General features: G+C 70.1%; 51 protein-coding genes, 2 tRNA genes and 1 pseudogene. 30 read left to right on the forward strand and 24 right to left on the reverse strand.

Annotation, left to right across the window (positions count from 1 at the left end):
• Nucleotides 1-202: 202 nt before the first annotated feature.
• Entirely contained in the window at nucleotides 203-2,482 is a 2,280-nt protein-coding gene (locus ABT288_RS29575; RefSeq protein WP_351614102.1) for a transglycosylase domain-containing protein, read from the forward strand.
• 25 nt (nucleotides 2,483-2,507) lie between these two features.
• Here the strand turns inward: ABT288_RS29575 and sugE are convergent, their stop codons facing one another.
• The 3 genes from sugE to ABT288_RS29590 form a co-directional block, all read right to left on the reverse strand.
• Nucleotides 2,508-2,828, reverse strand: a complete 321-nt coding sequence (gene sugE, locus ABT288_RS29580) for a quaternary ammonium compound efflux SMR transporter SugE (protein ID WP_351613972.1) — start codon at nucleotides 2,826-2,828, stop codon at nucleotides 2,508-2,510.
• Nucleotides 2,829-2,992: 164 nt separating this feature from the next.
• On the reverse strand, nucleotides 2,993-3,352 hold the full coding sequence (locus tag ABT288_RS29585; RefSeq protein ID WP_031159553.1) for a GroES family chaperonin: 360 nt from the start codon (nucleotides 3,350-3,352) through the stop codon (nucleotides 2,993-2,995).
• Nucleotides 3,353-3,395: 43 nt separating this feature from the next.
• A complete protein-coding gene (locus ABT288_RS29590) occupies nucleotides 3,396-3,725 on the reverse strand; it encodes a DUF3618 domain-containing protein (RefSeq protein WP_351613975.1) in 330 nt (109 codons plus the stop codon).
• A gap of 93 nt (nucleotides 3,726-3,818) precedes the next feature.
• On the opposite strand from ABT288_RS29590, the gene bcp reads away from it, so the two are divergent.
• The 4 genes from bcp (at nucleotide 3,819) to ABT288_RS29610 (ending at nucleotide 5,782) form a co-directional block, all read left to right on the forward strand.
• Entirely contained in the window at nucleotides 3,819-4,286 is a 468-nt protein-coding gene (bcp, locus tag ABT288_RS29595; RefSeq protein WP_351613978.1) for a thioredoxin-dependent thiol peroxidase, read from the forward strand.
• 138 nt (nucleotides 4,287-4,424) lie between these two features.
• A complete protein-coding gene (locus ABT288_RS29600; protein WP_351613980.1) occupies nucleotides 4,425-5,078 on the forward strand; it encodes an HNH endonuclease signature motif containing protein in 654 nt (217 codons plus the stop codon).
• Nucleotides 5,075-5,683, forward strand: a complete 609-nt coding sequence (locus ABT288_RS29605) for an HNH endonuclease (RefSeq protein ID WP_450857535.1) — start codon at nucleotides 5,075-5,077, stop codon at nucleotides 5,681-5,683. Before ABT288_RS29600 ends, ABT288_RS29605 begins: the two co-directional genes overlap by 4 nt.
• 14 nt (nucleotides 5,684-5,697) lie before the next feature.
• Nucleotides 5,698-5,782 (forward strand) — tRNA-Leu (locus ABT288_RS29610).
• Between the two features lie 41 nt (nucleotides 5,783-5,823).
• Here ABT288_RS29610 and rdgB read toward each other — a convergent pair.
• Together rdgB and ABT288_RS29620 are read right to left on the reverse strand one after the other, a co-directional pair.
• Nucleotides 5,824-6,426, reverse strand: coding sequence for an RdgB/HAM1 family non-canonical purine NTP pyrophosphatase (gene rdgB, locus ABT288_RS29615; RefSeq protein WP_351613986.1), 603 nt, complete (start codon nucleotides 6,424-6,426; stop codon nucleotides 5,824-5,826).
• A 45-nt stretch (nucleotides 6,427-6,471) separates the two neighbouring features.
• Nucleotides 6,472-7,806, reverse strand: a complete 1,335-nt coding sequence (locus ABT288_RS29620; protein WP_351613989.1) for an SGNH/GDSL hydrolase family protein — start codon at nucleotides 7,804-7,806, stop codon at nucleotides 6,472-6,474.
• 222 nt (nucleotides 7,807-8,028) lie between these two features.
• Between ABT288_RS29620 and ABT288_RS29625 the strand changes: the two genes are divergently transcribed.
• Both ABT288_RS29625 and ABT288_RS29630 read left to right on the forward strand, forming a co-directional pair.
• Nucleotides 8,029-9,345: a DUF445 domain-containing protein gene (locus tag ABT288_RS29625; protein ID WP_351613991.1), complete on the forward strand. Its 1,317-nt coding sequence runs from the start codon at nucleotides 8,029-8,031 to the stop codon at nucleotides 9,343-9,345.
• 93 nt (nucleotides 9,346-9,438) lie between these two features.
• Nucleotides 9,439-10,968, forward strand: a complete 1,530-nt coding sequence (locus ABT288_RS29630) for an MFS transporter (RefSeq protein WP_351613994.1) — start codon at nucleotides 9,439-9,441, stop codon at nucleotides 10,966-10,968.
• 13 nt (nucleotides 10,969-10,981) lie between these two features.
• On the opposite strand, the gene ABT288_RS29635 is transcribed toward ABT288_RS29630, so the two are convergent.
• Complete coding sequence (locus tag ABT288_RS29635) at nucleotides 10,982-11,461, reverse strand: hypothetical protein (RefSeq protein WP_351613996.1); 480 nt, start codon at nucleotides 11,459-11,461, stop codon at nucleotides 10,982-10,984.
• A gap of 207 nt (nucleotides 11,462-11,668) precedes the next feature.
• Between ABT288_RS29635 and ABT288_RS29640 the strand changes: the two genes are divergently transcribed.
• Nucleotides 11,669-12,619, forward strand: a complete 951-nt coding sequence (locus ABT288_RS29640) for a GlxA family transcriptional regulator (RefSeq protein ID WP_351613999.1) — start codon at nucleotides 11,669-11,671, stop codon at nucleotides 12,617-12,619.
• Nucleotides 12,620-12,675: 56 nt separating this feature from the next.
• Here the strand turns inward: ABT288_RS29640 and ABT288_RS29645 are convergent, their stop codons facing one another.
• The 5 genes from ABT288_RS29645 to ABT288_RS29665 all read right to left on the reverse strand — a co-directional run bounded on the left by ABT288_RS29645 (nucleotide 12,676) and on the right by ABT288_RS29665 (nucleotide 15,581).
• Nucleotides 12,676-12,978, reverse strand: coding sequence for a hypothetical protein (locus tag ABT288_RS29645; RefSeq protein WP_351614001.1), 303 nt, complete (start codon nucleotides 12,976-12,978; stop codon nucleotides 12,676-12,678).
• Nucleotides 12,979-13,414: 436 nt separating this feature from the next.
• Nucleotides 13,415-13,696, reverse strand: coding sequence for a hypothetical protein (locus tag ABT288_RS29650; protein WP_351614004.1), 282 nt, complete (start codon nucleotides 13,694-13,696; stop codon nucleotides 13,415-13,417).
• 394 nt (nucleotides 13,697-14,090) lie between these two features.
• The gene (locus tag ABT288_RS29655; protein ID WP_351614006.1) at nucleotides 14,091-14,558 is read right to left on the reverse strand and encodes a hypothetical protein; all 468 of its coding nucleotides are present in this window, start codon (nucleotides 14,556-14,558) and stop codon (nucleotides 14,091-14,093) included.
• Between the two features lie 93 nt (nucleotides 14,559-14,651).
• On the reverse strand, nucleotides 14,652-14,876 hold the full coding sequence (locus ABT288_RS29660; RefSeq protein ID WP_351614009.1) for a DUF397 domain-containing protein: 225 nt from the start codon (nucleotides 14,874-14,876) through the stop codon (nucleotides 14,652-14,654).
• 351 nt (nucleotides 14,877-15,227) lie between these two features.
• Nucleotides 15,228-15,581, reverse strand: a complete 354-nt coding sequence (locus ABT288_RS29665; protein WP_351614011.1) for a hypothetical protein — start codon at nucleotides 15,579-15,581, stop codon at nucleotides 15,228-15,230.
• A gap of 332 nt (nucleotides 15,582-15,913) precedes the next feature.
• Between ABT288_RS29665 and ABT288_RS29670 the strand changes: the two genes are divergently transcribed.
• Nucleotides 15,914-17,185, forward strand: coding sequence for an NsdA family TPR-like regulatory protein (locus ABT288_RS29670; RefSeq protein ID WP_351614013.1), 1,272 nt, complete (start codon nucleotides 15,914-15,916; stop codon nucleotides 17,183-17,185).
• On the opposite strand, the gene ABT288_RS29675 is transcribed toward ABT288_RS29670, so the two are convergent.
• Nucleotides 17,166-17,828 carry an HAD family hydrolase gene (locus ABT288_RS29675; RefSeq protein WP_351614103.1) on the reverse strand — a complete coding sequence of 221 codons (663 nt, stop codon included), beginning with the start codon at nucleotides 17,826-17,828 and terminating at the stop codon, nucleotides 17,166-17,168. The two genes, ABT288_RS29670 and ABT288_RS29675, sit on opposite strands and share 20 nt — an antisense overlap.
• A gap of 190 nt (nucleotides 17,829-18,018) precedes the next feature.
• Here ABT288_RS29675 and ABT288_RS29680 point away from each other — a divergent pair, with 190 nt between their 5' ends.
• Both ABT288_RS29680 and ABT288_RS29685 read left to right on the forward strand, forming a co-directional pair.
• A complete protein-coding gene (locus tag ABT288_RS29680; protein WP_351614015.1) occupies nucleotides 18,019-19,230 on the forward strand; it encodes a GmrSD restriction endonuclease domain-containing protein in 1,212 nt (403 codons plus the stop codon).
• 8 nt (nucleotides 19,231-19,238) lie between these two features.
• On the forward strand, nucleotides 19,239-19,856 hold the full coding sequence (locus ABT288_RS29685) for a HEPN domain-containing protein (RefSeq protein WP_351614018.1): 618 nt from the start codon (nucleotides 19,239-19,241) through the stop codon (nucleotides 19,854-19,856).
• Between the two features lie 459 nt (nucleotides 19,857-20,315).
• Here ABT288_RS29685 and ABT288_RS29690 read toward each other — a convergent pair whose 3' ends face one another.
• Both ABT288_RS29690 and ABT288_RS29695 read right to left on the reverse strand, forming a co-directional pair.
• The gene (locus ABT288_RS29690; RefSeq protein ID WP_351614021.1) at nucleotides 20,316-21,338 is read right to left on the reverse strand and encodes a hypothetical protein; all 1,023 of its coding nucleotides are present in this window, start codon (nucleotides 21,336-21,338) and stop codon (nucleotides 20,316-20,318) included.
• A gap of 70 nt (nucleotides 21,339-21,408) precedes the next feature.
• Nucleotides 21,409-22,884, reverse strand: coding sequence for a glycoside hydrolase (locus ABT288_RS29695; RefSeq protein ID WP_351614024.1), 1,476 nt, complete (start codon nucleotides 22,882-22,884; stop codon nucleotides 21,409-21,411).
• A 229-nt stretch (nucleotides 22,885-23,113) separates the two neighbouring features.
• Here ABT288_RS29695 and ABT288_RS29700 point away from each other — a divergent pair, with 229 nt between their 5' ends.
• On the forward strand, nucleotides 23,114-23,911 hold the full coding sequence (locus ABT288_RS29700) for a class E sortase (protein ID WP_351614027.1): 798 nt from the start codon (nucleotides 23,114-23,116) through the stop codon (nucleotides 23,909-23,911).
• A gap of 227 nt (nucleotides 23,912-24,138) precedes the next feature.
• Here ABT288_RS29700 and ABT288_RS29705 read toward each other — a convergent pair whose 3' ends face one another.
• On the reverse strand, nucleotides 24,139-25,536 hold the full coding sequence (locus ABT288_RS29705; protein ID WP_351614030.1) for an MFS transporter: 1,398 nt from the start codon (nucleotides 25,534-25,536) through the stop codon (nucleotides 24,139-24,141).
• 175 nt (nucleotides 25,537-25,711) lie between these two features.
• Between ABT288_RS29705 and ABT288_RS29710 the strand changes: the two genes are divergently transcribed.
• The gene (locus ABT288_RS29710) at nucleotides 25,712-26,239 is read left to right on the forward strand and encodes a winged helix-turn-helix transcriptional regulator (RefSeq protein ID WP_451336059.1); all 528 of its coding nucleotides are present in this window, start codon (nucleotides 25,712-25,714) and stop codon (nucleotides 26,237-26,239) included.
• 10 nt (nucleotides 26,240-26,249) lie between these two features.
• On the opposite strand, the gene ABT288_RS29715 is transcribed toward ABT288_RS29710, so the two are convergent.
• On the reverse strand, nucleotides 26,250-27,086 hold the full coding sequence (locus ABT288_RS29715; protein ID WP_351614032.1) for a serine hydrolase domain-containing protein: 837 nt from the start codon (nucleotides 27,084-27,086) through the stop codon (nucleotides 26,250-26,252).
• A gap of 86 nt (nucleotides 27,087-27,172) precedes the next feature.
• Between ABT288_RS29715 and ABT288_RS29720 the strand changes: the two genes are divergently transcribed.
• From ABT288_RS29720 to ABT288_RS29730, 3 genes are all read left to right on the forward strand, one after another.
• Nucleotides 27,173-27,484, forward strand: a complete 312-nt coding sequence (locus ABT288_RS29720; protein ID WP_351614035.1) for a DUF6412 domain-containing protein — start codon at nucleotides 27,173-27,175, stop codon at nucleotides 27,482-27,484.
• 93 nt (nucleotides 27,485-27,577) lie between these two features.
• Nucleotides 27,578-28,303: a YidC/Oxa1 family membrane protein insertase gene (locus tag ABT288_RS29725; protein WP_351614038.1), complete on the forward strand. Its 726-nt coding sequence runs from the start codon at nucleotides 27,578-27,580 to the stop codon at nucleotides 28,301-28,303.
• Between the two features lie 139 nt (nucleotides 28,304-28,442).
• The gene (locus ABT288_RS29730; RefSeq protein WP_351614041.1) at nucleotides 28,443-29,300 is read left to right on the forward strand and encodes a fumarylacetoacetate hydrolase family protein; all 858 of its coding nucleotides are present in this window, start codon (nucleotides 28,443-28,445) and stop codon (nucleotides 29,298-29,300) included.
• Between the two features lie 85 nt (nucleotides 29,301-29,385).
• On the opposite strand, the gene ABT288_RS29735 is transcribed toward ABT288_RS29730, so the two are convergent.
• The 3 genes from ABT288_RS29735 to ABT288_RS29745 all read right to left on the reverse strand — a co-directional run bounded on the left by ABT288_RS29735 (nucleotide 29,386) and on the right by ABT288_RS29745 (nucleotide 31,954).
• A complete protein-coding gene (locus tag ABT288_RS29735) occupies nucleotides 29,386-30,258 on the reverse strand; it encodes an LLM class F420-dependent oxidoreductase (protein WP_351614044.1) in 873 nt (290 codons plus the stop codon).
• Between the two features lie 86 nt (nucleotides 30,259-30,344).
• Nucleotides 30,345-30,875, reverse strand: a complete 531-nt coding sequence (locus ABT288_RS29740; RefSeq protein ID WP_351614046.1) for a heme-degrading domain-containing protein — start codon at nucleotides 30,873-30,875, stop codon at nucleotides 30,345-30,347.
• Entirely contained in the window at nucleotides 30,875-31,954 is a 1,080-nt protein-coding gene (locus ABT288_RS29745; RefSeq protein ID WP_351614049.1) for a Gfo/Idh/MocA family protein, read from the reverse strand. Before ABT288_RS29745 ends, ABT288_RS29740 begins: the two co-directional genes overlap by 1 nt.
• Nucleotides 31,955-32,010: 56 nt before the next feature.
• On the opposite strand from ABT288_RS29745, the gene ABT288_RS29750 reads away from it, so the two are divergent.
• Nucleotides 32,011-33,189, forward strand: coding sequence for an ROK family transcriptional regulator (locus ABT288_RS29750; protein ID WP_502972855.1), 1,179 nt, complete (start codon nucleotides 32,011-32,013; stop codon nucleotides 33,187-33,189).
• Between the two features lie 19 nt (nucleotides 33,190-33,208).
• On the opposite strand, the gene ABT288_RS29755 is transcribed toward ABT288_RS29750, so the two are convergent.
• Entirely contained in the window at nucleotides 33,209-33,625 is a 417-nt protein-coding gene (locus tag ABT288_RS29755) for a VOC family protein (RefSeq protein WP_351614054.1), read from the reverse strand.
• Between the two features lie 135 nt (nucleotides 33,626-33,760).
• On the opposite strand from ABT288_RS29755, the gene ABT288_RS29760 reads away from it, so the two are divergent.
• The 13 genes from ABT288_RS29760 to ABT288_RS29820 all read left to right on the forward strand — a co-directional run bounded on the left by ABT288_RS29760 (nucleotide 33,761) and on the right by ABT288_RS29820 (nucleotide 45,097).
• A complete protein-coding gene (locus ABT288_RS29760; RefSeq protein ID WP_351614060.1) occupies nucleotides 33,761-34,132 on the forward strand; it encodes a hypothetical protein in 372 nt (123 codons plus the stop codon).
• Between the two features lie 167 nt (nucleotides 34,133-34,299).
• On the forward strand, nucleotides 34,300-35,145 hold the full coding sequence (locus ABT288_RS29765; protein WP_351614063.1) for a hypothetical protein: 846 nt from the start codon (nucleotides 34,300-34,302) through the stop codon (nucleotides 35,143-35,145).
• Between the two features lie 68 nt (nucleotides 35,146-35,213).
• Nucleotides 35,214-35,969, forward strand: a complete 756-nt coding sequence (locus ABT288_RS29770; RefSeq protein WP_351614066.1) for a GntR family transcriptional regulator — start codon at nucleotides 35,214-35,216, stop codon at nucleotides 35,967-35,969.
• Nucleotides 35,970-36,148: 179 nt separating this feature from the next.
• Nucleotides 36,149-37,234, forward strand: coding sequence for a TIGR03364 family FAD-dependent oxidoreductase (locus tag ABT288_RS29775; RefSeq protein ID WP_450857643.1), 1,086 nt, complete (start codon nucleotides 36,149-36,151; stop codon nucleotides 37,232-37,234).
• Between the two features lie 8 nt (nucleotides 37,235-37,242).
• Entirely contained in the window at nucleotides 37,243-37,941 is a 699-nt protein-coding gene (locus ABT288_RS29780; RefSeq protein ID WP_351614072.1) for a phosphonatase-like hydrolase, read from the forward strand.
• A 1-nt stretch (nucleotide 37,942) separates the two neighbouring features.
• A complete protein-coding gene (locus ABT288_RS29785; RefSeq protein ID WP_351614075.1) occupies nucleotides 37,943-38,989 on the forward strand; it encodes an ABC transporter ATP-binding protein in 1,047 nt (348 codons plus the stop codon).
• Nucleotides 38,982-39,764: a 2-aminoethylphosphonate ABC transporter permease subunit gene (locus tag ABT288_RS29790; RefSeq protein ID WP_351614078.1), complete on the forward strand. Its 783-nt coding sequence runs from the start codon at nucleotides 38,982-38,984 to the stop codon at nucleotides 39,762-39,764. Before ABT288_RS29785 ends, ABT288_RS29790 begins: the two co-directional genes overlap by 8 nt.
• On the forward strand, nucleotides 39,751-40,548 hold the full coding sequence (locus ABT288_RS29795; RefSeq protein WP_351614080.1) for an ABC transporter permease: 798 nt from the start codon (nucleotides 39,751-39,753) through the stop codon (nucleotides 40,546-40,548). The genes ABT288_RS29790 and ABT288_RS29795 overlap by 14 nt, the downstream gene beginning before the upstream one ends.
• Nucleotides 40,549-40,594: 46 nt before the next feature.
• On the forward strand, nucleotides 40,595-41,650 hold the full coding sequence (locus ABT288_RS29800; RefSeq protein WP_351614083.1) for a 2-aminoethylphosphonate ABC transporter substrate-binding protein: 1,056 nt from the start codon (nucleotides 40,595-40,597) through the stop codon (nucleotides 41,648-41,650).
• Between the two features lie 124 nt (nucleotides 41,651-41,774).
• Nucleotides 41,775-42,554 carry an HAD-IIA family hydrolase gene (locus tag ABT288_RS29805; RefSeq protein WP_351614086.1) on the forward strand — a complete coding sequence of 260 codons (780 nt, stop codon included), beginning with the start codon at nucleotides 41,775-41,777 and terminating at the stop codon, nucleotides 42,552-42,554.
• Nucleotides 42,555-42,711: 157 nt separating this feature from the next.
• Nucleotides 42,712-43,278 (forward strand): hypothetical protein, encoded by a 567-nt coding sequence (locus ABT288_RS29810; RefSeq protein WP_351614089.1) that lies wholly within the window; start codon nucleotides 42,712-42,714, stop codon nucleotides 43,276-43,278.
• Between the two features lie 9 nt (nucleotides 43,279-43,287).
• On the forward strand, nucleotides 43,288-43,950 hold the full coding sequence (locus ABT288_RS29815) for a class F sortase (RefSeq protein ID WP_351614092.1): 663 nt from the start codon (nucleotides 43,288-43,290) through the stop codon (nucleotides 43,948-43,950).
• 121 nt (nucleotides 43,951-44,071) lie between these two features.
• Nucleotides 44,072-45,097, forward strand: a complete 1,026-nt coding sequence (locus ABT288_RS29820; RefSeq protein ID WP_351614095.1) for a glycoside hydrolase family 6 protein — start codon at nucleotides 44,072-44,074, stop codon at nucleotides 45,095-45,097.
• Here ABT288_RS29820 and glxA read toward each other — a convergent pair whose 3' ends face one another.
• The 4 genes and pseudogenes from glxA to ABT288_RS29840 all read right to left on the reverse strand — a co-directional run bounded on the left by glxA (nucleotide 45,098) and on the right by ABT288_RS29840 (nucleotide 50,301).
• Nucleotides 45,098-47,032, reverse strand: coding sequence for a radical copper oxidase GlxA (gene glxA / locus ABT288_RS29825; protein ID WP_351614098.1), 1,935 nt, complete (start codon nucleotides 47,030-47,032; stop codon nucleotides 45,098-45,100). It abuts the gene before it with no gap.
• Nucleotides 47,029-49,020, reverse strand: a complete 1,992-nt coding sequence (locus tag ABT288_RS29830) for a glycosyltransferase family 2 protein (protein ID WP_351614100.1) — start codon at nucleotides 49,018-49,020, stop codon at nucleotides 47,029-47,031. Before ABT288_RS29830 ends, glxA begins: the two co-directional genes overlap by 4 nt.
• A gap of 415 nt (nucleotides 49,021-49,435) precedes the next feature.
• Nucleotides 49,436-50,122, reverse strand: a pseudogene (locus ABT288_RS29835) (FadR/GntR family transcriptional regulator); the annotation flags it as partial.
• Nucleotides 50,123-50,227: 105 nt separating this feature from the next.
• Nucleotides 50,228-50,301 (reverse strand) — tRNA-Lys (locus ABT288_RS29840).
• Between the last annotated feature and the right edge of the window lie 307 nt (nucleotides 50,302-50,608).

Consider the following 50,608-nt stretch of genomic DNA (forward strand, 5'->3'; position numbering starts at 1 on the left):
CGCGGTGGGCGCCGCCACCCCCGGCCCCCGTAGCGGACCCGGGGGCAAGACCCCCCGGCAGACCCCCGGCACAACCCCCGGCCAGGCCGGCACCGCCCTCGCCGCCTCCCCGGACGGCCCGGCCCCCGCAGGGACCGGCACGGGCAGGAAGCCGAAGCGACCCAAGCGGACCGGGTGGCGGCGGATCATCCCGACCTGGCGCATGGTGCTCGGCACCTTCGTCGTCGGCGTCCTGCTGCTCGTCGGCCTCTTCTTCCTCGGCTACTCCATGGTCAACATCCCGCCGGCCAACGCCCTCGCCACCAAGCAGGCCAACGTCTACCTCTACGCCGACGGCTCCCAGCTCGCCCGCGACGGCCAGATCAACCGGGAGAACGTCAGTCTCGCCCAGGTCTCCAAGGACGCCCAGCACGCCGTACTGGCCGCCGAGGACCGCGACTTCTACTCCGAGTCGGCCATCGACCCCAAGGCGATGCTCCGCGCCGCCTGGAACACGGCGACCGGCAAGGGCAAGCAGTCCGGCTCCACGATCACCCAGCAGTACGTGAAGAACTACTACCTCGGCCAGGAGCAGACGGTCACCCGCAAGGCCAAGGAGTTCTTCATCTCGATCAAACTGGACCGCAACAAGTCCAAGGACGAGATCCTCGAGGGCTACCTCAACACCAGCTACTTCGGCCGCAACGCCTACGGCATCCAGTCCGCCGCCCAGGCCTACTACGGCGTGGACGCCCAGAACCTCGACCCGGCCCGCGCCGCCTACCTCGCCGCGCTCGTCAACGCCCCCAGTGAGTACGACGTCGTGGCCCACCCCGAGAACAAGGCCGCGGCCGTCGCCCGCTGGAACTACGTCCTGGACGGCATGGTCAAGAAGGGCTGGCTCAGCCAGTCCCAGCGCGCCGGGATGACGTTCCCGATGCCGAAGGAGCAGACGGTCTCCACGGGCATGTCCGGCCAGCGCGGCTACCTCGTCGAGGCGGTCAAGCACTACCTGACCACCAACAACATCCTCACCGACGACCAGCTCGCGACCGGCGGCTACCGCATCACCACCACCATCCAGAAGAGCCGGCAGAACGCCTTCGTCAAGGCGGTCAACGACCAGCTGATCGCCAAGCTGGACAAGAAGAACAACAAGGTGGACAGGTACGTCCGCGCGGGCGGCGCCTCCGTCGACCCGAAGACCGGCAAGGTCGTCGCCATGTACGGCGGCATCGACTACGTGAAGCAGTACACCAACGGCGCGACCCGCGGGGACTTCCAGGTCGGCTCCACCTTCAAGCCCTTCGTCTTCACCTCGGCGGTGCAGAACGCCTCGACCACCCAGGACGGCCGCACCATCACCCCGAACACCATGTACGACGGCACCAACGAGCGGCAGGTCGAGGGCTGGAACGGCACGCCCTACAGCCCGCAGAACGAGGACCAGAAGTCGTACGGCCAGATCACCGTCACCAAGGCCACCGACCTGTCCGTGAACGCCGTCTACGCGCAGATGGCCGCCGACGTCGGCCCGTCCAAGGTCAAGCAGACCGCGATCGACCTCGGCGTCCCCTCCGACACCCCGGACCTGTACCCGTCCCCGTCCATCGCCCTCGGCACCGCCACCGCCAGCGTGCTGGACATGGCGGAGTCCTACGCCACGCTCGCCAACCACGGCCGGCACGGCACCTACACCATGATCGAGAAGATCACCAAGGACGGAACGGACACGGTCAAGCTGCCCCAGCAGCCGGTCAAGCAGGCCGTCAGCCGCGAGGCCGCCGACACCACCACCTCCATCCTGCAGAGCGTGGTCGACAGCGGCACCGCCACCGCCGCGCAGGCCGCGGGCCGCCCGGCGGCCGGCAAGACCGGTACCGCCGAGAACGACACCGCCGCCTGGTTCGCCGGTTACACCCCCGACCTGGCCACGGTGGTCTCGGTCATGGGCCAGGACCCGGTGACGGCCAAGCACATGTCGCTGTACGGCGCCCTCGGCCAGCCCCGTATGAACGGCGGCGGCCCGCCCACCGAGATCTGGGCCCAGTACACGGCGGACGCGCTGAAGAACAAGCCCGCCTCCGACTTCGACCTCCAGCTGGAGCAGGGCGCCGACCAGCCGCAGCCGCCCAGCGCCACCGGCTCGGCCCCTCCGGGCACGACCGCCGGCCAGAACACCGGCGGCACCACCGGCACCCCCACCGGCGGCCCGACCACCAGCCCCACCACCGGCGGCACCACCGGCACCCCCACCACCGGAGGCCCGACCACCACCGGCGGCACCGGCACCACCACCGATGGCACCACGACCGGCGGCGGCACGACCAACGGCGGCGGCACGACCACGGGCGGCGCGACCAATGGCGGCGGAACCAACGGCGGCGGCACGACCACAGGCGGCGGAACCAACGGCGGCGGCACGACCACCGGCGGCGGAACCGACGGCGGCGGCACGACAGGCACCGCCGCCGGCGCCGGAGGCGGCGACCCGGCCATCTGACCCCCGGTGACGCCCCCGTGACGTCTCAGTGAGCGCTGGTCGCCTTCAGCCCCACCACGGCGACCAGCAGCAGACACACGAAGAAGATCCGGGCGGCGGTGACCGGCTCACCCAGCACCACCATGCCGAGCACCGCCGCACCGGCCGCCCCGATGCCCACCCACACGCCGTACGCCGTACCGATGGGCAACGACTTCGCGGCGTACGACAGCAGAACCATGCTGGCGACGATCCCGGCGCCCGTGAACACACTGGGCACCAGCCGGGTGAAGCCCTCGCTGTACTTCATCCCGATCGACCAGCCCACCTCCAGCAGACCGGCGACGACAAGCAGAACCCAGGCCATGACAGGCACCTCCGGAAGGAATCTCTGAACGGGGGTGCGTCGTCTTTGCCTGAAGGTCGGGGATCCCGGTACGGCGCGTCTCGTCGGGCTGACGCCTCCGAACATAGCAAAGAAACGACAAAGGGGCCGGTGACCGCGGTCACCAGCCCCATTACCGGAACGACTCAGAGATACAGACCCGTGGAGTCCTCCGACCCCTCGAAACGGTCCGCGGCCACGGCGTGCAGATCCCGCTCGCGCATGAGCACGTACGCCACACCCCGAACCTCGACCTCGGCCCGGTCCTCCGGATCGAACAGAACCCGGTCACCCGGCTCCACGGTCCGTACGTTCTGCCCGACCGCGACCACCTCGGCCCAGGCCAGCCGCCGCCCGACCGCCGCGGTGGCGGGAATCAGAATGCCGCCCCCCGACCGCCGCTCGCCCTCACCGGTCTCCTGCTTGACCAGAACCCGGTCGTGCAGCATCCGGATCGGAAGCTTGTCGTGATGGGGGGTGCTGTGCTGGTTTCTGTTGGCGCTCACGCCTCGAACCTACCTGCCTTCGCCACGCCGGGCCGCGCCCGGGTCAGCCCTTTCGCCGCCGCGAGCCCACGGCCAGCAGCCCCACCACACCGACGGCGAGCAGCGCGACGGGCACCACCCGCTCCAGCCGCACCCCGCCCTCTTCATCGACGAACTGCGCGCGCACCTCACTCACCACCCGGTTGACCTGCACGTACGCCCGCCCGACCGTGTGATCGATATTGGCGACGACCTTGGCCTTGGCGTCCCCGATGATCGTCTGCGGGTGCACCCGCACCCCGATCTCGTCGAGCGTCTCGGCCAGCACTTCGCGGCGGCGCTTGATGTCCGCCTCGATCTGCGCCGGGGTTCTGGTGTCCGACGTGTCCGCCACCGTACGGCCTCCGAAGTCTCCTGATGCTGTTCCGGACAGTCTGTCAGCTTCTCCTCCCGGTGCACCGCAAGGCCCCCCGGTTACCCTGGCCCGATGAGCGAGCGACTCCAGCCGGGGGACGTGGCCCCCGCCTTCACCCTCCCCGACGCCGACGGCAACGAGGTCTCCCTGTCCTCCCACAAGGGCCGCAAGGTCATCGTCTACTTCTACCCGGCCGCCCTGACCCCCGGCTGCACCAAGCAGGCCTGCGACTTCACCGACAACCTGGACGTCCTGGCCTCCGCCGGCTACGACGTGCTCGGCATCAGCCCCGACGCCCCGGAGAAACTGGCGAAGTTCCGCGAGAAGGAGTCCCTGAAGGTCACGCTCCTGGCCGACCCGGACAAGAAGGTCACCGAGGCCTACGGCGCGTACGGCGAGAAGAAGAACTACGGCAAGACCTACATGGGCGTCATCCGCTCCACGATCGTCGTCGACGAGGAGGGCAAGGTCGAACGAGCCCTCTACAACGTCCGCGCCACGGGCCATGTGGCCAAGATCATCAAGGATCTGGGTATCTGAGGCCCTGAGCCTGTTGCCGGCGGCCCGCACCCGGAGGACCGGGTGCGGGCCGCCTTCCCTTTCCGTGCGTGACTGTCCGATAACCGGTGCGTTGCTCCGTACGGGCTGCGAACGCACGCCCGGAACGGAGGGGGCTCGATGGGGGCCAGCGCGTACAGCAAGGAACGGCTGGAGGAAGCGGCTCGCGGGGCGCGGACGTTGTCGGAGGCGTTGGAGAGGTTGGGGGTGGATCCGAGGAGTTCGACGCGGCGCTATGTCCTGGGGCGGATGAAGAAGCTCGGGGTGGATGTCTCCCACTTCGAGAGGGAGGGGGTGAAGTGGACGAGGGAACTGCTTGAGGGGGCCGTGGCTGCCTCCACGAACATGTGCGAGGTGCTGCGCCATCTCGGTCTGGAGGTCGTCGGCGGCCACCACACGCACATCAGCCGCAGGATCAAGGCGTACGGGATCGACACCTCGCACTTCCAGCTGCCGACCCAGCGAGGAAAGCCCTGGCGCGCCCGAACGCCGGAGGTCCTGCTCGTCGAGCAACCGGTCGGCCAGGCCCGGCGCATTCCGAGCGACAGGCTCAAGTGGGCGATGACGGCCGTAGGCGTTCCGGAGCGCTGTGCTCGCTGCGGTACCGAGCCGGAGTGGCGGGGCCGTCCGCTCCCGCTGGAGGTCGATCACATCGACGGGAACTGGCGTGACAACCGGATCGAGAACCTCCGCTTCCTCTGCCCCAACTGCCACTCCACCACGGACAATTACCGAGGGCGCGGCAAGGGCCGTTCTCGGGGCGGCGCCGTATGAGCAGCGGCGTGCAGTACACCCGTGAGCAGTTGGCCGAGGCTGCCGAGCAGTGCGCGAGCATGGATGAGGTCATGGCCCTGCACTCCGGCAGGCCTGGGCACCCCGCGCCCGAGGAGTTGCGCGCGGCGGTCGCCGAGTCGATCTCCATCGCCGAGACACTTCGCCGACTTCGGCGCCCCGACACCGGAACTCAGCGCGCGCTGCTGCGTCAGTGGGTCGCTGAAGAGGGCATCTCGACCGCGCACTTCCTGGGGCAGGCGCACCAACGAGGCAAGACCTGTGCAGACCGCGCCAAGCGCCCCGAGGACGTCCTGGTCAAGCATGACGGTCGGCGTCGGGCACGGACCCATCTGCTGCGCCGCGCGCTCGGCGAGGTGGGCGTACCGGAGCAATGCGATGAGTGCGGCGTTGGCCCCGAGTGGCTCGGGTGGCCCATGACACTGGAAGTCGATCACATCAGCGGCGACTGGAGCGACGACCGACGCGAGAACCTCCGGTTGCTGTGCCCCAACTGCCACGCGACCACAAGCACCTGGTGCAGAGGGGGCGGACGACGAAACGCGCTGCCCCGTACACTGGGCGAGGCAAAACGGCCTCCAGGTTAGATGTCCGTTTTGGGGCGGTCGTGGCGAAATAGGCGATACGCGCGGGTTTTAGGTGCCCGTGGGAGAAATCCCGTGTGGGTTCGAGTCCCACCGACCGCACACGTGAGGGGCCGTCCGTCCAGGCGGCCCCTCCTCCACTCTCAGCCCAACAGCTCCCGAACCACCGGCACCAACGCCCGGAACGCCTTCCCCCGGTGGCTGATGGCGTTCTTCTCCTCCGGGCTCAGCTCGGCGCAGGTCCGGGTGTCGCCCTCCGGCTGGAGGATCGGGTCGTAGCCGAAGCCGTTCGTGCCGGCGGGGGTGTGCCGGAGCACGCCCCTCAGGCGGCCCTCGACCACCCGCTCCCGGCCGTCCGGCAGTGCCAGGGCCGCCGCGCACGCGAAGTGGGCCCCCCGGTGTTCGTCCGTGATGTCGGCGAGCTGGGCCAGGAGGAGCTCCAGGTTGGCCTTGTCGTCGCCGTGGTGGCCGGACCAGCGGGCGGAGAAGATGCCGGGGGCGCCGCCGAGGACGTCGACGCAGAGGCCGGAGTCGTCGGCGACCGCGGGCAGGCCGGTGGCCTGGGCGAGGGCGTGGGCCTTGAGCAGGGCGTTCTCGGCGAAGGTGACACCTGTTTCCTTGACGTCGGGGACGTCGGGGCAGGCGTCGGCGCCGACGAGCTCGTGGGGGAGTCCGGCCTCGGCGAGGATGGCCCTCAGCTCGGTGATCTTTCCAGTGTTGCGGGTGGCGAGGATCAAGCGGGTCATGCCAGTCAGTATCCCGGTCGTCCCGCCGGTGTCCCTCGCCCGTACCTACAGTTCCGCCTGTCCCGCACCCTGGAGTGTGTTCAGGTCGAAGACCGCGGCCATCCTGGCGAAGCCCAGGTCGCTGGGGTGCAGGTGGTCGCCGGAGTCGTAGTCGGGGCGGAGGCGACGGGGGGCGTAAGGGTCGCGCAGGGCCTTGTCGAAGTCGACGACCGCGTCGTAGACCCCGCCGGCCCGGATCTCGGCGTTGACCTGCTGTCGTACCGCCTCGCGGGCCGGGGTCCAGCCGCGGTGGCCCTGGTAGGGCATGAGTGTGGCGCCGACGACCTTCAGGCCGTGGGCGTGGGCTTCGCGGACCAGGGTGCGCAGGCCGGTGATGATCTTGTCGGGGTCGGCGAGGCGGGGGTTGCGGAGGATGTCGTTGACGCCGAGGTCGATGACGACGGCCTTGACGTCCGGGTGTGTGAGGGCGTCGCGGGTGAAGCGGCCGAGGCCGCTCTGGTTCTCGGCGGGCCGGCCGAGTCCGTCGGTGAAGACCTGGTTGCCGCTGATGCCCTCGTTGACGACGCTGTAGCGGGGCACCTGCCGTCCGTTTTCGAGCGCGGTGCGCAGCCGGTCGGCGAGGATGTCGGGCCAGCGGTGGTTGGCGCCGATGGTGGAGGTGACGCCGTCGGTGATGGAGTCGCCGAAGACGACGACGGTGCCGTCGGCTTCGTTGCTGAGGAGGTCCAGGGCCGTCAAGTACCGCCAGTGCGGGGTCTGTTGGGTGTAGGGGGTGCCGGTCGCGTCCTCGGTGGCGTCGCCGTCGGCGACGTAGGAGGTCTGCCGGGCGTGCGGGTGGTAGGTGACGGGGCCGGAGGGGGTGGGGGAGTAGGTGGTGACGAGGACGTCGCTGTCGTGCGGGACGGTGAGGCGTACGGCGTCGCTGACGATCTGTTCGCCGGTGGGTATGACCACGTCGGTGGCGCCGTCGAAGGTGAGGCGGCGCATCGAGTCCGGGTCGGCCGCGGCGGTGCCGTCGCCGGCGGAGAGCGCGATGGTGGCGTGGGTGATGGTGAGGGGTTCGCTGCCGTAGAGGTTGGAGAGCGTGATGCGGGCGCTCGTGCCGCCGGTGCTGGTGTGGACGATGTTGCGCACGGAGCGGCCCGCGAGGCCGTCGGTCTCGGTGCCGGGTTCGCCGCCCACCGGGGAGGCGGACCAGGCGCCGACCCAGGTGCCGGTGGAGGCGGGGGCGACGGAGGAGCCGTGGTGGGGGCGGTCGTCGGTGAGGGTGCCGCGCGGGGTGCCGTCGTCGGCCGCCACGGTGAGGTAGATGGCGGCGGAGAGGGCTACGACCAGCGCGATGAGCGCACTGAGTACGGCATAGCCATGACGCCTGGTCACGGTTGTCTTGCTCTCCTCGGGGAGGGGAGCCCGAGGCTCCGATCTTGATGAGCCCATGATGCGGCATGGGGTGGGGAGAGCTGTCAGGGCCCTGCCCACATCCCTTTTCTGACAGACGCCGGGAACTCTTGTTCCGTTCCGGGAGTCGCTCAGGAAGGGACAATTGTGTGCGGGATCACCGATCGGGATCACCGAGCGGGTGGAGCTGAACGGGTGGAGCCGATGGAACCGACCGAGACGGAAGCAGCGCCGGCGCGGGGTGTGTCGTACAAGACGATGACGGCCTTCACCCCGGCCGACGAGGAGCGCCGGCGCGGGGTGCGGCGCATGAAGGTCACGGCGACCTGTCTGCTGTTGTTCGTGGCGGTGGTCTACGCCCTGGCGAAACTCGCCTCGCAGGAGGGTGCCGGGCCGTGGGCGGGCTATGTGGCGGCGGCCGCCGAGGCGGGCATGGTGGGCGCGCTGGCCGACTGGTTCGCGGTGACGGCGCTGTTCCGGCATCCGCTGGGGCTGCCCATTCCGCACACGGCGATCATCCCGACGAAGAAGGACCAGCTGGGTGTGTCGCTGGGTGAGTTCGTCGGCGAGAACTTCCTGTCCCAGGACGTCGTACGGCAGCGGCTGCGCGCGGTCGGTATCGGCAGCCGGCTCGGGGCGTGGCTGGCGGAGCCGGCGCACGCGGACCGGGTGACGGCGGAGCTGGCGACGGCGCTGCGGGGTGCGCTGACCGTGTTGCGGGACTCCGATGTGCAGGCGGTCGTGGGTGAGGCGATCACCCGGCGGGCGAACATGCAGGAGATCGCTCCGGGGATCGGCAAGATGCTGGAGAAGGTCGTGGCCGACGGCGGGCACCGGCGGGCGGTGGACCTGGTGGTGGCGCGGGCGCACGACTGGCTGGTGCTGCACCGGGACGACGTGATGGTGGCGGTGGAGGGGGGTGCGCCGGGGTGGACGCCGCGGTTCGTGGACCGGAAGGTCGGCGAGCGGGTCTACAAGGAGCTGTTGCGGTTCGTCACCGAGATGCGGGACATGCCGTCCCATCCGGCGCGTGGCGCGCTGGACCGTTTTCTCACCGACTTCGCCTCCGATCTGCAGTCCGACACGGACACCCGGGCGCGGGTGGAGCGGCTCAAGGGGGAGGTGCTGGGCCGGGGTGAGGTGCAGGATCTGATCGCGTCGGCCTGGACGGCCGTACGGTCCATGGTGGTGGCGGCGGCCGAGGACGAGCGGAGCGAGCTGCGGATGCGGGTGCGGCGCGCGCTGCTGTCGCTGGGGGCGCGGATGGCGACCGAGCCGAAGGTGCAGGGGAAGGTGGACAGCTGGGTGGAGGGCGCGGCGGTGCACGTGGTGACGACGTACCGCGCGGAGATCACCTCGCTGATCACGGACACGGTGGCGGGCTGGGACGCCGAGCACACCACCCGGAAGATCGAGGCGCACATCGGCCGCGACCTGCAGTTCATCCGGATCAATGGCACGGTGGTGGGATCACTGGCGGGACTGCTGATCTATGCGGTGACGCGGACGCTGGGCGCCTGAGCGGGGCCGGTTCCGAGTGGCTGCGCGGGTCGGGGGCACCCGTGATGCCGTCCCCGCCCGTGCGGGGGGACGTCCTTCGACGAGAGGGAGCCCATGAGCGCTGCAGCCGAGGCGCCGTCGCCGCGGACGGGCCGCACGATCACCACCGACATCCCCGCCCGGCTGGACCGTCTGCCCTGGTCCCGCTGGCACTGGACGATCGTGATCGGCCTGGGGACGGTCTGGATCCTGGACGGTCTGGAGGTCACGGTCGTCGGCACCATCGCGGGCCGGCTGGCCGAGCCGGGCAGCGGGGTGTCGATCACCTCGGGCCAGATCACCGGAACGGCCGCCGCGCTGTATGTGGCCGGGGCCTGCTCGGGCGCCCTCTTCTGGGGCCGTCTGACCGACCGCTTCGGCCGCAAGCGGCTGTTCATGATCACCCTGGGGGTGTACCTGGCGGCGACGGCCCTCACCGCCGTCTCCTGGGAGGCCTGGTGGTTCTTCCTGTTCCGCTTTCTGACCGGTTTCGGCATCGGTGGTGAGTACGCGGCGATCAACTCGGCGATCGACGAGCTGATCCCGGCCGCCCACCGCGGCCGGGTCGACCTGATCATCAACGGCAGCTTCTGGCTGGGCGCGGTGGGCGGCTCGCTGCTGTCGATCGTGGCGCTCGACACGGACCTGCTGGCCAGGAACGTCGGCTGGCGTCTGACCTTCGCCCTGGGCGCCGTGCTGGCCCTGGTCATCCTCCTGGTACGGCGGCACGTCCCGGAGAGCCCGCGCTGGCTGCTGATCCACGGCAGGGACCGGGAGGCGGAGGAGATCGTCCGTGGCATCGAGCGGCAGATCGAGCAGGAGAAGGGCGAGCGGCTGCCCGAGCCGCGGGGCGAGGCGCTGGAGATCCACCAGCGCGGGAGCGTGACGTTCCGGGAGATCGCCCGCACGGTCTTCGGCCACTACCGCAGGCGGGCCGTTCTCGGCTTCTCCCTCTTCATCGGCCAGGCGTTCCTGTACAACGCGATCACCTTCGGCTTCGGCGCGATCCTGACCAGGTTCTTCAACGTGCCCTCCGGCCACACCGGCTACTACTTCGCGGTGATCGCGGTCGGCAACTTCTGCGGTCCGCTGCTGCTGGGCAGGCTGTTCGACACGGTGGGCCGCCGGGTGATGATCTCCTCGACCTACCTGCTGTCGGGCCTGCTCCTGTTCGGCACGGCGTGGCTGTTCGACCAGGGCTCGCTGAGCGCGGGAACGCTGACCGCCTGCTGGTGCGCGGTCCTGTTCTTCGCCTCGGCGGGCGCCTCCAGCGCGTACCTGACGGTGTCCGAGGTCTTCCCGATGGAAACGCGGGCGATGTCCATCGCCTTCTTCTACGCCCTCGGCACGGCGGCCGGCGGCATCAGCGGCCCCCTGTTGTTCGCCGACCTCACCGGCACGGGCAAGGTCGGCGACACGGTGCTGGCCTTCTCCATCGGCGCGGCCCTGATGTGCGCGGCGGGCCTGGTCGCCGCCGTCCTGGCCGTACGGGCGGAGCGCCGCTCCCTGGAGGACATCGCCCGCCCGCTGACGGCGGTGGCGAGCCGGGCCACGCCGAGCACGCCGAGCACGCCGAGCACGCCGAGTACCCCGAGCACCCCGTAAGGGGGTGAGGCCGTCAGGCCCCTGTCGTGGAGCCGGGCCGCACGATCATCAGGACGGTCACGGTGGCCCACAGCAGGTTGAACATCCCGGTGAACATGGCGAGCCGCGCGGGGTCGGTGCCCCTGCCCTCCACCACCGCGCTCTGGGCGGGCAGCACCAGCGCGGCCAGGACGACGGCGGCGAGAGCGGTCAGCCCGATGGACACGATCAGCCAGCCGCTCTCGAGCACGCCCATCTCGCTCGCGGTGGCGAACCCGAAGACCGGGACGACGACGCCGACGAGGGCGTAGACCCGGCAGATGCGGTGCAGCAGGTGCAGCGTGCCGATGACATCGGGAGCGCCGGTGGCTCCGGGAGCGCCGGTGGCTCCGGGAGTGCCGGGCGCGGCGAGGGCCCGGCGCGCGGCGGGCGGGAACATGCTGGTGGCGACGGTCACGGGGCCTACGGCGACGATGGCGGCGAGGACGTGGACGGCGAGGAGGAACTTGGTCACGCGGTGACGGTAGGCGGCGGCCGGATCTTGCAGAAGTGGCGGAAGTGCCATGATCCAACGGATTCCCGCCACGCGGAGGGAGCTGGGGAGTGGAGCAGGGGAGTGGAGCAGGGGTGTCCGCTGTTACGGTGCCGGCGGGCTGATCGGCGCTGATGGGCATTGGTGGGCGGCGTTGGCGGTAATCCGTCGTAGCCATAGGATCCCGCCATGCACACCGTGGCCGTACTGGCGCTGGACGGAGTCATCCCCTTCGACCTCTCCGCCCCCATCGACACCTTCGGCTGGGCGCGGCTGCCCGACGGCCGGGTGCCGTACCGGGTGCGGGTGTGTGCGGTGCGGGGGGAGGTGAGCGCGGGGGCCTTCACGGTGCGGGCGCCGTACGGCCTTCAGGCGCTGGCGGAGGCGGACACGATCATCCTGCCGGGTGTGGCGGAACCGCCGGAGGAGCTGCCGCCGGGCGTGACCGAGGCACTGCGCGCGGCGGCCGCGAACGGCACCCGGATCGCCTCGATCTGCGTGGGCGCGTTCCTCTTCGCGGCGACGGGCCTGCTGGACGGCCTGCGCGCGACGACGCACTGGTACGCGGCGGGGGAACTGGCGGCGCGGCACCCGGAGGTGACGGTCGACCCGAACGTCCTGTACGTCGACAACGGCCAGTTCCTGACGTCGGCGGGCGCGGCGGCGGCGCTGGACATGTGTCTGCACATGATCCGCAAGGACTTCGGCTCGGCGGTCGCCGCGCACGCGGCGCGGATGTCGGTGATGCCGCTGGAACGGGAGGGCGGCCAGGCTCAGTTCATCGTCCACGACCTGCCCCCGGCGCCGTCGGGTGCCACCTTGGAGCCGCTGCTGCACTGGCTGGAGGACCACTGCGACCGCGACATGACGGTGGACGAGATCGCGGCCCGGGCGGGCATGAGCACCCGCACCCTCAACCGCCGCTTCCGCGAGCAGACCGGCACGACGCCGTTGCAGTGGCTGCACCGGGCGCGGGTACGGCGGGCGCAGCATCTGCTGGAGACGACGCCGTACCCGGTGGAACGGATCGCCACGCAGACGGGCTTCGGCTCGCCGACGGCCTTCCGGGAGCGGTTCCGGAGGGTGGTGGGGACGAGCCCGCAGGCGTACCGGAGGGCGTTCAGGGCGGGGGCGGTGTAGAGGGGGACGGGGGTGCCGGCCGGGATGCTCCGCCCGGGCCTGCCGCCGGGGTCGGCTCAGGCCTTGCGGTCGGCGACGGCCCAGGAGGCGAGGGCGACGGCACCGGCGACACCGAGGACGGACGGCCAGGCGCCGACCTTCTTCGCGAGCGGGTGCGAGCCGGCGAACGCGGCGACGTAGGCGGCGCTCAGCGCACCGGCGGCCTTCCCGCCGGCCTGCCGGCGCCACTGCTGAGCGGCGGTGACCCCGGCGACGGCCAGCACGGCCCCACCGAGCTGCCGCTTCTTGGTCCACCGGGCCACGCCATACCCACCGACAAGCCCGGTGGCGGCCACCACTGCACTGGGAACCCTCGCCACAACTGCCTCCTCTTGCTCCGCTTTTGTGCGATGTCCGGCCTGAGGCTAACGCGCAGCCGATCATGCTCTCCTCACCTGAGTCGGATCTTGTCAAGTCTCCGGCGGAGAGTTCTGTCCCCACAGCCGTACGCACGGCACAGCACGACTGAAGCCCCCCACGGAACTCGCCGTCGTCATGGGGGGCTTGGTCGGGTGCTCTGTCTCTCACGGGGATGCGGGTGTCTGCGGCACCCGCGGGTCAACGCGGCTCACCGTGACCGCAGAGCGCCGTGCCGGACACGGTCGGGGCGTGGCGACCTCGCACGCATCCACACGTTGCAAGGCCGCCACGCATCTCCCGTGCCGTCGGCGGGCGAGCCGGCCGGCCCACCGGAAGCTGGCCGGCCGCCGCTTTCCGCCGTCAAGGGGGGTACTGAACCGCCCTCTTGGAAGGCGCTTAGAAGGCGCTGTTGCTGCAGCCCATCGTCGACCCGATGTGGGTGTCCTGCGCGCCCGGGTCGCCCTCGCCGTTGAGCGCGTTGCCCAGCACGCCGTTGAGGATCCCGACCTCACCGAGGACGTCGACATTGAGGTCGTGCGACTTGCAGTTGGAGCTCTGCAGGACGCTGCTGCCCCCGCCGCCCCCGCCCTGGCCGCCGGCGTAGGCGGTGCCAGAGGCCAGAAGTCCGACGCTCCCGAGAGCGGCGACCAGGACGGCAGCCTTGTGAAGCTTGTGCATTTCATCTCCATCGCGTGTGGTGGATACGATCTGTGACAGATCGACTTCCGTCAGTGACGGAGATTATGTGCAAATCCGCCAAGGCGAACGACGACGCGCCGGGGCGGTGACCGCGTAGAGTAATCGACGCATTACGAACCGGCATCCCGCGGCCGCGACCGAGACCCCGATTCCCCGGTCCGCGCCCTCAAGCTGACCCACCGTCACCTCCGTCACCGCCAGGGGCAACGCACGTCGAACAACCCACCGCGCACTCCCCACCACCGCCTTTGGCCCACCCCGGGTACCCGAGGCAACGAACCTGCTCTTGACCCGGCTCGCGGAGGCACGACGCTGCCCAGGCAGCGGGCGGCCCTACGGCAACGCGTCGCGAACGGCACGTCCGACCCGCTGATCACCCAACGGGGCAGGTCAGCTCGGGCTTGGACCGGTTCGGAGAACACGTCACCACGGCAAGCGACAGGTACGAGGGGCGCTCGAGATAGAACCCGAGCGATACGTCACTACCCGAACTCAACTTCTCAGCCGCCGAGTTGACCAGCGCAGCGAGATCGAGGAGGTCACGCTCCCGGCCAGAGGCGAACCGGCCCGCGTACGCGGCCACGCACGCCCCGATCCAGGTGGCGGCGCCCTTCGCCTCATCCCACGTGTCACGCACCAAGGAAGACGGTTTGACGAGCCAGTACGCCGTCTCCAGCGGAGGGAGATCCACGGTCGGGAACTCCGCTGCGACCTCCCGATAGCGCTGGATCAACTCGGGCTTGCTGCCGCCCGGCGGCGGCTCGGGATACGGAGGCCGCCGGAGTGCCTCCTGGTCGAAACGCTCTTTCGTCCCGACCCATAGATAGCCGTGGTAGTGCACCAGTCGTTCCTGTCGGGTGTCGGAGACGAGAGGGACCGGCCCCGGCACCGGCCTCCGCACGGGTGCCGGGACAGCCGGGACCGGCCAGGGGCATCAGACGCGCAGCCCGAACCTCGCCGGATCGATGCCGGCCACCGCCAATTCCTCCGTGGTGAACCGCAACGGCTCCGCATCCGGCCGCTTGCTGTCACCCAGCGCCCAGGCGTCGTCGCCGATCCGGGCGAGCGTCACGCATCCCTCCGTACAGGGACCTCCGCAGGCCTTCACGAACGAAGCCCCGCTGATGTCGAGCCCATACAGCTTGTTTCCGTCCAACATCACTGCACCTTCCTGCTCAACTGATCGCGGCCATGACTGACCGCCTCCGCCCTGGAGGGCGGGAGTTCATGGGGGGAGACAGATGTCTCAGCGTCCGGAGCCCTTACCGCGCCCGCCACACCACCGGCACTGACACGGCGGCCACTCGGCAGTGATCAGGGGTGGTAGGTCATCTGTGGCGAATACCGCACGCTCGGGACCCCAGGTATTCCCGGAGTCCTCTGACACACGAATGGTCATGAGCGGGCGGTCGGCAAGGAGCCGGAGACGGACCGCCTTGGCTTCAGAGTCAGCGGGCATCGTCATGTCCTTAGCTACCTGCTCACCTTTGTGTTTCCTGCACGTAAGGGATCAGGCCTTGGCACACGCGGCGGCCAGCCGGGAGCGCCCCAACTCCACGAGAGGGATGATCGATCGGGGTGCGCACAGGTCGCCTTCGAAGCGCGGAGGAATGACCCAGTACGTGCCCGGTGGCTGTTGTTGGTCGAGTCGAGGTACTCCGAGGTACGTGCCCTCGCCTAGACACGTGGCGATGTCGTCGTACGCCCAGACCAGACCAGCGTGCGCCTGAATCAAGGCGTAGTACGTCCCGCCCAGGGCGCGACGGTCGTAGATGATCGAGCCTCCCAGCGACACACCAAGAGCGGGCGCCACATGGTCGGGGTCACTGGAACCCACAGCGGCGTGCACTACGTCTCTGGGCATGCGTACGGCAGCGAACCGAACGCCCAGAGGTAGTAACGCGACGCCTTGAGCCGCCCACTCCGTCCGCGCCTGCTCGGGTGTCGGGTGAGTACGGGCGAGCCACTCGCCAACCGCTCTGTCCACGGCCTCTTGCGTATCCAATGGACCATCCCCAGTGCTGAGTCCCGTCGAGTACGTGCCAAGCGTCCAGTAACGCCACGACGCAATCGAGGACTTAAGGAGGTCATAGGTAGGACGCCAACAGGGCCTTCATCGACTCTTGTGGGGGAAACTGCGCCCAATAGAGGACGGGATGTGGGAGCGTTGAAGGAGTCGCAGCAGGAGGTGACCACGTGCCCAGGCCCACCGGCAACGTTCGACTCAAGGCCGCTCGAGTAGCCGCCGGCTTCAACTCCCAGCAGGACTTGGCAGAGGCTCTGACCCGGCATGCCGAGGGTATGGGCCTTCGAGGGCTCTCGATCGGGGTACGACAAGTTCGCCGCTGGGAGTCGGACAGTCCGCCCTGGCCACAACCGGACTGCCAGCGGGTGCTCGTTCACCTGCTGGGCCAAAGCATGGAGGCACTTGGATTCACGCCTCCATGGGGCTCGGACGGTTCGCAGCGCACGGAGCCCACGCGACGCGCCGTCGTTGGCGGGGGCGCGGCCGCTGTGGCATCCCTGCCTCGCCGAGCCGCCGCGGCGCCGCAGCCCTCAACGGCAGGTACCGACTTCCAGGCGGTCACTCGGTCTCACCGGAGGCTCTACTGGTCTGTCGCCCCGCCACAACTCCACCCTGCTGTCGTCGCTCATGCGCGACTGGGTTGCGCATTGCTCCCCGATACCTCGGACTCGACGCGTCGAACGGTCGCGGCGGCGCTGGCGGAGACCTACCTCCTGGCGGGTCGGATCGAATTCTTCGACCTCCGCGAACCAAGTGCCGCCGACGCCACCCTGCTCCTAGCGCTGCAAGCCGCAGGCGAGGCCGATGAGCCGCTGCTCGGCTCAGCAATCCTCGCGCACATGGCGTTCATCCCCGGCTGGGTGGCGGACCGTGACGGAGCACTGGAGCGGATGACAGCGGCCCGTACCTATGCCCGGCGCGCCTCGGCATCAGCCGAATTCCTCGCCTGGCTCGACGCGGTGGAAGCTGAATGCGAAACCAGGTGCGGCAATACGCGCACCGCTCTGCACCTCATCGGACACGCTGAGGACGCCCTGGCGGCTGGCAACGAACACGCCTCGCCGGAATGGATGGACTGGTTCTCCCCGGCCCGCTTGGCTGCCTTCAAGGGAAACACGCAGATGATCGCGGGCCACCTCCCGCAGGCCCGCGAGAGCCTGCTTCAGGCACTGGCCGCGATGACACCGGCCGAGGACAAGCAGCGCTCCGTGATCTATAGCGACTTGGCCGCGGTGGAAGCGGCCTCACGCGATCCGGAGCAGGCCTGCGAGTACGCCGGTAAGGCTTTGGATCAGCTGGCCATCACCTGGTACGCCACTGGCATGGACCGAGTGCGTGAGGTCCGCCGCGCGCTGGCGCCCTACCAACACGAGCGCTGTGTACGTGACCTCGACGACAGGCTGTACGACTGGTCGACGACGCTCAGCGTGCTGAGTCGTTGAACTCGCCGATCAGCACCGGCAGTTCCAGCAGGCTCTCTACCCGCAAGGTAGGAAGCTCTCTGGCCTGCGGGGAGTCCCACTGAATCGTGGCCCAAGGCCCGCGATGCACGAGCGCCGTATGCATGCCTGCTTCACGCGCCGGGCGGATGTCGTTGTCGCAGCGATCCCCGACGTAAAGGATCTCGCCGACCTCAAATGGCACGACTGCGGCAACCCGCTTGAAGAACTCGAGATCAGGTTTGCTGGCTCCCCAGTCGTCCGAGGTGCCGATCAGATCCACATCGTCTGAGAACAGCTCTCGCAAGATGCGCCCTGCCCGGACCGTCTGGTTCCCAGCGATACCAAGCCACACTCCGTCAGCCCGGAGCCGCGCGAGGGCGGGGCGGACATCGGCGTACAGATCCTCTTCCCCGAAGGTCTCCGGCTGCCCTGCGGCGGCCCGCTTCTCCCGCTCCTTGTAGAGATCGAACCCAGGCCGGAACTCCTGAAAGACCTCCCGGTAGTCCCGCCCCTGAGCGATCACAGCCCCGAACATGGCGTGGAACGTGTGCCGAGGCACCTCCAGCCAGTCGGCCCAGGTCCCGTACTCCCGGGTCTCGTCTACCAGGCACTCACCTACGTCGAAGACGACTGCGCGAATCATGGGGGCAGGGTAGCCGTACTTGCTCGCCACCTAGGGAGCATATGACGTTAATCGGGCATATCGATCGTGATGTCTGTGTCTCTGAGGCAAAAGTTCCTGCAGGTACCGATCCGCGATCTAGTCTGTAGAGCCAGACCAGTTGACAATCCTGAAGTGTCTTCGGGCTCGGAACTATGAGGTGGGGAGCGGCGTGGCCAACGACGACGGGTTCGACTGGGACGACGTAGATGGCGAAGAAGAGGACACCGCTGCGGCTGTCACCTCTGAAGAAGTCACACGGGCCGTGGTCACAGACACAGACTGGACAGCTGAGACTATTCTGAGTCAGCTCAGGCGTGGCAACATTCAGCTTAATCCTCGATTTCAGCGGCGGGACGCTTGGAATAAGCCCAGGAAGAGTCGTTTTATTGAGTCTCTAGTCCTCGGTCTGCCGATTCCTCAGATTGTCCTCGCGGAGGACAAGAACCGTCGAGGCAAGTTCATTGTGCTTGATGGAAAGCAGCGACTTCTGGCGTTGAGGCAGTTTGCGGCCGGTTCATCCTTTGCGGCGTCGGCGGAGGAGGAGAACTTCAGGGGATTCTCGCTCACTGGACTTGAGGTTCGCGAAGACCTCAGACTTGTCACTCTCAAGAAGATGGAGACTGATGACAGTTACGTAGACGACCTTAACTCGCTACTCAACGAGACCATTCGAACCGTCGTCGTTCGTCGCTGGCCCAATGAGGACTTCCTTAACCTTGTATTCCTCCGCCTGAACACCGGCAGCGTAAAACTGTCCCCGCAGGAACTTCGTCAAGCTCTTCACCCCGGACCGTTTACGGACTTCTTGGACGACTGTGCATCGGACAGTGAGTGGCTTCGTGCTGCCCTCCGTATCGACAAGCCGGACTTTCGTATGAGGGATGTCGAGGTGCTCCTGCGGTACTTCGGGTTCCAGTTCACCCTTGATGAGTACACCGGTAACCTCAAGAAATTCCTTGACGACACCGTTAACGTCCTCAACGCCCAGTGGTTGAAGGAAGAGGACCGAATCAAGCAAGTAGGGGAGAACTGCAACAGGTCTATTGAGACAACATTCAAAGTGTTCGGTGATAACTCCTTCTATCGCTGGGCTAGCGGAAAGTATGAAGGGCGTTTCAACCGGGCTGTGTTTGACGTCATGACCTACTACTTCTCCGACGCGAATGTGCGATCTGCGGCGGTCTCACGTGCGGAGATGGTGGAATGGGCGTTTCGCAATCTTTGCGATACCAATCAGCGATTCGTCGAGTCGATTCAAACAACAACCAAGACACCACTTGCTACGCATCGGCGCCTTTCCCTCTGGGGTGAAGCGCTTGGCGAGGCTATCGGGGCTAAACTGCGTGTGCCAGAGCTGCGCGACAATCGGCTTATACCGTAGAGGGCGAGATGGCGTCTTCGCGATATCAGGAGCTGGCGAAGCGGATAGAGGAGCTTCGCCAATGCTTTCTACCGAAGGAATTTGACCCAACCGGCTCATATGAAGAGTCAGTGTATGAGCATACGCGAGCATTTAGGGTTCTGGCGCATGCTGAATTTGAATCCTTTATAGAGGATCGCGTGATTGAAGTCGTCGACGAGGCCGTGTTGAAGTGGAAGGCTGCTGGATCAATATCCTCGAGCCTGTTGGCGATTGTCGCATATCGGGAGTCCGCACCTGCCATACCTGAGTCTTTAAGTGAAGCTGCTGCCAAGCCTGCTAAGTTTCCATCGCTGGAGGCGCGAGTAGACGCGGCTCGGACTGATCTGCATCGCTACGCGAGAAACCAGAATCATGGAATAAAGGAGAAGAACCTCCTTCGCTTGCTTCTCCCGATTGGTGTGCAGGAGATGGATATTGATTCCGCCTGGTTGAGTGCGACAGAGACTTGGGCCACTGCCAGGGGAGATGCTGCACATAAGGGTGCAAAGATGCAAGTAAAGCCCGACCCGCAAAATGAAATTAAGGTTGTAAATCTGGTTCTTGAAGGATTCCGCGACCTCGATGAGCAGATGGCCGAGAAGTAAGAAACTGTCTCGACAGGCCGTGTTTGCCTGCCCTAGGGATGATATGTGGGAGTGGTGGTTTCCGTGGCTTTGATTAAGAAGTTTGAGTCTGTCCCCGCTGACGTGCAAAGACTGCATGGTCCGGTAACTTGCGGATTTCGATCGTTCGTTGTGGACGGTCGGCGTGTACTGCAATTGGATACTTATGGGTCGACTGAGCGGCAGATTCCCAACAAGGTCAGTCAGAGTGTCCAGCTAGACGTTGATGGCGCCCGCAAGCTGATTGAGATCATCGAAAGAGCGTTTCCTGATCTCGCTCGCTAAGCCGCAAGTGCGCGGCTCCGCAGCCGAGTAGAGGCGTGGGGCCTTGCGTATCTACATTGTGATTGGGTGAGCCTGAGCGAGGGCCGGACTCGGGCGGGGCGGGCGCAATAACTCACCCCACCCTGTCAGGCCCGTCAGCGCTAGCGAATCAGGTACTCATACGCCATCCCCATGGCAGCCTCCGTAAGTTCGTCCGGAGGCACACCAACACTCCGCCCCCCGCACCGGCGGCCAGGCAACCGCCCGCCCCCGCGCCGCCAGCGTCGTCGCATACTGCGGCAGGAGCGCGGCGTCCGCCGGGGACGAGCCCTCCGACGCCGCGAAGGCCTCGTAGGACGGGACCGTGCCCGTGACGATGCCGAGGTTTCCCGTGCCCGAGGCGGACAGCTCGCGCAGGGACGACTCTATGGTCGCGAGGTGGGTCTCGTGGGACGGGTACTCCACGGCCAGGGTCGGGTAGGCCGACAGGAGTTCCGTCAGCTCCCCCGCCGGCCAGTGGAGGACCGCCACCGGGAAGGGGCGGGAGAGGGCCTCCCTGTAGGCGCCGAGTTCGGCTTGCAGGCGGGTGATTTCCGCCTGGAGTTCCGCCGGGTTCTCCGAGCCCAGGGACCAGACGCGCTTCGGGTCGTGGAGTTCGTCCAGGGACACGGGGGACGTGTGGAGGGTGTCCGCCAGGGTGTCCCAGGTGTCGTGGGGCAGGCCCAGCATGCGGCGGACGCGGTGGCGGCCGTAGAGGAGGGGGTGGGTGGCGGGTGCGGGTTCCGTGTCGTCCCCCTCCGGCAGGAGCAGGCTCGCCCCCTCCGTGAAGGTCTCCGCCGCCGTCTCCAGCTCGTCGTGTGACTCCAGGGACTCCGCGATGATCAACCAGGGGGCCGGGTCGCGTGGGGCGGCCACGCGGATGCCCTCGATGATCGCCCTCGCCTCCGCCTCGTGGCCGTACTCCCAGAGGTTCGACGCCTTCAGGGCGCGGACCAGGGCGGGGTTCTCCAGGCCGTCGTCGGCGGACAGCAGGCGGTCGTAGAGCGCGGTGGCCGCGGGGCGGTCGCCGGACAGTTCCAGGTGGGCCGCCGCCCGCAGCAGCAGGGCCTCGGCGTCCTCGGGATACAGTCCGGCGGTCCGCTCCAGGCGTGCCGCCTCGGCGGTGTGGTCGACGTTCTCGGCAGGCGTGTCGGGGCGCATGGGGGACACCGTACTGCCGAGCGGTGACAGGAGGGAGTAAGGCCAGTTCATCGGCTTCCCTCCGCTCTCCCTACGCCGTCACTCCGTCCACTTGAAGCGTCTGGATCGACTTCGCCGCGAAGGGGACCGACAGGGTCTTGCCGGAGAGGTAGGTGTCGGAGTGCGGGGTGTAGAGGTCCGCTCCGCCCGTCGTCACCGTGTTCCAGCGGGGGACCAGGCCTCCCGAGCCGCCGGTCACCGAGGAGAAGCGGGACAGGTCGAAGGTCAGGGTCTGGGCCGAGGAGGAGGTGTTCGCCGCCACGATGACCAGGCGTTTCGTCTGTCTGTCCAGGGCCGCCGCCGCGTAGCTCGCTCCCGTGTCCAGGATCGTCATCCCGGGGCGGATGTGGCGGGTGAACTGTGCCAGTACGTAGTACTTCGTCTGGACCGCGCCCGGCTGCAGGGTGCTCGCGTCGTACGCGATCGTCGCCCAGCCGGCGCTCGGGTCCATCACCTGCCAGTAGACCCAGGCCGTGGGGTGCAGCCAGCGGAAGTCGTAGAGGAGGTTGCCGGCCAGGGTCAGGCCCGTGGCGTCGGCGTCTCCCGTCTCCGAGTTCCACAGGGCCTTGCCCGCCGTCGTCACCACGTCCGTGTAGAGCAGGTCGCGGCGGCCGCCCGAGCCCTGGTAGCCGTGCACGTTCACCCGGTCCACCCAGCCCTTCGTCGTCGACGAGAAGGAGTTCCAGGTGGTGCGGGCCAGGTCGTAACTCGTCTCGTCCGACGCCGAGATCTTCGTCGCCGTCAGGCCTCGTTTGTTCAACTCGCTGCGGAGATGGGGCAGTACGGCCGCCTGGACCGTCGCGTCCATGTGGCAGCCCTCCTGGGTGCCCGTCGCCGTCCACCAGGAGGAGGACGGTTCGTTGAAGGCCTCCACCGTCGTGAAGGTCACGCCCCAGTTCTGTTGCGCGTACAGGGCCACCGACGCCAGGTGGGAGGCGTGCTGGCGGTAGTTCCAGGACTGGAGGTTGTTGCCGCCGTCCGAGGCGCCCGAGGGGTTGTGGTTCAGGCACATCCACCACATGGGGGAGTTGGCGAAGAGCTCGCTGATGGCGCCTCGTCGGGTCGCCTTCTGCAGCATCGCGCGCTGCTTCGCGTCCGCCGTCCACTTCCAGGACGAGGACGTCGGGTCCTCGTTCGTCCAGTCCTGCCAGTAGCCCTCGATCTGCTTGAAGGACGGGATGTCGGGGGAGGCGGTCATCGACTCGCCGCCGACGCTGTTCCAGCTGCAGGCGCCCAGGTTGTAGCGGGCTATGTTCAGGCCCAGGCCGGGGAGTGACGTCCCGTTGTACGTCGTCGTCCTCGTCGTGAAGAAGATGTCGGCGAAGTCGTCCCTCGCTCCGAAGACGTTCGCCCACCAGGCCAGCGAGGTGCCCCAGCCCTCCCAAGTCCCGTAGGTGACCGACGGGTCGATGGTCGTCGTCGCGTCCGCCCGGGCCGTGCCCGTGGCCAGGGCGCTGCCCAGGGCGGCGCCGCCCGCCGCGGCCAGCAGTGTTCTGCGTCGGATCATCGCTGTCTCCGCCCTCTTCTGTTGCGGCTCCGGCAGCAGGAAGCATCGGGGGTGGCGGGTGGGGCTGTCGAGGGTTCTGACAGTGGTTTCTAAAACCGGTTGAGGAAGCCGCAGGGCGCGCGCCGGGGGAGTCTGCCGGAGAGGCTGGTTCGCTTGCCGCTCTGGCCAGTTGTGCCCGTTGCACCTACCCTGCGGGCGGCCCCGTGGAGGCCCATGGAGGTGGGTGCGGATGCCGGCATGGTCGGGCGTGCGGGTCGTACGGCACAGCGATCGGCGTCGGCGTGCCCGGCGGCGGCGCGCGCTGTGGGGCGGGGCCGAGGCGCTGGTCACCGTCGGCGTGCTGCTCATGCTGCTGGTCGTGCACCAGCTGTGGTGGACCAACCGGGAGGCCCGGCGCGGCGCCGAGCGGCAGGTGCAGGCGCTGGAGCGGGAGTGGGGGCAGGAGGGGTACGGCGATGGTGGCGCGGGCCCGTCGCCCGGTTCCTCCGGCTCAGGTCCCGCCCCCGCATCGACCCCGGATCCCTCCGAGTCCCGTGCGCCGCAGCGGTCGTACGTGCCCGTCAGTCTGCCCCGGCAGTCCCAGGCGTACGCCGTGCTCACCATCCCCCGGCTCGGGCTGCGGGTTCCCGTCGCCGAGGGCGTGAGCAAGGCCGATGTGCTGAACAAGGGGTACGTCGGCCATTACCGGGGCACCCAGCAGCCGGGGCAGGCGGGCAACTTCGCGCTCGCCGGGCACCGGAACACGCACGGCGAGCCCTTCCGGTACCTGCCCCGGCTGCGGCGCGGGGACGACATCGAGGTGGAGACGCGGACGGCGACGTACACGTACGACGTCGACCAGATCCTGCCGCAGACGTCCGCCCTGGACTCGGGGGTCGTCCGGCCGATCCCGCGCTCGCTCGTCCGGCCCCGGTACGGGTACGACCAGCCCGGTTACTACATCACCCTGACCACCTGCACCCCCGAGTTCACCTCGCGCTACCGGATGGTGGTGTGGGGGAGGCTGGTGTCGATGCGGCCCCGCTGAGCGCTCCGCCGGAAGTGCCGCGATGTGCCGTCGGTCGGCTGCGGCGCCCCGTGTCGGTCGGCTGCGGCGTCCCGTGTCGGTCGGCCGCGGCCTCCCGTCGGTCCGGCTGCGGCGTCATCGGGGCTGGTCGCGTCCCACGCGGCGGAGCCGTGTATCGGCACAGCCCCGCGCCCCTTCGGGGTGCTGCCGAACCGCAGTGGACCTCGCGCGGCCTGCTGAGCGCGCCGCTACGCCCGCTCCCGCAGCACCATCACGCTCACCGCCCCCACCGCCGCCAGGCCCGCCGACACCAGCAGGGCGATGTTCGCGCCGTGGGCCAGGTTTCCGGTGGACGTGGCGAGGGCGATGGTCAGGGCCACGCCGGCGCAGGAGCCGATGTAGCGGAAGGTCTGCTGGGCGCCGGAGCCCATCGCGGCGCGTTCGCGCGGGACCGACTCGATGGCGAGCAGCGGCAGCGCGCCGTTGAGCAGGCCGCTGCCGACACCGCCGATGATCAGGCCGGGCAGCAGCCGGGTCCAGGAGCCGGAGGCGACGGTGCCGAGCAGGGTCAGGACGGCGATCGTGTGCAGGGCGAAGCCGACGGCCAGTTGGGTGCGCGGGGCGATGCGGCCGGCCAGGTGCTTGACCTGGAGGGCCACCGCGAAGCTCAGGCCGGACCAGAGCAGGAACAGCCAGGCCGTGTTGATCGGGGACAGGTGGAGCGTCTGCTGGAGCAGGGCCGGCAGGAAGCTGAACATGCCGATCACCGCGAGGCCCGTGAACAGTCCGCCGGCGGCCGAGGCCAGGAAGCGGGTGTGGCGCAGCAGGCCGAGGTCGATCATCGGTGTGCCGGTCCGGTGTTCCACGGCGGCGAAGAGCGCGATCAAGAGGACGGCGGCGGCCAGCAGCAGTGCCACCGGTGCGCGGAGCCAGCCGTCGCGGCCCAGGGTCAGGGCCGCCACCAGGGCGACCAGGGCGAGGCCGAAGGTCAGGGCGCCGAGGACGTCCGGGCGGCCGCCGCGCGGGGCGCGGGACTCGGCGAGGGTCCGGGTGCCCAGCGCGGCCACGGCGACGGCGGCGGCGCCCAGGACGCCGTACGCCACCCGCCAGGTCGGCAGCGCGCCCGCGACCAGCGGGCCCACCGCGATGCCGCCGCTGACGAAGGCGCCCCACACGCCGGTCGCGTGCAGCCGGCCGCGGGGGGTGGGGAAGGCCGCCACCAGCAGGCCGAGGCTGCTCGCCAGGATCGCCGCGCTCGACGCGCCCTGAGCGATGCGGGCGAGGGTGAACTGCCAGGTGGAGGTGGTGAAGGCGCCGAGGGCGGTGGTGATGCCGAGGGCCAGGGTGCCGCCGAGGAAGATCCGGCGGCGGCCGTAGTCGTCGGCGAGGCTGCCGGCCACCAGCAGGAGGGCGGCAAGGCCGAGCGGGGTGCCGTTCAGCAGCCAGGCCTGGCCGGAGAGCGGGGTGTGCAGGGCGGCCGCCGTGTCCGGGAGCGTGACCATCGGGGCCGTGTACGTCATCAGCGCCACAGCGGTGGCCGCGCTGGTCAGGGCGAGGGTGGCCCGGGGGCGTGCGGGGGCGTCCCGGACGGTCGCCTCGCGTACGGATGTGGCGGCGGGGGTGGTGGTGGAGTCGAGCCCGGTCATGGCGTGGTCCTGTCTTTCCGGGGCCTGTGGTGCTGTGCGGATCAAGCGGTGAACCGATGGATCACTCGGGTGACCGACTCACGGTTCGGTCATTGAACTGACCTGGCTCCGCCACCGTAACACTGTCGGTTCGGTCACCGAACCAAGAAGTCGGAAAGTGGCTACAGTGGACGGCATGGCACTGGGCAAGGACTACGCGACACAGGAGTGCTCGATCGCCCGCGCGCTCGAGATCGTCGGCGAGCGCTGGACGCTGCTCGTCGTGCGGGACGCGCTCTACGGCGTGCGGCGCTACAACGACTTCCTGGTCCACCTCGGCATCCCGCGCGCCGTCCTGGCCGCCCGCCTGCAGACCCTGACCGCCGAGGGCATCCTCGAGAAGCGCCGGTACCAGGAGTCGCCGCCGCGTGACGAGTACGTCCTCACCGAGCGCGGCATCGCCCTGTGGCCCACCCTGCGCGCCCTCGGACTGTGGGGCCGCGAGCACTTCACCGAGACACAGCTGCGGTACTTCCGGCACGCCGACTGCGGCGCGGACCTCGGGCCCTACGGCGAGTGCCGCGCCTGCGGGGTCGTCGTACCCGTCGCGGACGTGGTCATGGTGCCGGGCCCCGGCCTCGACCCCGACCCGGCGGACCCGGTCAGCAGGGCCCTGCTGAAGCCGAAGCGACTGCTGGAGCCGCTGGAGACGGAACCCGCCTGACCTGAACCGGTCAGGAGGCGCTTGAACCGGCGCCCCTGAGGACGTCGATGCCGGCCTGGTCGGTCGCCTCCGGGCTGCCGCCCAGCCGGTGGACGACCACCCAGCGGCCGTCCGCCATGGCCCCGGTGAAGACCGAGGCGTGGCGGGTCGCGCCGTTGTGCCAGAGCAGCGGGCCGGCCGTCTGCCAGGAGGGAGCGGGATCCCCGAGCCGGCGCTCCAGCACCAGCCGGACGAGCAGATCGGCGACCGCACGCGGGGTCGCCCACAGACCGCCCGCCGGAAGGATCGCCCCGTCCATGGTCCAGGGCCTGCGGGGCCTGCCGAGGAAACCGGGTGCCAGCAGGCGCCGGTCCGGGTCGGGGTGTGCGCTCACCTCATGGACGTCCAGCGGTCGCAGCACGTGCTCGGCGAGCAGTTCCCCGTACGGCGCACCGGCCGCACGGGCCAGGGCCGCGCCGAGGACGGCGTACCCGAGGTTGGAGTACTCCTCCTGCTGTCCCGGCGGCCGGACCACGACCTGGTCGAGCCGCCCGAGCAGCCGGTGCAGGGCGGCGCCGTCGAACGCGGCGTACGGATCCCGGCGCCCGGTGCCGGGCGGGAGGCGCGGCAGCCCGGAGGTGTGCTCGGCCAGGTGCCGCAGCGTGATGCCGGTGCCCGGGGCGGCGGGGAGCCGGCGTTCGACCGGGTCGTCCACGTCGAGCAGGCCCGCGGCGGCCATGCGCACGAGCGCCGTACCGGTGAGCACCTTGGTGAAGGAGCCGATCTCGACGAAACGGTCCACGGCGTGACCGTCGTCGACCTGTGCCGGAGAAGTGTCGGTCAGGACGCAGGTGGGAATGCGGGGCATGCAGGGGCCCTTCAGGTGTCGGGTAGGTCTACCTGTATAAAGGGCAAAGAGGCATGGATGGTTGAGGCCGTGGGGAGGGGAGCCGAGTGGTCCGCAGTCTGACGCGCTCGCGTGCGCTCGCCCCGCTGCTGCTTGTGCTGCTGCCGGTCGTGCTGCTCGACACCGGTAACCTCTCCGCGACCGTGGCGCTCGCCGCGACCGCGGCGGCCGGGGCCGCGTTCGCCGCCTGCGCGCTGATCGCCGCCCGCTCCGTGCCCGCCGTCCCGCCCACCCGGGTCCGTACGGCGATCCGCGACCGGGCCCGGCGTACGGCCTTCCTGCCACAGCGCGATCCCGACGCGCCCGGCCGGCGCCGGCCCAGGGCACCCGGGCACGCCCTTCCGGCGACCGCCGCGTAGGGCACGTCACTCCTTCTGTCTGCGTGACCCCGCGCGGGTCGTCATGCCGATTCACTCCGTTCCGGCACGACGAGACCCCCGGAGGGCTCACCCATGTCCGTCTTCTCCCTCTTCGCCCGCCTGGTCGAGCACCTCGCCGACCTGCTCCAGCCGCTCTTCCACGCCTCCGCGGCCGCCGCCGCGATCGTCCTGTTCACCGCGCTCGTACGACTCCTGGTCCATCCGCTGTCCCGCGCCGCCGCCCGCGGCCAGCGCGCCCGCACCGCACTGCAGCCGCGTATCGCCGAGCTGCGCGAGAAGCACGCCAAGGACCCCAAGCGGCTGCAGCAGGCGGTGCTCGAACTGCACGCCGAGGAAAAGGTGTCACCGCTGTCCGGGTGCCTGCCCAGCCTGCTCCAGCTGCCCGCCTTCTTCCTGCTCTACCACCTCTTCTCCAGCCCCACGATCGGCGGCGGCAGCAACGGGCTGCTCGGCCATCGGCTGTTCGCGGCGCCGCTGGGCGGGCGCTGGGCCGACGCCCTCGCCGGCGGTGGACTGTTCGGCCCCGCCGGGCTGGTCTATCTCGGGCTCTTCGTGATCGTCGCGGCCGTCGCCGCCTTCACCTACCGGCGCACCAGGCGGATGATGGCCGCGGGCCCGGTCGCGGTGGGCGCCGGGGGCGGGGAGCAGGTGCCGGGGCTCGGCGCGGTCAACAAGGTCATGCCGTTCCTGTCCTTCTTCACGCTCGTCACCGTCGCGGTCGTACCGCTGGCCGCCGCGCTGTACGTCGTCACCAGCACCACTTGGACCGCGGTGGAACGGGCCGTGCTGTACCGGTAGAGGGCGCGGTCACGGCCGCGGTTACGGTCCAGTACGTGAACAGGGTCTTGCGGAGTGGACGTCGCGATTGGAGGATCGACCAGTCCTCCGATGGCTGCACCCGTCGGTCGGGCGCCCGCGATCGAGGGAGATGGTGACCATGAAGCTGCTGCGAGTGGGTACGGCAGGGGCCGAGCGGCCGGCGCTGCTCGAAGCCGACGAGGCCCTGCGGGACCTGTCGGGCATCGTGGACGACATCGACGGCGCGTTCCTCGCCGACGAGGCCGCGCTCGACCGGGTACGGGCGGCGGCCGACTCCGGCGAACTGCCCTATCTGGACCCGGCGGGGCTGCGCATCGGTCCGCCGCTCGGCCGCATCGGCAAGATCGTGTGCATCGGGCTCAACTACCACGACCACGCCCGCGAGACCGGCGCCGAACCGCCCGCCGAGCCGGTGGTGTTCTTCAAGGCGCCGGACACGGTGGTCGGGCCGAACGACACCGTGCTCGTCCCGAGGGGATCGGCCAAGACCGACTGGGAGGTGGAGCTGGCGGTCGTCATCGGGCGTACGGCCCGCTACCTGTCGTCGGCCGAGGAGGGGCTCGCGCATGTCGCCGGGTACGCGGTGGCGCACGACGTGTCCGAGCGGGAGTTCCAGATCGAGCGCGGCGGCACCTGGGACAAGGGCAAGAACTGCGAGACGTTCAACCCGCTGGGGCCCTGGCTGGTGACGGCCGACGAGGTCGCCGATCCGCAGAACCTGTCGCTGAAACTGTGGGTCAACGGGGAGCTGAAGCAGGACGGTACGACGGCCCAGCAGATCTTCCCCGTGGGCGAGGTCGTGCGGTACGTCAGCCAGTTCATGACGCTGTACCCCGGCGACGTCATCAACACCGGGACGCCGGCGGGGGTGGCCATGGGGCAGCCCGAGCCGAAGCCGTACCTGAAGGCCGGGGACGTGGTCGAGCTGGAGATTCCCGGGCTCGGTCGGCAGCGGCAGGAGCTCAAGGACGCCTGAGGGGGACGGGGGCTGCGCGAGTACGGCGGGTGCGGGTCCGTCGTGGTTTCTCGCGCAGTTCCCCGCGCCCCTGAGGTGGGAAGACTCACCCGAGCAGAGAAGCGAGCGTGCGCCATTCCTCCCTCGGGAGGCTGTCCCTGTCACCGTCGGTGATCATCTGGAGGGCCACGTGGTCCGCGCCCGCCTGGTGGAAGGTGTCGATGCGGTCGCGGATGCGGCTGTCGTCGCCCCAGGCGAAGACCGCGTCGACCAGGCGGTCGCTGCCGCCGTCGGCCAGGTCGTCCTCGGTGAAGCCGTGCCGGAGGAAGTTGTTGGTGTAGTTCGGCAGGGCGAGGTACATCGCGAGGGTGTCGCGGGCGAGGGAGCGGGCGCGGGACGGGTCGGTCTCCAGGACGACCTTCAGCTCCGGGGCGAGCAGCGGGCCGGCGCCGAGGATCTCGCGGGCCCGCGCGGTGTGTTCGGGAGTGACCAGGTACGGCACCGCGCCCGCCGCCCGGTCGCGGGACAGCTCCAGGACCTTCGGGCCGAGGGCGGCCAGCACCCGGCGGTCGGCGGGCATCCCGGCCTTGTCCAGGGCGTCGAGATAGGCGACCAGGGCCGAGTACGGGCGGCGGTACCGGTCGGCGAGCTTGGCGTGGCTCACGCCGAGGCCGAGCAGGAAGCGGCCGGGGTGTGCCGCGTCGACCTCGGCGAAGGCGGCCGCGCTGGTCTCGGCGTCGTACTGCCAGATGCTCTGGATGCTGGTGCCGACGGTGAGACGGTCGGTCGCCTCCAGGAGGGGCACGGCGTGCCGGGCGGCGCTGCTGCCGCCCAGCCATACGGCGCCGAAGCCGAGCTCCTCCAACTCGGCGGCCGCCTCGCCCAGTTCACCGCGCCGGGAGGGGTCCTCCGCGCGCAGGCCGATGCTCCAGATGCCGTACCGGCCGATCCGGTCCTTCAGGTTGCTCACGGTGCTCATGGGTCTGTCCCTCCGGGTGGGGCCGTGACGATCACGTCTGCAGCCATTCCCAACCGGAGGGATCCCTCACGTAATCCCGGTGGGTGTCACACTTTCAGGAACTGCTCCAGCGCCTCCACGACGAACCTGTGGTCCTGCAACTGGGGCAGGCCCGAGACGGTCACCGCGCCGATGACGCCCACGTTCTCCACGTTGACCGGGAACGAGCCGCCGTGGGCCGCGTAGGTGCCGGGGTCGAGGCGGGAGGAGTCCTCGAAGGTCGTGCCCTTGGCGCGGAAGCGGGCGCCGACCAGGTAGGAGGAGGCGCCGTAGCGCTCGACGACCCGGCGCTTGCGGGCGATCCAGGCGTCGTTGTCCGGGGTGGAGCCCGGCAGGGCCGCGTGGAAGAGCTGCTGGCCGGCGCGGTGGATGTCGATGGCGACCGGGGCCTGGCGCTCCCGGGCCAGTTCGACCAGCAGCGAGCCGAGGGCCCAGGCGTCGTCGTACGTGAACCGCGGGAACACCAGGCGGCGTTCCTGCGCCTCCAACTCCTCGACGGACGGCGTGAGTTCGGGGGTGGTCCTGGGGGTGAGCTGCGGATGGTGCTGCTGGCCTTGCTGGTGCTGCTTGTGTGGCATCAGAGGGTCACCGTCACCTTGTCCGTGGCCGACCTGCGGGCCGCTTCCAGTACGTCGAGGGCGGCGGCCGCCTCCAGGGCGGTCACCGGGTTGGGGCCCTCGCCGGTCAGGGCGCGGGCGACGGCCGTGTAGTAGGCGGGGTAGTCGCCGGGCAGGGTGGGCACGGGGGTGCCGGCGCCGGTCAGCGGGGACTCGCCGGCCCCGATGCGGCCGTACAGGGACTCCGGCTCCGCGCCCCACCGGGGGCCGGGGCGCAGGCCCTCGCGCAGGGCCGCCTCCTGCGGGTCGAGGCCGTACTTCACATAGCCCGCGCGGGAGCCGAGCACCCGGAAGCGGGGGCCGAGCTGGGCGGTCGTCGCGGAGACGTAGAGGTGGGAGCGGACGCCGCTCGCGTGTGTGAGCGCGATGAAGGTGTCGTCGTCGGTCTCGGCGCCGGGGCGGCGGAGGTCCGTCTCGGCGTACACCTCGGTGGCCGGGCCGAAGAGGACCAGGGCCTGGTCGACGACATGGCTGCCGAGGTCGTAGAGCAGACCTCCGATCTCTGCCGGGTCGCCGGACTCGCGCCAGCCGCCCTTGGGCTGGGGGCGCCAGCGCTCGAAGCGGGACTCGAAGCGCCACACGTCACCCAGGTCGCCCCGGGAGACCAGCTTGCGCAGGGTCAGGAAGTCGTTGTCCCAGCGGCGGTTCTGGAAGACGGACAGGAGCAGGCCGCGCTCCTCGGCGAGGGCGGCGAGGTCGCGGGCCTCGGCCGCGGTGCCGGCCACCGGCTTGTCCACGACGACCGGCAGGCCCGCCTTCAGGGCGGCGGTGGCGAGCGGGACGTGCGTCCTGTTCGGGGAGGCGACGACGATCAGGTCCAGCTCCTCCGCGCGGTCGAACAGTTCCTCGGCGGTGGCCGCGAGCCTCACGTCCGGGAACTCGGCGCGGGCCTGCTGCTGCCGCTCCGGGTTGGAGGTGACCACGGTGTCCAGGGCGAGGCCCTCGGTGGCGGCGATCAGCGGGGCGTGGAAGACGGAGCCGGCGAGGCCGTAGCCGATCAGGCCGACGCGGAGGGGGGTGGCGGTCGTGCGTCCTGTCATGGATCCCATGGATCCACTTTCGCAACGCTGTTGCCAAAGTGCAAGTGGTGGGGACAATGGGTGGCGTGAACAGGACGAGGACGGGGACCGGTGTGTCGGCGAGCGGCGGTGGGCCGGCGGGAGCGAACCTCGTCGCGGTGCGGTCGCACAACACCGCGCTGGTGCTGGGGCTGCTGCGGGACGCCGGGGCGGAGGGGATCAGCCGGCTGGAGCTGGCCGAGCGGACCGGGCTGACCCCGCAGGCCGTCAGCAAGATCACCGCGCGGCTGCGGGAGGAGGGGCTGGCGGCGGAGGCCGGGCGGCGGGCGTCGACGGGCGGCAAGCCGCGGACCGTGCTGCGGCTGGTGCCGGAGGCGGGGCACGCGGTGGGGGTGCATCTGGACCGGGACGAGCTGCGGGCGGTGCTGGTCGATCTGGACGGGGCCGTGGTGGGGGAGCGGCGGGCCGAGCTGGACCTGGGGGCCGGGGCGGAAGCCGTGCTCTCGGTGGTCGGGGCTGCGGTGCGGGGGGTGGTCCGGGACGGGCTCGGCCCGGGTGCGGACGGGCCGGCCGGGGGCGGGTCGCTGCTCGGCGTGGGGGTGGCGCTTCCGGGACCGCTGGATCATGCGCGGGGGGTGCTGCACCGGGTGACCGGGTTTCCCGAGTGGGACGGGTTTCCGCTGCGGGACGCGCTCCGGCAGCGGTTGGGGGTGCCGGTGGTGGTGGACAAGGACACCAATGCGGCGGCGCTCGGGCTGTCGGCCGGGGGTTCCGGCGGCGAGGGCGGGTCCTTCGCGTATCTGCATCTCGGTACGGGGCTCGGGGCCGGGTTGGTGATCGGTGGGCGCGTGCACCGGGGGGCGCGGACCGGGGCGGGGGAGTTCGGGCACCAGGTGATCCAGCTGGACGGGCCGCCGTGCGAGTGCGGGAACCGGGGGTGCGTGGAGGCGCTGTGCCTGGCGGCCGTGGGGCGCGGGGAGACGGGGGAGGCGGCGCGCGTGCTGGGGGTCGCGGCGGCGAATCTGGTCGGGCTGCTGGACATCGACACGGTGCTGCTCGGGGGGCGGACGGTGGCGGGGGCGGCGGAGGCGTTTCTGCGGGGCGTCGGGGGGGTGCTCGAGGCGGCGCGGGCCCGGCGGGAGGGGGGCGTGGGCGGGGCGGTGCCGGTGCGGATCGTCCCGCGGGGGGAGCGGGTGGTGGCCGAGGGGGCCGCGCAGCTGTTGTTGGCGCCGGTGTTCGGGCGGGGGGACGCGTGAGGGACGCTGTGACAGGGTGCTACGAAGCCGTCGGCAGGTTCAGCTGCCAGGAGACGCCGAAGCGGTCGTTGATCCAGGTGAACTTGGTGCTGAAGCCGTAGTTGCCCGGGGGCATGAGTTCCGTGCCCTGCTCGGAGAGGGCCGCGTGGAGGCGGTCGATCTCGGCCTCGTCCTCGCACTGCACGAAGAGCGAGATGGCGGGTGTGAACGTGAAGTCGTGGGGCGCGGGGCTGTCGATGCACATGAACTGCTGACCGGCGAGCGAGAACGTGGCCCGCCGCACGCTCCCCTCCTCGCCGGGCCCCTCGGCCCCGTAGCGAGCAATGTTGACGACCTCGGCGTCGTCGAACAGCGAGGTGTAGAACGTCATCGCGTCCTCGGCGTTGCCCTCGAACATCAGGAACGTGGTGATCTTCTGTGACGCCGCGATCTTCATGCTGCATGCTCCTCAGACGCTGTCGGGCGGCGCAGGTCCGCCCGAGGTGTTCACAATGGACTCAAGCGCATCAATCGAACCAAACGGCCACCGCCGTCTCACGGAACGCACCGCTCGGTGCAGTGAGGAGTGAGTATGCGCTGCTCTCGCATCACCACCGCAACCCTCGTCGGCGCCAGTCTCGCGGCCCTCGCCGGCACGGCCACCGCCGCACCGGTCGGCACCGTCAGTCCCGCGAAGGTGAAGGCCGGTCAGACCGTATCCCTCACGCTCACGGGATGCAGTGATCCCAGCCGGGGCGGCCGCGCCGAAGGAGCGCCGGCCGGCCATGGCACGACGGAGCGCACCCCCATCGGCATCGTGGACCTCAAGCCGCTGGAGAACGGCACTCTGGCCGGGATCGCCGCGACCGTGTCCGACGCGCGCCCGGGCGTGGCGCAGATCTACATGGCGTGCGCCTCCGATCCGGACGCTGTGGTCACGGTGGACGTCACCATCACCGGCTGACCCCCGCCGAGCAAACTCAACTCCTGAACCCACCGCCTGAACCCACGGCCTGAACCCACCGCCCGGCCTCCGTCCATCGGGCGGACTTCGCGTCCCGTACCGGAGTGGCTGCCGCAGGGCGCCGGTCCTACCGGCATGGTTATGTGTTTATGCGACTGTGCACACCTTTGTCCCTCCGCCTCGCCGCAGCCGCCGCCGCGTCCGCCTCCGCCGGTGTGGCCGTCCCCGCGGCACCGGCCGCCGCCCTCGCCGACCCGCCCCCCGCCTGCGTCGGCGCTGACCCGCGGGCCTTCCCGCTCGCCGCCCGGATCCGTGGCGGTCCGGCCTCCTACGACGCGGGCGGCGGATACGGCACGTGGTACATCGACCTCACCAACACCACCCGCCGCGCCTGCACCGGCGTCCACCCGGTGGTCGTCCTCGTCGACGACAAGCGCACCCTGCAGCCGGACCAGCCCAAGCTGGAGTTCTACGACGGCCCCACGGCCCGGCCGGTGACGTTCGAGGGCACCGACGAGCAGGAGCTGATCGGCGTGCTCGACGGCGCCGGGTTCAACGGGTTCGCCGTACCGCCCGGGAGGACCGTCAGCGTCAAGGTCAGACTCGTGTTCCCCTCCGACACCGCGTCCGACCAGGTCACCGCCAACGCCGCCGTCGTCCAGCGCCGGGGCGACGACGGGGAGTGGATCGGGGAGTCCAATGCCTACCGGTTCGGGATCGGTGAGTACGCCCCGCCGTCCCCGGACGCCACGAAGGACGGCGGCGTGGCACCCGGCGAGTCCGCAGGCCCGCGCGCCACCCCCGGCGCCGGCATCACCACCCCCGGCATCACCACCCCCGATACCGACCCCGCCCCGGACCTGTCGTTCCCCGAGGGGGCGGAGGACGCCGGGGAGCGGGCCGGCGAGCTGGCGCGCACCGGACCCCGCCTCACCCGCGGGCTGCTCGCCGCCACCGCCGCGGTCCTCGGCGTCAGCGGCGTCGCGTTGCTGCTCCTCCGCAAACGCCGCTGAGCCGGGGCTGGTACGCCCATGCCGGGGGTCGTACGACGGGCACCCCTCCCGTCTGCGACGATCTTTGCGTGGACTACCCGAACGACCAGGCCCCCGGCGCCCCCGTCCGCTCCGGCATCCCCGAGCACGGGCGCATCCCCAAGTACTACGCGGTGAAGGCACGCATCGCCGCGCTGCTGGAGGAGCTGGGGGAGGGCAGTGTCATCCCCACTGAGCGGGACCTCGCCGAGCGGTACGACGTCGCCCGGGAGACCGTACGGCAGGCCGTACGGGAGCTGGTGCTGGAAGGGCGGCTGAGGCGGAAGGGGCGGGGGACGGTCGTCGCCGGGGCCAAGCTGGCCCAGCCGCTGTCGCTCGCGAGCTACACCGAGGGCGTGCGCCGGCAAGGCCGTACGCCCGGTCGTACGCTCGTCACCCTCGACCGGTTCCCCTGCCCGCAGGCCCTCGCCGCCGAGACCGGACTCACCCGGGGTGAACCCGTGTGGCACCTGGAGCGCGTGCTGCTCGCCGACGAGGAGCGGGTCGGCCTGGAGAGCACGTACGTCGCCGTCGAGCGGGTGCCCCGGCTGGACAGCGACTTCGACCCGGACTCCTCCTTCTACGGCTATCTCGCCAGTCAGGGCATCTCCTTCGGCGACGCCGACGAGCGCATCGAGACCGTGCTGGCCACACCCCGCGAGGCGCTGCTCATCGGCACCCCGCCCGCCCTGCCGATGCTGCTGATCCACCGCGTCTCCCGGGACACGGAGGGCCGGCCCCTGGAGCGCGTGCGCTCGCTGTACCGGGGGGACCGGTTCTCCTTCACCACCCACCTCAAGGGCTGAAAGGCGGCTTATGTCCCGATATCGACCCCGCTCTAATATCACGGGAATATAACGGGTCTAGCCCAAACGTGATGGGTCGTTCACGCTCTCGTTGTCAGCCGGATGTCTCCGGTTCCCTGATCGCGAGGAGCGTTGCCGTCGTGAAAGTGACAGTCGTCGGAGCAGGCGTGGTGGGCACCATGCACGCCTGGCATGCGGTGCAGCGTGGCCACCAGGTCGTCCAGATCGAGCGCGAGGCCGAGGCGCGCGGCGCCTCGCTGCGCAACTTCGGGCAGATCTGGGTCAGTGGCCGCGCCGCTGGAGAAGAGCTGCAGACCGCGCTGCGGGCGCGGGAGCTGTGGGAGGGCATCGGCGCACGGGTACCGGCGCTCGGCTTCCGGGCGAACGGGTCCCTGACCCCCGTCCGCGGCCCCCTGGAGCTCGCCGTCGCCGAGGCCGCCGTGGCCCGCGCCGACGCCGCCGCCCGCGGCTACAAACTCCTCACCCCGAGCGAGGCCCGCGCCCTCAACCCGGCCCTGCGCGGCGACTTCACCGCCGCCCTGTACTGCGAGCGGGACGCCGCCGTCGAGCCGCGCACCGCCCAACTCGCCCTCCGCGCCGAGCTGTTGAAGGCATCGAACTACACCTTCCTGCCGGGCCGGGAGGTCCGCGAGGTGACCGGCGCCGGGACCGTCCGGGACGACCACGGCGACGTGCACCGCGCCGACGCGGTCGTCCTGTGCACCGGCGCCTGGCTCGGCGGACTGGTCCGCGAACTCGCGGGACCGGAGCTGCCCGTGCGCCGGGTACGGCTGCAGATGATGCAGACCGACCCGCTGGGCGAACCGCTGCCGACGTCCGTCGCCGACGCCGACAGCTTCCGCTACTACCCGGCCTACGCCTCCCCGGCCCTCGACCGGCTCAACACCGAACAGCCGCAGCCGGAGACCGCCGCCACGCACCGGATGCAGCTGCTCATGGTGCAGCGCGCCGACGGCGGACTGACCATCGGCGACACCCACGAGTACGAGCACCCCTTCGCCTTCGACACCGTCGAGGAGCCGTACGAGCACCTCACCGGCGTGGTCGAGTCCCTCCTCGGCCGGCCGCTGCCGCGCGTCCGGCGCCGCTGGGCCGGCGTGTACGCGCAGTGCACCGAGCCCGGCCGGGTGGTGCACCGCCGGCAGGTGCGCGAAGGGGTGTGGCTGGTCACCGGGCCCGGCGGGCGCGGCATGACCTGCGCCCCCGCGATAGCCGAGACCACCGCGAACGAACTGGGCTGGTGACCACCCCCATGACCCCCGTAACCTCCGACATCCGGCTCGTCGTCCTCGACATGGCAGGCACGACCGTCGCCGACGGCGGACTGGTCGAGCGCGCCTTCGCGGCGGCCGCCACCGAACTCGGCGTCGAGCCCGGCTCGGCCGAGCACGCCGAGCACCTCGCCTACGTCCGCGCCACCATGGGCGAGTCCAAGATCTCCGTCTTCCGGCACCTGTTCGGCGCCGAGGACCGCGCCCGGCGCGCCAACACCGCCTTCGAGAAGGCGTACGGCGACCTGGTCGACGGCGGCCTGATCGCCCCGGTGCCGGGGGCCGAGGAGGCCATCCGGGAGCTGGCCGGCAGCGGCCGTACCGTCGTGCTGACCACCGGCTTCGCCCGCGTCACCCAGGACGCGATCCTCGACGCCCTCGGCTGGCGGGACCTCGTGCCGCTCACCCTGTGCCCGGCCGACGCCGGCGGGCGCGGGCGGCCGTACCCGGACATGGTCCTGGAGGCCTTCGTCCGCACCAAGGCCGCCGAGGACGTGACGCAGGTCGCCGTCGTCGGGGACACCTCCTACGACGTGCTCAGCGGGGTGCGGGCCGGGGCCGGGCTGGTCGCCGGGGTGCGCACCGGGGCCCACTCGGACGCGGAGTTCCGGGCCGCCGGGGCCACGCACGTCCTCGACTCCGTCGCCGGCCTCCCGGCGCTGCTGCGGGGAGACCGGTGAGATGGGCATCCGCTTCGACTCCGTCACCGTCGCCTACGACGGCAACGTCGTCCTCGACTCTCTCGACCTGACCGTCGAGCCCGGCGAGGTCATGGCGCTGCTCGGGCCGTCCGGCTCCGGCAAGACCACCGCGCTGCGGGCGGTCGCCGGGTTCGTACGGCCCGTGTCCGGGCGGGTGCTCCTCGGCGGCAGGGACGTGACGGACCTGCCGCCGTACCGGCGGGGCATCGGGATGGTCGTCCAGAGCTACGCGCTGTTCCCGCACATGCGGGTGGACGAGAACGTGGCCTTCGGGCTCAAGGCCCGCAGGGCGGACAAGGCGGAGACACGGCAGCGGGTCGCCGAGGCGCTGGAGCTGACCGGCATGGCCGCCTACGCCCGCCGGCATCCGCGCGAGCTGTCCGGCGGGCAGCAGCAGCGGGTCGCCATCGCCCGCGCGCTCGCCATCCGGCCGGACGTGCTCCTCCTGGACGAGCCGCTGTCCGCGCTGGACGCCCGGCTGCGGTCCGGGATGCTGGCCGAACTCGCCCGGCTGCACCGGGAGTTGCCGGAGATGTCGATGCTGTACGTCACCCACGACCAGGTCGAGGCGCTGACGCTGGCCGACCGGATCGCGGTGATGGACGCGGCGCGGCTTCAGCAGTGCGGTACGCCGCGCGAGCTGTACCGGGCGCCGAAGAGCGAGTTCACGGCTTCCTTCGTGGGCGGCGCGAATCTGCTGCCGGTGACCGTGGGTTCCGGGGGCGTCGGCTTCGCGGGGACCGAGCTGAAGGTCGACGCGGGGGAGGTGGTCGCGGGGACGCGGGCCACGTTGTGCGTACGGCCGCATGTCATCGCACTGGGGCAGGGCCCCAACCAACTCGACGGTGTCGTACGGGAGATCCAGTGGCGGGGAGCCACACATCGGCTGTACGTCGAGGTCGACGGGCATTCCGTCATGGCGGACGTGCGCGAGCTGAAGGAGCCGCCGGCGCTCGGGGACCCGGTGAGCCTGCACTTCGCCGCCGAGGACGCGGTGCTGCTGCCCGCAGGGGTCGGCCATGAGTAGGCGGCTGCTGTGGGCCCTTCCTCCCCTGGCCCTCCTCGCCCTCTTCTTCCTCTACCCCCTCGCCCTCGTCGTCCAGCAGTCCTTCCAGCCGGACGGCGGAGGCACCTCCCTGCAGCCGTACGCGGACGTCTTCGCCTCCGAAGCCTTCCGGAACGCGCTGTGGACCACCGTCTGGCTGGCGCTGGCCTCCACCGCCGGATGCCTGGTCCTGGGCTTCCTGCTGTCGCTGGTCATCGCGTTCGTACCGTTCCCCGGGGCGAAGGCGGTGGCGCGGTTCATCGACGTCTACCTGTCCTTCCCGTCCTTCCTCATCACGCTGGCGCTGCTGTTCATCTACGGCACCACGGGCATCATCGGTTCCTTCCAGTTCCTCACCACCCCCTGGGGGGTGCTGCTGGCGGAGGTCACCTACTTCACGCCGTTCGTGATGCGGCCGCTGCTCGCCGCGTTCTCGCAGCTGGACACCGCCCAGCTGGAGGCGGCCGGTTCGCTGGGTGCGCGGGCACCCCGCATCGTCCGCCGGATCATCCTGCCGGAGTCGCTGCCCGCGCTCGCGGCCGGCGGGAGCCTGGTCCTGGTGCTGTGTCTCAACGAGTTCGGGATCGTGCTGTTCACCGGCGCGAAGGGGGTCACCACCCTGCCGATGCTCGTCTACAGCAAGGCGATCCTGGAGTCCGACTACCCGGGCGCGTGCGTGGTCGCCGTCGTCAACGTCCTGATCTCCGTGGGCCTCTACGGCCTCTACCGGGTGGTGAGCCGTCGTGCTGGTGCATAGCCGTGGGGCCAGGTGGGCGGTGTGGACGCTGTTCCTCGTCCTGTTCGTGCCGGTGTTCGCGCTTCCCCTGCTCGTCGTCCTCGGCGCCTCCTTCGCCACCCACTGGTCCGGCGTCCTGCCCTCCGGGCTGAACACCGCCAACTACCGTGCGGCGACCCGGGGTGAGGCCTTGCAGGCCCTCACCACCAGCCTGCTCACCGCCACCGCGGCCAGCCTGCTCGCGCTGACCGCCGGCACCTGGGCCGCGCTGGCCTCCGCCGCCCTGAAGAAGCGGTACCGGCGGCTCATGGACGCCCTGTTCGTGCTGCCGGTCGCCGTGCCGTCGGTCGTGGTCGGACTGGCGGTCCTGGTGGCCTTCTCCAAGCCGCCGATGCTGCTCAACGGCACCCGGTGGATCGTGATCCTCGCCCACACCGTGCTGGTCACCGCCTTCGCCCACCAGTCCGTGTCGGCGGCGATCACGCGCCTCGACCCGGCCTACGAACAGGCCGCCGCCTCCCTCGGCGCCCGGCCCGCCCGCGTCCTGCTCCGGGTGCGGCTGCCGTTGCTGCTGCCCTCGCTCACCGCGGCGGCCGGCCTCTGCTTCGCCCTGTCCATGGGCGAGCTGAGCGCCACGATGATGCTCTATCCGCCCGACTGGACCCCGCTGCCCGTCCTGATCTACGCGGCCACCGACCGCGGTGCCCTGTTCACCGGCTCCGCCGTCGCCGTGGTGCTGATGGCCGCGACCCTGCTCGTCCTGTTCGCCGTCTCCCGGATCCGCACCCGGGCCTCGTACCGCTGAATCCCCCTCGGTAATTCCCTTCACCACGCCAGGAGTTGGCCTCGCCATGCCCAGAAACCGCCTCACGCTCGCCGTAACCCTCGCCCTGCTCGCCACCCCCCTGCTGTCCGCCTGCGGCGGCTCCTCGGCCGCCTCCGACGCCAAGGTCGTCACCGTCTACAGTGCCGACGGCCTCAAGGGCGAGAACGGCGACGGCTGGTACGACAAGGTCTTCGCCGACTTCACCAAGCAGACCGGCATCAAGGTCAAGTACGTCGAGGGCGGCTCGGGCGAGATGGTGCAGCGCGCCGTCCGCGAGAAGTCCAACCCGCAGGCCGACGTGCTGGTCACCCTGCCGCCGTTCATCCAGCAGGCCGACAGCAAGGGCCTGCTCCAGAAGTACGAGCCCAAGGACGCGGACCAGGTCAGCGGCGCCGACAAGGCCCCGGACGGCACCTGGACCTCGGTCGTCGACAACTACTTCGGGTTCGTCTACAACAAGAAGGAGCTGAAGCAGGCCCCGAAGACCTGGGACGAGCTGCTCGACGGCAAGTACAAGAACAAGCTCCAGTACTCCACCCCCGGCGTCGCCGGTGACGGCACCGCCGTCCTCATCAAGGCCATCCACGACTTCGGCGGCAAGGAGCAGGCCCTCGCCTATCTGAAGAAGCTCCAGGCCAACAACGTCGGCCCGTCCGCCTCCACCGGCAAGCTCGCCCCCAAGGTGGACAAGGGCGAGCTGCTCGTCGCCAACGGCGACGTGCAGATGAACTACGCCCAGTCCAAGACCATGCCCGACCTCGGCATCTGGTTCCCGGCCGGCAAGGACGGCAAGCCCACCACCTTCGCCCTGCCGTACGCGGCCGGCCTGGTCACCAAGGCCCCGCACAGCGAGAACGGCCAGAAGCTGCTCGACTTCATGCTCGCCCAGAAGCAGCAGCAGGAGGTCAGCGGGATCGGCGGCGGGTTCGCCGCCCGCCAGGACGTCAAGGCCACCGACGCCAACGCCATCGCCCTCACCAGGCTGATGGACGGCGTGGAGTTCTTCGAGCCGGACTGGAACGACATCGACAAGAACCTCACGTCGTACGTCGAGGACTGGAAGTCGGCGACGGGGAGCTGATCCGTTCGACCGGCGAACGCCGGGGTCAGGATCAGGCCACCCTGATTAGGCTGGGGGCGTCGGTACGCCGTGGTTCCGGCGCCCCCAGCCTTTCCGACCGTACGCACGCCAGGAGACGCACAACATGGCAGACCGCAAGCCGATCGAGTCGTGGCTCACCGACATGGACGGTGTCCTGATCCACGAGGGTGTTCCGATCCCCGGCGCCGACGCCTTCCTGAAGAAGCTGCGCGAGTCCGGACGGCCCTTCCTGGTGCTCACCAACAATTCCATCTACACCGCCCGCGACCTGCACGCCCGGCTGCGCCGGATGGGCCTGGACGTGCCGGAGGAGAACATCTGGACCTCGGCCCTGGCCACCGCCCAGTTCCTCGACGACCAGCGGCCCGGCGGCAGCGCCTATGTCATCGGCGAGGCCGGTCTGACCACCGCGCTGCACGACATCGGCTACATCCTCACCGACCACGAGCCCGACTTCGTGATCCTCGGCGAGACCCGCACCTACTCCTTCGAGGCGCTGACCAAGGCGGTGCGGCTGATCAACGACGGCGCCCGGTTCATCGCCACCAACCCGGACAACGTCGGCCCCTCCACCGAGGGCGACCTGCCCGCCACCGGCTCGGTCGCCGCCCTGATCACCGCCGCGACCGGCAAGAAGCCCTACTTCGTGGGCAAGCCCAACCCGCTGATGATGCGGGCCGGGCTCAATGCCATCGGGGCCCACTCCGAGAACTCCGCGATGATCGGCGACCGGATGGACACCGACGTCCTCGCGGGCCTGGAGGCCGGCATGCGCACCTTCCTGGTGCTGTCCGGCGTCACCCAGCCCGACGACGTCGACGGCTACCCCTTCCGCCCCTCGCAGGTCGTCGACTCCATCGCTGACCTGGTCGACCTCGTCTGACCCGTCCCGTCCTGCCCTGACCGGACCCCGATCGGCCCCGATCGGTTCTGACCTGGGCCTTTCAAACCCCGGTCCACCCGTTCGGAGCAATCGGGCGCCTCCCGAGGATGCGGAGGCGCCCGGGGCGGGGGAGCCTCCTGATATCTGGAGGTTCACGATGGGCTCACTACGCCTCACTGTCTGTACAGGAATCCTGGCCGTCGCCGCGTTCGCCCCGGCGGCCCACGCGGCCGACTCGGGCTCGGTCTCCGTGACGCCCGCCGCCCCCGCCCCCGGCACCGACGTGTCCGTGCGGGTCCACGGCTGCTCCGGGCCGCAGGGCACCGCCGCCTCGGCCGCGTTCGTCGCCGACGCCCGGCTGACCGGCGCACAGGGCACCCTGGCCGGCGAGACCCGCGTCCGCTCCTCCCTCAAGCCGGGCGCCTACGACGTCAGGATCACCTGCGCCGACTACGTCATCACCGGGAGGATCACGGTGGTCGACAGGGGGACGGCACCGGGCCGGGCACCCGGGCAGTACCAGGATCCCGCCGGCCGGCCCCCCACCTCCGCCTCGCCCGTCGCCCCCGTCCCCGCGGGCGGTGGCGGCACCGCCCACTTCGCCACGGTGGCCACCACCGAGTCCGGCCCCGACACCGTCCAGACCGTGACCGGCCTGGCCCTCGCCGCGACCGCGGCGGTCGCCGTCGGGCTCCGCGCCCGCCGCAACCGCGGCACCCGCTGAGCACGGGCCATGTCCCACGACCGTGCGCGCACCACCGGCACCGAGCGGCTCGTCACAGCCCTGACCTGGACCCTGCTGCTGTTCGGGCTGTGGCTGTGGGGCCGCGGGCTGACCGGCGTACCGCACACCACGGGCGGCTCCGCCACGGGGAACCTGTTCGCACCCGCCGAGGCCCCCCGGCTGCCCCGCCCGGCCAGGCCGCTCGGGGACGCCGTACCCCAGCGCGTCGACATCCCCCAGCTGGGCGTGCAGGCACCGGTGGTCAGCCGGGGCCTGGACGCCGAGGGCGCCGTCGACCCGCCCCCCTTCGACCAGCCGGGCGTGGTCGGCTGGTACGGCGCCGGCACCGCACCCGGCGCCAAGGGCGCGGCGCTCCTGGTCGGGCACGTCGACACCGAGACTCGGCCCGCGGTGTTCTACAAGCTCAGCACCCTCGAGCCCGGCGAGACGGTCCGGGTGGTCCGCTCGGACGGCAAGGTCGCCCGGTTCACCATCGACGACGTCCGTGTCCTGCCCCGCGCCCGCTTCGACGCCCACCAGGCCTACGGCCCCCACCGGCCCGGCCGCGCCGAGCTGCGCCTGATCACCTGCGGCGGCTCCTTCGACCGCGCCGCCCGCAGCTACACGGCCAACGTCGTGGTCTCCGCATACCTCACCGGAACCGCGGGCTGACCCCCGCACACCTCGCCCCCCACGCCCCGCCGGGCGACCTCGCGACCTCGTGACGGACCGGGTGGATATGCCAGGATTGGCCCTGGACCGGTGCGCCCAGGGGGGACCAGGGGGGATTCGCATGGACGACAGCAGGGGGGCCCGCCTTTCCGGGCGGGCGTCGGCGTCGGTGGTGGTGCTGGGGGCGGCACTGCTGCTCGCCGGATGCTCCTCCGGCGGCGGGGCCGAGAGCGGCGACCCGGGAGCCCGGATCACCCAACAGCCCAAGGCCGCCGACCCGTTCTGGGTGAACCCGGACGGCACCGCCGCCCGCCAGGTCGGCGCCTACGAGAAGTCCGGCAGGAAGACCGAGGCCGCGCAGATCCGCAGGATCGCCGAGCAGCCGGTGGGGGAGTGGATCGGCCCGGAGAACCCGGAGAAGGAGGCGCGCGGCTTCACCGAGGCCGCCGAGAAGTCCGACCGTACGGCCCTGCTCGTCCTCTACAACATCCCGCACCGCGACTGCGGCCAGTACTCCCAGGGCGGCGCCGCCGACGGCAACGCCTACCGCGCCTGGATCGACGGCGTGGCCCGGGGCATCGAGGACCGCCCCGCCATCGTCGTCCTGGAACCGGACGCCGTACTCCACCTCGTGGACGGCTGCACCCCGGACCGGTTCCACGAGGAGCGCTACGACCTCCTCAAGGGCGCGATCGCCAAGCTCAAGTCCCTGCCGAACACCAAGGTCTACCTGGACGCGGGCAACGCCGGCTGGGGCCACCCCGACCAGATCTTCCAGAGCCTGCAGCAGGCCGGCATCGACCAGGCCGACGGCTTCTCCGTCAACGTCTCCAACTTCTACTCCACCCAGGACTCCCTCGCCTACGGCAAGCAGCTCTCGGCGAAGGTGGGCGGCAAACACTTCGTCATCGACACCAGCCGCAACGGCAACGGCCCCTACACCGGCGGCGACCCGGCCCAGCGCTGGTGCAACCCGCCGGGCCGGGCGCTCGGAGAAACCCCGACGACAAAGACGGCGGACGCCCTGGTGGACGCCTACCTGTGGGTCAAGCGGCCGGGAGAGTCCGACGGCACGTGCAAGGGAGGCCCGAAGGCGGGGGACTGGTGGGCAAGTTATGCACTTGCCCTTGCCGCCAACACCAAGTGACTACGGAACCCTGACCCACTGAGCCCTGCTCGGTGTCCCCTGATCGTCGTCGACGAACAACATGTACCAGCCGGAGGTCACCAGGTTCCGGTTCTTCGGGACCGTCACCGTGATCTTGTTCCCGGCCGCCTTGAAGTCCAGTGCTATGGACCGCTGGTCGACGTCCGTCACATGCGTGGACGCACTCGGCCGGATCAACCGCACCTTCTTGACACCGGCCGCGTGATCCGAGGTGAACGTCCCCGAAGCGCCGCGGGCGATCGTCTGCGGCCCTCCACCGAGTGTCGGCCGCGAGTCCCGGTACAGATACGGCGGTGTGTAGATCTCGATCCGCTGCTCGAACTTCCCCGGCTTGGTGTTCGCCTTGTCGCCGTACAGCGAGTCGGACCCGAAGAACATCACCCGCCCGTCCGGCAACAGGATGGAGCCGGAGTGGTAGTTCCGGCCCACCAGCGGATCCGCGACCCGGGTGAAGCTGTTGCTGTCGGGGTGGTACAGCCGCGCCTGCAGGATGTCGGAGTCGCCGCGCCCCCGGTAGTCCTCCGAGCCGCCGGAGACCAGCACCGTGTCGTCGGGCAGGATCGAGGACTGCGGATACCGCGTGCCCTTCTCCAGCGATGGCCCGTCCACGAAGTGCGGGTTCTGCGCCTTCAGGTCGATCAGCCGGGTCTTCTTGCTGGACAGCTTCGACTCACCGACGCCGCCGCCCCCGATCACCATGAACCTCTCGTTCTGCGCCGGAGGCAGCAGCACGGTCCCGGACGTCTCCATCGCGTTCGGGTCGCTCAGCCCGGGCAGCCTGGTGAACCTGTTGGTGTCGACGTCCCAGATGCCGGGCTCACGGCCCACGTTGTCCGGTCCGTACCCCGCGTTCGAACCCGAGTAGAAGATCTTCCCGTTCTGCATCAGGAAGAGCGCCGGATATGTGGGGAACTGCCGGACCGTCTTCGTGTACGTCCACTTCTTCGTCCTCGGGTCGAAGACCTCGTTCTTGCCCGGTACCAGCTGACCGATGTCGTCGAGGCCGGAGACACTGAGGATCCTGCCGTCCGACAGGGTGGTGAGCGTCGGGTACCAGCGGGCCTCGTTCATCGGGTCGACCTTGATGTACCGCTCGGCGACCGGATCGAACTCGTAGGCGTCCTTGATCCCCTCGAAGTCCTTCTTGTCGAGGGCGAGCTTCTGCGCGATGCCGTAGGTGTTGCGCGCGTCGGCGCCGGTCAGGCCCTGGATGCGGTAGTTGTCCTGGGTGCCGGTCTCGTACTGGGTGCCCTCCTGCGGCGCCTCGACGTAGACACGGCCGTAACCGGGGTTGTTCCGCAGCCACTTGCCGGTGCTGTCGAAGACCTTCGTGGCGCGCGGGACCAGTACCGAGTCCTGGGAGACGAACGTCCTGCCGTTCTGTTTGCCGGTGAACCTGGTGCCCGCGGGCAGCGTCATCGGCTTGTCCGGGTTCTCGTTGTAGAGGATCATGACGCCGCCGGCCTTCTTGACGTCACCCTTGAGCTTCTCGTACCGCTTGGTGCCGCCCGCGATCAGCAGGTTGCCGTCGGGCAGCTGGGTGTGGCCGGTGCAGAACAGGTCGTTGGGTGTGGGGACCTTCTTGATCGTGCCCTTGACCGGGTCCCAGATGCGGGTGTCGAACTTCTTCCTGTTGAAGTTGTCCTGGTTGTTGCCCGAGCCGGCGACCAGCAGCACCTTGCCGGTGTGCAGCAGCGCCGCGTGGATGGTGTCCTGGCGGTACTCCGGTGGGAACTCGATGATGTCCCAGTGGCCGTTCTCGGCCTTGTACTCAGGTCTGTTGATCTTGTACTGGTGGTACTGCGCGGTGCCGAAGCGGTAGAGCCACGGCCCGTTCATCCCGGCCAGCGCGAGTACCACCGCCGTACCGATCGCGAGCCTGCGGGCGCGACGGCGGCCGGCCTGGTCCTTCATTCCTTGCTTCCCCCAAGTCCGCCAAGGGCGATCTGCATGGTCTGCTCGTTCTCCCCGCTCCGGTCCGCCTCCCGGCCCCCGTGCTGCTCGCCGGCCGCCCAGGTGGGCCGCTTGAGCGGCAGATGGGCCGCGTACGGCGCGGGCACCGCGTCCTGCGGTTCGGCGACCGCCGTGGCCGTCGCCGGCTTCGGCCTCTTCCGCTCCTGCCGCAGCGTGTACCGCCAGGCGAAGATCGGCGAGGCGGTGATCAGCAGGGCGAGACACGCCCAGGTGATCATCGCGGGGTGGGAGTGCCCGAACACGAAGCCGGCGGCGAGCGAGCCGGCGAAGACCAGGATGAAGAACCAGTGGACCCGGAACGTCCCGAACAGCGTGTCGGGGCTCGCCGATTCACCCTTGGGCGTGACCACGAACCTGCTCTTGCGGCGCAGTACGGCGTCCATGAGGGAGCGCGCGTAGATCGGCGCGGACAGGGCGGACATCACCATGCCCGCGACACCGCCGGAGCCCTCCGGCTCGTGCGGGGAGACGTTGTGCCGCCGGTTCCAGACGTACAGGCCGATCTGGAGCGCGGAGGCGTTGCCGTACAGCATCAGCCACACGGTCGGGTCGATGTTCACGCCCGAGGCGCCCAGGCCCAGGAACAGGGCACAACTCAGCGCCGCGAGGATCCAGTTGAGGGCGGACATCGGATAGAAGATGATCATCATCGTGTAGTTGAAGAGCTTGCCCGGCCCCAGCGTGAACAGGCCCTTCCAGTACTGCTTGAGGATCGTCTCGTACGTGCCCCGGGACCAGCGCAGCTGCTGGGTGAAGAAGTCCGTCCAGGCGTTCGGGCCCTCGCCGACCGCGAGCACGTCCGGGGTGTAGACCGACTTCCACTTGCGGCCCGTCGCCGGGTTCTTGGCGCGGTGCATCTCGAAGCCCGTCGCCATGTCCTCGGTGATGGAGTCGTACAGGCCGCCGATCTGCCTGAGGGCGCTGATGCGTACGGCGTTGGAGGTGCCGACGAACATCGGGGCGCCGTAGCGGTTGCCGGCGCGCTGGATCAGGGCGTGGAAGAGGAACTGCTGGGACTCGGCGGCCTTGGTGACGAACGTGTCGTAGTTGCCGTACACCTGCGGGCCGATGACGAAGCCGACGTCCGGGTCGCGGAAGTAACCGAGCATCCGCTCCAGGTAGTTGGGCAGCGGCACATGGTCGGTGTCGACGGAGGCGAAGAAGTCGTAGTCGCCGCCGTGCGCCTCCAGCCAGGCGTTGTAGTTGCCGTGCTTGGTCCTGGCGCGGTGCGGCCCCTTGGGCTGGTTCCACTTCTCCACCCCCTTGCGGGTGAAGTGGTGCACGCCGAGCCGGGCGCAGACCTCCCTGACGGCCGGGTCGTCGCCCTCGTCCAGCAGCCACACGTGCAGCAGGCCCCGGTGGCGCAGCTTCACCGCCGCCTCCAGGGTCCTCGTCACCATCTCCAGCGGCTCCTTGCCGGGCACATAGGTGGTGAGGAAGGCGACTCTGGTTCCGGTCTCGGGGACCACCGGGACCGGGTCGCGGGCGACCAGGGTGGCGTGGGCGTTGGACAGCACGTTCATGCAGCGGAAGAACTCGATCAGGCCGATCGAGACGAGCATGACGACGTCGAGCGCCGGCAGGAAGTCGTAGGCGGGATAGTCGCGTTCGGTCCAGTGCTCGGGCTGCAGCAGCCAGAACAGCAGGACCAGGGAGAGGAGCGGGGCCGCGCCCAGCATGAGCGCGGCGCGGATGCGGTGCGGCTCCTGTGAGAGCAGCGACCGGTACTGCACCCTGTACGGCTTCGCCGGGTCGGGCTGGGTGAGGGGGCCCGCGAGCCGGCTGTAGTGCTCGTAGTCGTATCTCGGCAGGCTCTTCTTGATCCGGCGTAACTGGCCCGTCCGGTGCCCGATCACCCTGAGCTGTGTGGTCTGTGACGGGTCGTCGTGAGCGTGGCTGTGTCCGGCGCCCGTCGGCGTCGACGTCATGAGTCATTCCCCCCACACGCAGGTCACCGCGTGTTCTGTCGCTGTGGTGGCTCGCAGTCCCCACGTCTTCCCCACCTCATGGACACGGGACTGGCGACCTTCCGGTTGCATTGATGCCCCCCTCGGCATCGGTTCATGAGCGGGGCCCCCTCCCCGCCGTCCGGCAACCGTTTGCTTCCCCCCAACTCCCGCCAAACGGCGGCAGCTTGGACATCTCAGGGTTCTACGGCGCTCCACATGATCGCAAGACGCGAAACGCGGTGTTTACCGCTCAAACCCGTTCATTGTGGCGCGCGTGGGGCTCGGGGGACGGGGGCGCGCCGCTGGTCCCGGGTGACCCGGGTGACCCGGGTGGCCGGGGTGTGCCGGTGCTTCCGGGTGACCGGGGTGGCTGGGATGTGCCGGTGGTCCCGGGTGGCCGGGATGTGCCGGTGGTGGAGAGGCGGACGCGGATGTTGCCGAAGTGATCTCTTATGGCCTCCTCCGCCCGCAGTGAGTCGCCGGACCGCACCGCGTCCAGGATCTCCCGGTGCTGGCGGCAGGTGACCCTGGGGTCCTGCGGCACGTCCACCAGATCCTGCTGCACCCGGTGGAAGGCGTCCCAGAACGCCTCCAGCACCTCGCTCAGCAGCACGTTGTCCAGCCCCCGGTAGAGGGTGGCGTGAAAGGCCCGGTCGGTCTCGGCGAGGCCCGCCCCCTCGGCGGCCTCCTGCTCCATACGGTCCACGAGGCCGTCCAGTTCAACGAGGTCCGCCTCGGGCAGCCGCCCGGCCAGCCGCGAGACCAGCCCGGTCTCCACGGCCTCGCGCAGCTCCAGCAGCTGCAGCAGGGAGTCCTCGCCACGGTAGTGCCCGGCGACGGTGCGGAAGGCCAGCCCCTCGATCATGGGTGCGAACGACATCGAGCCGACGTACGTCCCGAACCCGTGCCGGATCTCCACGATGCCCATGGCCTGGAGCGCTTTCAGGGCCTCGCGGACGGAGTTCCGGCTCGCGCCGAGGTACTCCATCAGCTCGGGCTCGGTCGGCAGCGGGGCACCCGAGGGCAGCCGTCGGTCGACGATCAGCTTCTTGATCCGCTCCTGGAGGTCCCGGGCTGCCATGGCGAGAGGGTATCCGGCCAGTCGGGGGGAGGGCCCGGTTCCGGACAGGGGAGATTTCCGGACATGCGAAAAGCCCCCCGCTTTCGCGAGGGGCCTCCCGGTCGGTGCGCCGCCAGGGACTCGAACCCCGGACCCGCTGATTAAGAGTCAGCTGCTCTAACCAACTGAGCTAGCGGCGCCTGCTGACGGAGATAACTCTACCCGACCTCCAGGGGTGCCCATGACCACCCCCGGGTGATCGGCCGGGGGTCCGGAGGGGCGTGTACATCATTCGGGCCGTCAAAGTGGCGGTCCGGTGGACAGTTGGAAAACTGATCAACGTGCAATCTCGCGGACAACGCCCCTTCGAATGTGAGGTAGATCGCATGCCGGCTCCGGTGTTCGTGGACTTCGACCCCACCCGCGACTGCGACTGCCCCGGTTGCGTCCAGGAGCGACGGGCCGGCCCCGGCCCGTCGTCCGGCCGCCCCCGCGTCCGCCCGGCGG

It is taken from the genome of Streptomyces sp. NPDC001093, from assembly GCF_040298985.1.
Classification (GTDB): Bacteria; Actinomycetota; Actinomycetes; order Streptomycetales; family Streptomycetaceae; genus Streptomyces.

What these genes read in the sequence shown, in the direction of transcription:
- ABT288_RS29575 (WP_351614102.1), top strand. Translation starts at nt 203, where the DNA reads ATGGTGCTCGGCACCTTCGTCGTCGGCGTCCTGCTGCTCGTCGGCCTC.
- sugE (WP_351613972.1), bottom strand. Translation starts at nt 2,828, where the DNA reads ATGGCCTGGGTTCTGCTTGTCGTCGCCGGTCTGCTGGAGGTGGGCTGG.
- bcp (WP_351613978.1), top strand. Translation starts at nt 3,819, where the DNA reads ATGAGCGAGCGACTCCAGCCGGGGGACGTGGCCCCCGCCTTCACCCTC.
- ABT288_RS29600 (WP_351613980.1), top strand. Translation starts at nt 4,425, where the DNA reads ATGGGGGCCAGCGCGTACAGCAAGGAACGGCTGGAGGAAGCGGCTCGC.
- ABT288_RS29605 (WP_450857535.1), top strand. Translation starts at nt 5,075, where the DNA reads ATGAGCAGCGGCGTGCAGTACACCCGTGAGCAGTTGGCCGAGGCTGCC.
- rdgB (WP_351613986.1), bottom strand. Translation starts at nt 6,426, where the DNA reads ATGACCCGCTTGATCCTCGCCACCCGCAACACTGGAAAGATCACCGAG.
- ABT288_RS29625 (WP_351613991.1), top strand. Translation starts at nt 8,029, where the DNA reads ATGGAACCGACCGAGACGGAAGCAGCGCCGGCGCGGGGTGTGTCGTAC.
- ABT288_RS29630 (WP_351613994.1), top strand. Translation starts at nt 9,439, where the DNA reads ATGAGCGCTGCAGCCGAGGCGCCGTCGCCGCGGACGGGCCGCACGATC.
- ABT288_RS29640 (WP_351613999.1), top strand. Translation starts at nt 11,669, where the DNA reads ATGCACACCGTGGCCGTACTGGCGCTGGACGGAGTCATCCCCTTCGAC.
- ABT288_RS29650 (WP_351614004.1), bottom strand. Translation starts at nt 13,696, where the DNA reads ATGCACAAGCTTCACAAGGCTGCCGTCCTGGTCGCCGCTCTCGGGAGC.
- ABT288_RS29660 (WP_351614009.1), bottom strand. Translation starts at nt 14,876, where the DNA reads ATGTTGGACGGAAACAAGCTGTATGGGCTCGACATCAGCGGGGCTTCG.
- ABT288_RS29665 (WP_351614011.1), bottom strand. Translation starts at nt 15,581, where the DNA reads ATGCCCAGAGACGTAGTGCACGCCGCTGTGGGTTCCAGTGACCCCGAC.
- ABT288_RS29675 (WP_351614103.1), bottom strand. Translation starts at nt 17,828, where the DNA reads ATGATTCGCGCAGTCGTCTTCGACGTAGGTGAGTGCCTGGTAGACGAG.
- ABT288_RS29685 (WP_351614018.1), top strand. Translation starts at nt 19,239, where the DNA reads ATGGCGTCTTCGCGATATCAGGAGCTGGCGAAGCGGATAGAGGAGCTT.
- ABT288_RS29690 (WP_351614021.1), bottom strand. Translation starts at nt 21,338, where the DNA reads ATGCGCCCCGACACGCCTGCCGAGAACGTCGACCACACCGCCGAGGCG.
- ABT288_RS29695 (WP_351614024.1), bottom strand. Translation starts at nt 22,884, where the DNA reads ATGATCCGACGCAGAACACTGCTGGCCGCGGCGGGCGGCGCCGCCCTG.
- ABT288_RS29700 (WP_351614027.1), top strand. Translation starts at nt 23,114, where the DNA reads ATGCCGGCATGGTCGGGCGTGCGGGTCGTACGGCACAGCGATCGGCGT.
- ABT288_RS29705 (WP_351614030.1), bottom strand. Translation starts at nt 25,536, where the DNA reads ATGACCGGGCTCGACTCCACCACCACCCCCGCCGCCACATCCGTACGC.
- ABT288_RS29710 (WP_451336059.1), top strand. Translation starts at nt 25,712, where the DNA reads ATGGCACTGGGCAAGGACTACGCGACACAGGAGTGCTCGATCGCCCGC.
- ABT288_RS29715 (WP_351614032.1), bottom strand. Translation starts at nt 27,086, where the DNA reads ATGCCCCGCATTCCCACCTGCGTCCTGACCGACACTTCTCCGGCACAG.
- ABT288_RS29725 (WP_351614038.1), top strand. Translation starts at nt 27,578, where the DNA reads ATGTCCGTCTTCTCCCTCTTCGCCCGCCTGGTCGAGCACCTCGCCGAC.
- ABT288_RS29730 (WP_351614041.1), top strand. Translation starts at nt 28,443, where the DNA reads ATGAAGCTGCTGCGAGTGGGTACGGCAGGGGCCGAGCGGCCGGCGCTG.
- ABT288_RS29735 (WP_351614044.1), bottom strand. Translation starts at nt 30,258, where the DNA reads ATGAGCACCGTGAGCAACCTGAAGGACCGGATCGGCCGGTACGGCATC.
- ABT288_RS29740 (WP_351614046.1), bottom strand. Translation starts at nt 30,875, where the DNA reads ATGCCACACAAGCAGCACCAGCAAGGCCAGCAGCACCATCCGCAGCTC.
- ABT288_RS29745 (WP_351614049.1), bottom strand. Translation starts at nt 31,954, where the DNA reads ATGACAGGACGCACGACCGCCACCCCCCTCCGCGTCGGCCTGATCGGC.
- ABT288_RS29750 (WP_502972855.1), top strand. Translation starts at nt 32,011, where the DNA reads ATGGGTGGCGTGAACAGGACGAGGACGGGGACCGGTGTGTCGGCGAGC.
- ABT288_RS29755 (WP_351614054.1), bottom strand. Translation starts at nt 33,625, where the DNA reads ATGAAGATCGCGGCGTCACAGAAGATCACCACGTTCCTGATGTTCGAG.
- ABT288_RS29760 (WP_351614060.1), top strand. Translation starts at nt 33,761, where the DNA reads ATGCGCTGCTCTCGCATCACCACCGCAACCCTCGTCGGCGCCAGTCTC.
- ABT288_RS29775 (WP_450857643.1), top strand. Translation starts at nt 36,149, where the DNA reads ATGCACGCCTGGCATGCGGTGCAGCGTGGCCACCAGGTCGTCCAGATC.
- ABT288_RS29780 (WP_351614072.1), top strand. Translation starts at nt 37,243, where the DNA reads ATGACCCCCGTAACCTCCGACATCCGGCTCGTCGTCCTCGACATGGCA.
- ABT288_RS29785 (WP_351614075.1), top strand. Translation starts at nt 37,943, where the DNA reads ATGGGCATCCGCTTCGACTCCGTCACCGTCGCCTACGACGGCAACGTC.
- ABT288_RS29790 (WP_351614078.1), top strand. Translation starts at nt 38,982, where the DNA reads ATGAGTAGGCGGCTGCTGTGGGCCCTTCCTCCCCTGGCCCTCCTCGCC.
- ABT288_RS29800 (WP_351614083.1), top strand. Translation starts at nt 40,595, where the DNA reads ATGCCCAGAAACCGCCTCACGCTCGCCGTAACCCTCGCCCTGCTCGCC.
- ABT288_RS29805 (WP_351614086.1), top strand. Translation starts at nt 41,775, where the DNA reads ATGGCAGACCGCAAGCCGATCGAGTCGTGGCTCACCGACATGGACGGT.
- ABT288_RS29810 (WP_351614089.1), top strand. Translation starts at nt 42,712, where the DNA reads ATGGGCTCACTACGCCTCACTGTCTGTACAGGAATCCTGGCCGTCGCC.
- ABT288_RS29815 (WP_351614092.1), top strand. Translation starts at nt 43,288, where the DNA reads ATGTCCCACGACCGTGCGCGCACCACCGGCACCGAGCGGCTCGTCACA.
- ABT288_RS29820 (WP_351614095.1), top strand. Translation starts at nt 44,072, where the DNA reads ATGGACGACAGCAGGGGGGCCCGCCTTTCCGGGCGGGCGTCGGCGTCG.
- glxA (WP_351614098.1), bottom strand. Translation starts at nt 47,032, where the DNA reads ATGAAGGACCAGGCCGGCCGCCGTCGCGCCCGCAGGCTCGCGATCGGT.
- ABT288_RS29830 (WP_351614100.1), bottom strand. Translation starts at nt 49,020, where the DNA reads ATGACGTCGACGCCGACGGGCGCCGGACACAGCCACGCTCACGACGAC.